Here is a 53162-nt window from a genome sequence, read left to right on the forward strand (position 1 = left end):
CCTGGCTTGCCTGGCGCGGCATGGATCCCTCCACCCGGCCACGGCTGGTGACAACCGTCCACGGCTTCAATTCGGTCAACCGCTACTCCGAGATCATGACCTGCGGCGAACGGGTCATCTGCGTTTCCGAAAGCATCCGCGACCATGTGCTCCGCCACTACCCGAAGGCCGCTCCCGGGAAGCTTCGCGTCGTCCACCGCGGCATCGACCCCGCCGACTATCCCCACGGCTACCGGCCGTCCGCCGAATGGCTCGACGCGTTCCAGCGCGAATTTCCGGCGGCAGCGGGCAAGCGCTTGATCACCCTGCCCGGCCGCATCACCCGGCTGAAAGGGCACGAGGACTTCGCGCGGATTCTGAAGGCACTCGCGGACGACAAGAGCCTGCACGGCTTGATTGCCGGCGGCGCTCATCCACGGAAAGCTTCGTACCTCGACGAGATCCGGAACCTCTTCGACGCCGAGGGGCTAGGCGAGCGGATCACCTTCACCGGAGGTCGCTCCGACCTGCGGGAAATCCTCGCCGTTTCCACGGTCGTGCTCTCGCTGACGACCCAACCCGAATCCTTCGGCCGCACCACCCTCGAGGCGCTCGGACTCGGCGTGCCCGTCGCGGGCTACGACCACGGCGGCGTCGGCGAACAGCTCGGCCTCCTCTACCCCGCGGGAAGAATCCCGCCGAACGACCCCGAGGCCGCCGTGCCGGTGATCCGGCGATTGCTGGATGATCCGCCTCAAGTCCCTGCCGAACACCCGTTCACGCTGCAAGCGATGCTCGACGGCACCCTCGCGGTTTACGGCGAGCTCTTGCGCTGATCGCCCGTCGACACGAACACGTGGTCCCAGACCGGACGCTCCTCGCGGCAGGACGCCGCGTAGCTTTGCCAGTCCCGGAGTTTCGGCAGGTCGCGGTCTTCACCGCGGGAGACGATCCGCTCCCGCCGCAGTTCCGGCGGACACCAGACGAAATGAAGCACCGGCCTGACGCCCAGCCGCTGCTCCAAGCGATCCGGCCAATCCTCCTCGCCGACTTCGCGGGTGAAAGGACCCGCCAGCACTACCGGTACCAGAGGCAGGTTGACCACCGCCAGGTCGAACATCGCCTCGTAGACCGCATCGCGGTAGGCAGTCTTGTAGGCGAGCGAATCCCGGTCATCAGGGTCGTGCCCCGCCAGGGACAACCCGGCGCGAACCAGGCGCTCGGTGGCAACGTCGCTGTCGATCAGGCAGGCGCCGAGCCGGGCGGCAAGTTCCCGCGCATGGAATGACTTCCCGGCCCCCGCGGGGCCGGTGACGACGTGGCATTCGTTCACGTGACGAAACGGGCGGTCAACGGATAGCGGTAGGGAATGCCATCGTTCGCCCTGAGCGAAGCGATCACGATGAAGATGATCCAGACCACCGGATAGGCCCAAAGCAGCGGAAAGAGCAGCAGCCCGATGCCGACGAAGGTTAGACCGATGATCACGATGGTCAGCAGCACGCCCCAGATCAACCAGGAGATGTTGAAGTTGAGGGCCTCCTTGGCCTCCGCCGTGGCGAAGGGCATGCTGTCCTTCTTGACCTGCCAAACGATCAGCGGACCGACGATGTTGCCCACACCACCGGTGAGCAATTCGGACAGGGCCGACAGGTGGCCAAGCATGGCCCACATCTTCTCATCTTTTGAGAAGCCGGCCGGCGGAGAAGGTGGCGGAGGCGGAGCAGCGTAGGGATCGTTCATGATCGGGGCTTCCTAACATCCCATGCCGCGGCTGGAAAGGAATAGCCGTTCCAAGCGCCCGCCGGAATTCCACCCGCTCAAGCCAGTGAACCGGCGTATGTACGGAGGAAGTCGACACAGCGGGTGATCTCCGGCAGCGATTGCTTCCAATGGTGCTCGTATTCGATGCTGACATTTCCCGCGAAGCCTTGTTTCCGGGCCTCGTCGAGAATCGCGGCGACATCGATCACGCCGGTTCCGAATGGCCGGTCTCGGGTCAACTTTCCCACCGCCCTGCGGTCCTTCATGTGGAAGGAGAGCACCCGGGAGCCAACGTTCCGGACCACCTCGAGCGGATCCAGGCCCGATGTCGCCCAATGCCCGATATCCGCACAGAAGCCGAGGTTGGGATGCCGGTCGGCGATCCGTCCGAGGATGAAGCCGGGATCCCACATCCGGTAGACGATGAACCTGGGGTGATTGTGGAAGCAGACCTTGAGGTCATATTCGACCGCGAGCTTCTCCAAGGTGTCGATCGCCCCGATCGACTCGGTGGTCACCCCGTAGAGGCCCAGCTTGCGGGCGAACCCGAACACCTTCCTCGCCCCGGCCTCATCCTTCGAAATACGGGTGACCCCGTAGTTCACCGGAACGACCCCGTGTTCCCTGCAGTGGCCGAGGATCGCCGCGATGGCATCGTCCGGGATCGATGGCGCGACCTTCAACCGCCCGAGCGGTCCGCCGATCTGCTGGCCGGGGTAGATCTCCACCGCGGGAGCGCCGGCGGCCGCAGTCATCTTGACCGCCTCCCAGAGCGTGAATTTCCTGAACGACCAGCACTGGACCGTGATGGCGAAGCCCGCAGGGAACCGCGGGTTGCCGGCTATCGAACCGCCCTCCGCACGAATCCCTCCGGGCAGCGGGTCGGCGGGCGGCATCGGCAGGGCGGAACGGCGATTCACGGGATCTCGCTAGCACGGATGCAGCGCCGGATCCAGTCCGCCCGATCAGGCGAGGATCCCCTCCACCACCTTAGCCGGCTTCACCCCGGTCAGCTTCTGGTCGAGCCCCTGGAACGGGAAGACGAGCTTCTGGTGATCGAATCCGAACAGGTGGAGCAGCGTCGCATGGAAGTCCCGCAGCGGCACCGGGTCGCGGGCCACATGGTAGCCCATCTCGTCGGTTTCACCGTACGTGATCCCGGGTTTCACGCCGGCGCCGGCCATCCAGAGGGTGAAGGCGTTGGGATTGTGGTCGCGGCCGACGAAGGCGTTGGCACTGCCGCCTCCGCGGTTCTCCTGCATCGGCGTGCGGCCGAATTCGCCGCCCCACACGACCAGCGTGTCCTCCAGCAATCCGCGCTGCTCAAGGTCGGTGAGGAGCGCGGACACCGGCTTGTCGATCGATTCGCACTTCCGCTTGAATCCATGGTTGATGGCCTCGCTCTGGTTCGACCCGTGCGAATCCCACCCCCAGTCGAAGAGCTGGATGAAGCGAACGCCGTTCTCGGCCAGACGGCGGGCGAGCAGGCAGTTGTTGGCGAAGGATTCCTTGCCGGGCTCGGTCCCGTACATCTCGTGGATGTGCGCGGGCTCGTCCTTGATGCTCATCACCTCCGGCACGGAGACCTGCATGCGGTAGGCCATCTCGTACTGGGCGATGCGGGTCACGATCTCCGGATCGCCGAGCTCCCGGTGGGTCTTTGAATTCAGCCGGTTGAGGGAATCCAGGGCGCTGCGGCGGATCTCGCGGGTGATGCCCGGCGGGTTGGCTGCATTCAGGACGGGATCGCCGGTGGACCGGCACTGGACGCCCTGATAGACCGACGGCAAGGGTCCGCTGCCCCACAGCGAGGCGCCGACCCGGGGCAAGCGCCCCCCGGAGATGAGCACCATGAATCCCGGCAGGTTCTGGTTGTCGCTGCCCAGGCCCCAGGTGACCCACGATCCCATCGAGGCGTGCCCCAGGTTCTGGTTGCCGGTGTGGACCAGCAGCTGGGCGGGCCCGTGGTTGAACTGGTCGGTCTGCATCGACTTCACGAAGCAGAGCTTGTCGGCGTGCTTCACCAGCCCGGGCAAGCGGTCGGAAATCCAGGCGCCCGATTGACCGTGCTGGTTGAACTCGAACTGGGGTCCCAGCATCCGCGGCACCCCCTGGATGAAGGCGAAGCGCTGGCCCTCGAGATATTCCTGCGGGCAGTCCTTGCCGTCGTATTTCGCGAGCGTCGGCTTGTAGTCGAACAGCTCCAGCTGGCTCGGCGCACCGACCATGTGGAGGTAGATGACCCGCTTGGCCTTGGGGGCAAAGGACGGCGCCAGCGTGCCGAGCGGATTCGCCGGATCATGCTGGATCTTCAGCTTCCCCGCCCCCGCCGCGATGCCCTGGCTCGCGAGCCAGAGCCCGCCGAGCCCGGTCGAACAGTTGCGGAGGAAGTGCCTGCGGGTGAGGTGCCGGAGTTCCTCCTGCCGGAGGTGCTGGAAGAGGTTCATCGGGTGATCGCTTCGTCGAGATTGAGAAGAACGGAAGCCACGATCGTGTAGGCGGCCCCGTCCGGGGTACCGGCCATGCCGTTCATGGTGCCGGGATCGGCGGCATAGCGCTGCTCGGTGTCCTTGAACAAGCCGCGGAGCTCATCCAGGCGGTCCGCGGTGATGTCCTTCGAGGTGGCCGCGCGGTAACCGAATGACAAACGGGCATCGAGATCCCCCGTGACGTCATACTTCATCCGCCGGGCGAGCCCCTGGGCGCATTCGTGAAAGGCGGGATCGTTCAGCACGGCCAGCGCCTGCAAGGGGGTGTTCGACACCAGCCGCCGCTTCGAGCACAGCTCACGGGTCGGGGCATCGAAGGTGACGAACGACGGATAGGGAATACTGCGCTTCCAGTAGGTGTAGAGAGAGCGGCGGTAGCGATCGGCCTGGCCGGGCTCCGGGGTTTTCCACGAGTCCGCGGAAAACGGTGTCCAGACCCCGGGCGGGATCGGGGGATGCACCGGCGGACCTCCGACCGCCGGGGCCAGCAGGCCGCCGACCGCCAGCGCGTTGTCCCGGGCCATCTCGGCCGTCAGCCGCTGCCGCGGCCCGCGGGCGAGCAGGCGGTTGTCCGCGTCCTTCGCCGCCAGCGCGGGCGTGACGGTGGCGTCCTGCCGGTAGGCGGCACTGGTCACCAGCTCCCGCAGCAACGATTTGACGCTCCACTGCATTTCCGTCGAGAAGCGGACCGCCAGGGTGTCCAGCAACCCGGGATGGGTGGGCTTTTCACCCGCGGAGCCGAAATCCTCCGGGGTCGGCACGATGCCGATGCCGAAAAGCTCGAGCCACATCCGGTTGACCGCCACGCGGGCCGTCAAGGGGTTCTCCGGGGAGGCGATCCAACGCGCGAGATCGAGGCGACTGGGAACTTCCGACGCGGCGTGGAGCCGGGGAAAGACCTCGGGGGTTCCCGGTTTCTCCACGATCCCGCCCTTGTCGAGCCAGTTGCCGCGATTGAACACCCGCGTGCTGCGGGAGAACCGGGGGTCCCGCTCCTGCATGACCGGCACGCTGGTGGCCGGAATCTTGCGGAGGGCCGCACGGGCGTCGGAAAGCTCTTTCTTCAGTCGCAGCACCTCGGCCTCTTTGCGGTGGGTGATCCAAGCGGCCTGGTCGGTCAGGGAGATGCGGCCGCGCTTCGAGACCATCGGGAAACTGGCGATGATCGACGGACCGTTCTTCATCGTCACCCGCAGCCTCGAGCCCTCCGGCAAGTCGAGCGGTTCGGCCAGCACCACCGTCGCGTGGCGCGGGCCGAAGGTTTTCGAGTAGGTTCCCCACCCGCGGTTGCTGTCCTTCAACGACCCGTTGGGATCGAAAAACGGATGCGCCTCATCCGCGATGACTTCGGCCAGGGCAACCGGCTTCGCCCCGTTGTCCGGATCGAGGATCTCCAGCGTGATCTTCTTGAGGATCGCCCCCCATTCCGGGGTATGCGCCGCGGCGTCCTCGTCGAGCGGCAGGAACTCGACCCGGAGGGCTGTGAGCTGACTGAGATCCGCCGGAAAGGTCAGCTGATAGGTCGCGCCGGCCGCCGCATTGGTGTCGGAGCGGTACTCCTCGATGCCACCGGTTTCGGCAATCCGCAACTTGGCGCCCTGGGCGGTGGCCGTCATCGACCTGGCGGGGCTCCAGCGGGTCGCGGCATCGATCTCCGCACGGATCTTGAAGAGCGCCGACTCGGCAGCCGCCACCTGATCCTGCAGCCCGTTCGCTTCGGCATAGCGCGCCTTGTCCAGGGGCACCTTGAGCTTCGGCAGGTCTTCCGAAAGGTCGGCGTCGGCAGTCTGGTTGAAGAAGGCCATGAACGAGTAATACTCCTCGTGCTTGATCGGATCGTAGGGATGGCTGTGGCACTGGACGCAACCGAAGGTCAGCCCTTGCCAGACTTCCCAGGTCGTCGCGACCCGGTCCATCACGGCGCTGACCCGGAACTCCTCGTCATCCGTGCCGCCCTCGTCGTTGACCTGGGTGAGCCGGTGGAAGGTGGTGGCGATCTTCTGTTCCAGACTGGCATCGGGAATCAGGTCGCCTGCCAGCTGGTCGATGGTGAACTGGTCGAACGGAAGGTCGCGATTGAAGGCGTCGACCAGCCAGTCCCGGTATTTCCAGACCTCGCGGCGGCGGTCGACGCCGAGCCCTTCGGAGTCTGCATAGCGGGCGAGGTCCATCCAGACACTCGCCCAGCGTTCGCCGAAATGGGGCGAGGCCAAGAGTCGGTCCACCTGCTTTGCATAGGCATCCGGCGAGGAATCGGCGAGGAAGGCGTCGAGCTCTTCCACCGAAGGCGGCAGGCCGGTGAGGTCCAGCGACAGCCGGCGCAGTAAGACCGACTTGGCGGCCTCCTTGGAGGGTTCCAGGCCCTCGCTTTCCATCCGGGCGAGCAGGAACCGGTCGATGTCGTTGCGCGGCCAGGCCGCATCCTTCACCGCGGGCGGCTGCTGGCGCACGGGAGCCACGAAGGACCAATGCTCGCCCCACTCCGCCCCCTCCTCGATCCAAGTGCGGAGGGTCTCAATCTCCTCCTTCGCGAGCGGCGGGCCATGCTCGGGCTTCGGCATCACTTCGTCGGGATCTCCGGACAGCACCCGCACCATCAGTTCCGAGGCCGCCGGATCGCCGGGGACGATGATCGGCTTCCCCGACTCCCCCTTCCCCAAGGCCTGTTCACGGTAGATGAAGGACACCTCGCCGGCCTCCTTGACCCCGCCATGGCAAGAGGTGCAATGGGCGTTGAGGATCGGACGCACGTCGTGTGCGAAGTCCACTTTCGCCCACACCGGCAACGCCGACAGCAACATGATGGCAATCCCGTATCTCATCTCTCGAAAATCCTGATCTCGTTCAGCCCCCCGCCCTGGCACGGGTGATCCGCCGGCCGGCGGGGGTGGCGCAGGTGGGCGGTCACCACCAACTTGACGTAACGGACCTCCACGGCCGGGAACGTGAAGTCGTGGAACGGGAACTCCTTGTCGTAGTCCGCCGGGTCGATTGCAGGCAGCGTGCCTTCGGTCAGCGGCAAAAACGTCTTGTTGTCGAGCGACCCGAAAAGTCTGAAGCCGGCGGTCCCGCGATCGCCGATGGTGCGGTTGCTGGTGTTCTGCAGGGAAACCCTCGAGACCGCGGTCGGAGTGATCAGGTCGACCGTGAATTCGCCATCTTCGCCATCCGGAGCGAGCCAGAAGGACCAGTCGCCAGGGACCCCGGAATCGTCGAGGCGGCCGTCGGTGAGGTTGTCGGGCGGAAAGACCGAACCGTGAGGGCGGATGCAGTAGCCGGGACTGAGCACCGGCTTGCCGAAGGCGAGGTTCTCGCCCGGGGAAGCCGCGGAGGAAACCGGCCGGTGCAGGGCATTGGCGAGCCTCACCGGCGATTCGTCGAGGGTCTCGAGCAGCTTCCCGTTGTCGGCGACAACGCGGCTTTCGCCGCGCACCAGACGGATGTCGGAGGCACTCCCGGTGCGGACATCGATCTCGCCTTTGAAGACCTCCGTGAGCACGACCGGCTTGCGGCCGTCGCTGCCCACCGCAACCCCGAACTCGGTGCCGCGATCAATGAAGCGGCCACCGGGCGTGTCGATGCGGAAGCCCTCGGCGCCGTCGGGCGCGTGGACCGAGGCGCGGCCATGAAGCACGGTCAGCGCTTCCTTCGATTCGAGATTGAAGCGACAAGGCCCCTCCAGCACCACGCGAGCGCCGCTGGGATAACCGATCTCCACCATCCCCGAGGCCAGTTCGTGAAGGGTCCCGGCGGCCAGCTTTCCGGGTGCAAGTCCGCGGGAACCTTCCGGCCAGACAGCCCGGGTGAGGGTGAGCACCTCGGCCTGCGGCAGGCGTTTCCGGACGGCCATCAGGTCGTTGAAGCCGAACCCGAAGATGGCGATCGGAATCAAGGCAACCGCCGCGAACTTCTTCCAAGGAATGCTTCGCTGCCCCGGAACGCCGGCCGTGTCATCCACGAACGCCGGCAAGGCGGCCGAGCGGCGGATCAATGCCCCGTGGACGGCGACGGCACGACGATAGCGCGCCCGCGCATCAGGATCGGCGGCAAGCAGGCGATTCAGTTCGGCGCGCTCATCGTCGCCGAGCGCATCCTCGAAGAGGGCGTGGATCAGGAGGTCGAGCCGATCGTCCTTCATGGCAGCGCGAGTTTGGTTTCAATGCAGCGCTCCAATGCCTTGCGGATCCGGAACAAGGCCAGCGAGGTCGCGGTCGGCGTCTGCCGGCGCTCCGCGGCCAGCCCCTGGACGGAAGCTCCCGGCGCATAGCGGGCGAGGATCAGCTGCCGCTGCCGCTCCGGAAGTTCCCCGAGGCAAGCTTCCAGCGCCCGTTCCAGATCGGCATGGGCCGCATCGGCGGCGCCGTGCTCGGCGGCCAGCAGATCGACCAAGGAGTCATCGAAGACATGACGGTCCCGCCCGGCGTCGCGACGCGCCGCCCTGACCTGATAGAGGGCCACGGTCAGCGCCCAGGGCAGGAACGGCTGCGCCGGGTCGTAGTCGCCGGCCTTGCGCCAGAGGACGAGGTTGGTCTCCTGGACCACGTCGTCCGCCAGCATCCGGTCGGGCAGCAACGAGAGCACGTAGCGGTGGATCTCCGGCTGATGGCGGGCGATCAGGCCCACGATCATTTCCTCGGCATTGTGCGGTTCGGCGGACATCTCCACCCGAACTTACCGGAAACCGGGGAAATCTTTCGCGCGAATTCGAAGAATTCAGATCAGGCCCCGTCGCCCTCAGTGATCGCCGTGGTCCTTCTCGTGCTGCTGGTAGTGCTCGGCCAGGATGTCGCGGCCGAAGTCGCCATCGAAATCGCGCCACGCGGCATGGACATGGTTGGCATCGTTCTGGGTGTTGGCGGCCTCCATGATGAAGGTCGGACCTTGCACCCGGTAATACCACGCCTCGCCCCGCTTGGTACCGCCGGCCCAGCCGAAGTGGATCTTGTCGACCCCGGCCGCGACGATCTTTTCCATGTCGGCCTCCGCGAGGTCGCTGCGGTGGCGGCCGGTGTAGGCGCTGATCAGCTCGAACAGCGCCTTCTTCTGGGCGCCGTTCATGTCCGCGGCGGCGACGCCGACCGGCTCCGTGGCCGTGACCTTGCGCGACTCCGCGGTGATGATCTCGGCCGGTGGCAGGGTCGTGAAGAGCACCGCCTTTTTCTCCCCTTCCAAAAGCAGCGCGAGCAGCTTCTTCGCAAGTTCATCCTCCTCCTTGAGCACCCGCAGCCCCTTGTGCTCCCCTTCCCGGACTTCGCCGGGATTCGCCCCGTAGAACGACGGGGTGACGGAAAACTTGCCCTCTCCGGCCATCGTGTAGTTCAGCGACACGTGGTGACCCTCGAACTTCCAGCCCCAGCCCTTCTCATCGCCGGGCTTGCCGAAGATCGAGACGAAATAATTCTGCGGATTCCGGTAGTCGGGGCGGTTCTCCTTCACGCCCAGGAACGCCTCGAGGGTCCGGATCTGCTCGACCTTCAACTTGCCCTTCTCGCTCAGAGCCGCCTCCAGGAGCTTCATCGCCGCCGCACGCTGGGCGTCGCTCATATCACCCAGCGGCAAGCCGGTCCGGGTCTGCGGCGTGAAGCGGAAGTTCTCGCGCTGGTCGCTGTCGAACGCGAAGGCGGCCTTCTCCCGCTTCGCCGCGTCAAGCGTGCCCAGAAACCCCTCGGCGGCGGACGTCATCGCGTCGATCGACGGAAGCTCGGCAGCGGTGATCGGAAGGGTGCAAACCAATGCAAGGAGAGGGAGTTTCATGATCCGCAAATTACAACCGCATCCCCTGGAATCTCGCAAGTCTCTGTGTCAGCGGGAACCGACCGGCGGTTACGGTCCGGGGCGACTGCCGGCTTGCTCCCGGCGGATCCCGGGGCATCATGTCGATTGCAAGCGGCCCTCCACGCTGGGTGGATGCCGCGAGCTCGTGGCGGCGCCCCGACCAACGAATCTCCGCCATGAGAATCCCGCCTCACCACGCGATCCTGGCCGCCGGCCTGGCCATCGCGCCCGTCCCTGCCGCCGAAATCGCTTCCGGCCCATGGTGCGGCGCGGTCACCCCGGATGCGATCGCCGTGACCGCCCACCTCGACGGCGCGGGGATCCAGGCCCGGCTCGTCGTATCCGCCGCCCCGGATTTCAGCAATCCGGTCTACTCCCCGACGGTGCAGTCGTCGGGCGAGTCGGGGAACAATGTCCGCCTCGATCTGTCCGGCCTGGCACCGGATCGCCGCTATCACTACGCGCTGGAGCTCGACGGGATTCTGCAGACGGATCCGGCGCGGACCGGGACCTTCAAGACGCTGCCGGCGGCCGGTCCCGCATCTTTCCGCTTCGCCTTCAGTTCCTGCACCTATTGGAACGAACCGGGGCAGTTCGTTTTCGACGCGATCCGGAACGAGGACGTCCGATTCTTCATCGCAATGGGCGACCTGAACTACAAGAACACCAATGTCGATGATCCCGATGCCTACCGCGACAACTACATCGACATGGTCACGGAGAGCACGCAATTCGGCGAGATGGTGCGGAAGCTTCCGATCGCCTACATCTGGGACGACCACGATTACTCGGGCAACACCTCGGACCGCAACAGCACCGGCAGGACCGCCCACCGCCTGGTCTACCGGGAGGCCTTTCCCCACTACCCCCTCCCTGCCGGCGGCCCCGATGAGGCGATCTACCAAACCTTCGACTGCGGGCGGGTCCGCTTCCTCCTGACCGACCTCCGTTCGGAGCGGAACCCCTCGAGCCAGTCCGACGGACCGGGCAAATCGATGATGGGCGGCCCGCAGAAGCAGTGGTTCAAGGACCAGCTCGTCGCCGCCCGCGACGGCGGGGTGCCGCTGATGGTCTGGGTGAGCAGCGTGCCGTTCATCGGCACCATCCCCTCCACCGACCACTGGTCGGTCTACAAAACCGAGCGCCTTGAATTGCTCAACTTCATCAAGGACGAGAACATCCGCAACCTGATCGTGATCGCCGGCGACATGCATGCGTTGGCCTACGACGACGGCACCGCCACTGCAGACTATGTCGAAGGGGTCCACGTTCCCGTCTTCCACGCCGCGTCGCTGACCCGCGACGGATCTTCGAAAGGCGGACCCTACTCGGGAGGCGAGAGCGCAGGCGGCGGCCGCTATGGCATTTTCGACATCGTCGACAACGGGGCCACCATCGCCGCCACCTACCATGGCAGGATCGCCGCTTCCGCCACTTCGGTCAGCACCTGGAAGAGCTACACCTACACGACCTACTCCGGAGCCTATCGCGACTGGAAACTCGCCAACCTCGGCGATGCCGATGCGCCTGACGACGGCGACGACGATCACGACGGTATCACCACCGCCGCGGAGTTCGTCTACGACCTCAACCCGAACCTGCCGGACCGCTACGAGTGGCAGGCCTCGGCACCGGACCCGGAGAGTGGCGACGTCACCGTCAGTTTCCCGACCAGTCCGGGGCGGAGCTACCGGGTCTACTTTAGCGAAAGCCTGGCCGCTTGGACTCCCGGTTCCGGGCTGATCCCCGGCGATGGATCGACCCTGGAATGGACCGACCAACGAGGGACACAGGCACTTCCGCAGAAGCGCTTCTACCGCGTGGTGGCCTCGGCGGCGCCGTGACTCACTGTTTCAGCGCGACCCGCAGGACCCGGTCGTCCGAGGTCAGGTAAAGACGGGTGCCGTTTTCGCCGAAAGCGACGTTGGCGGTCGGCCGCCCGCACAGGATCCGGCCCAGCAACTTGCCCTCGGAATTCAGGATCAGGCATCCGCCCGGACCGGTGGAGAAAACGTTGCCTTTCGCGTCGACCTTGATGCCATCGGGTGCGCCGGGACCCTTGAGATCCTTGCAATTGAAGAACAACTTGCCGGCCCCGGCACTGCCGTCGGCATTGAGCGGGTAGGCCATGATGATCGGCGCCGGGCCGTGGGACTGGGCGACGTAGAGGATCTTCCCATCCGGCGAAAGCGCCACGCCGTTGGGACGATCGAGATCGCGGGTGATCAGCGAGACCACTCCCTGCGGGGTGACCCGGTAGACCCCGCAAAACGGCAACTCGCGGAACTTGGTGTCTTTGTCGCGCCCGGGCAGTCCATACGGGGGATCGGTGAAATAGACGTCGCCGCTGGCCGCGATCGCCAGGTCGTTGGGAGAATTGAAGCGCTTGCCGTTGAAGTTGTCGGCCAGCGTCCGCTTGCCCCCGCCCGGGGTGAGATAGGAAACCCGGCGGTCACCGTGTTCGCAGCAGTAGAGCTGACCCTTGTCATCCATCGCCAGCCCGTTCGAGCCGGGCTCCGCGCTGTAATCCGCCACGCCGGTGTAGCCGGAGGGCTTCATGTAGACGCGGGCTTCGCTGTCCCCCTCCTTCCACTGGTAGATCGTGTTCCTCGGAACGTCCGAAAACAACAGCCGCTTGCCCGCCTCGTCCCAGACCGGACCTTCCGCCCAGTCGAAGCCGGTGCACAAGGTTTCGATCTCGGCATCCGGCGCGAGGATGGCGTCGAGAGCCGGGTCGAGACGCTCGATGCGCTCTTGGGCGAAGGCGAATGCGGGGAGGAAAAGAAGGGATCGGAGCACTTTCACGATCCCATCCCTACGGTGACACGGCGCGGGAGTCTTCGACGAAAGATGTCATGCGATGATCTCCTTCACCACCTTCGCCGCCTCCACCCCCGTGAGCTTTTGCTCGAGCCCCTGGAACTTGAAGGTGAGCTTGTCGTGATCGACTCCTAACAGATGCAGGATGGTCGCGTTGAGATCGCGGACATGCATGGGATCCTTGACGATGTTGTAGGAGAAATCGTCGGTCTCGCCGTGAACCGCCCCCGGCTTGACGCCGCCGCCGGCCATCCACATCGAAAAGCAGCGCGGATGATGGTCGCGGCCGTAGTTATCCCGCGCCAGCCCGCCCTGGGAGTAGACGGTGCGGCCGAACTCCCCGCCCCAGATCACCAGGGTGTCGTCGAGAAGACCGCGCTGCTTCAGGTCGGCGATCAGCGCGCCGGTCGGCCGGTCGATGTCCTCGCAGAGGATCTTCATCCGGTTCGGCAGGTCGAGGTGGGTGTCCCAGCCGCGGTGGAAGATCTGGGTGAAGCGGACGCCGCGTTCCGCCATGCGGCGCGCCATCAGGCAGTTGTAGGCATAGGTCCCCGGCTCCTTCGCCTTCGGGCCATACATCTCCCAGATCGACTCCGGCTCGTCCGACAGGTCGGTGAGTTCGGGCACCGAGGCCTGCATGCGGAACGCCATTTCGTACTGCGAGATCCGCGCATTCGTTTCCGGATCGCCGATGCGTTCCAGCAGTTGCCGGTTCATGTCGTTGACGCCGTCGATCATCGCCCGGCGCAGCTCGCGGCTGACGCCCTTCGGGTTGGAAAGGTGGATCACCGGATCACCGCCGGAGCGCAGTGCCACCCCCGCATGCTCGGGCGACAGGAATCCCGACGACCACAACCGCGACGAAAGCGCCTGGATGTTCACGAACAGCGGCAGCTTCGAGGTGAGCACCACGAAGGTCGGCAGGTCCTCGTTCATGGACCCGAGACCGTACGAAAGCCACGCACCGATCGACGGCTTGCCCTGGATCATGCTGCCGGAGTTCGCCAGCAGGATCGCCGGTTCGTGGTTGATCGCATCCGTGTGCAGCGACTTCATCACCGCGAACTCATCCGCCACCGCCGCGGTGTGGGGCAACAGGTCGCTAACCCAGTGTCCGGCCTGGCCGTATTGCTTGAATCCGAAAAAGCTCGGCGCGATCGGCAGCCTCGACTGAGACGCGGTCATCCCGGTCAGCACCTGACCGCCGCGCACCGACTCCGGCAAGTCCTGGTCGAAGCGCTTGGCCAGATCCGGCTTGTAGTCCCAGGTTTCGAACTGGGAAGGCGCGCCGGCCATGTAAAGGTAGATCGCCCGTTTCGCCTTGGGTGCGAAATTCGGCAGCATCGCGCCGTGTGCCGGCTCCGAAGCCTGCGAGCGGCTCGCCATCAGGTTCGCCAGCCCCGCCCAGGCCAAGGCCTTCCCCGAACGCCCGAGAAACTGCCGCCGCGTCGCGAGCTCGAGCCAGCGGCGCTTCACATCGGCCGGAAGCGGGAGATCGAGGACCGACGGACCTTCCCCCGAGTGATCGGAGCAAGCGTGCATGAAAGGTGAATGGTTCATTTCGTGACGTACTCGTCGAGGTTGAGGAACTGGTTCGCGACCATCGTCCAGGTCGCGATCTCGGCCGGCGGCAGCGCGGCATCGACCGGGGATTCGCCGGTCGAAAGCAGCCCGGCGGCTTCGTCCGGCCGGCCGGAAAAGTGCGCGCGGAAGGTGCCGAGGCTGCGGGTGAAGGCCGGCAGCTCGGAGGCGCGCAGGCCGCGGCCGAGGGTTGTCTTTGCCATGAAGTCGATGCGCCCGTTGTCGTCGGCCACCGCCTTGATCGCGCGCTCCGCGAGCTTGCGTGCCGCCTCCACGAACTGCGGGTCGTTCATCGTGACCAGCGCCTGCAAGGGCGTGTTGGTGCGGGCGCGGCGGGTGCACACGACCTCCCGCGCCTGGGCGTCGAAGGTCTCCAGCGACGGCGGCGGGGCGAAGCGCTTCCAGAACGAATACATCGAACGCCGGTAGAGGTTCTCGCCGTGGTCGGCTTCATATTTCTTGGTGTTCGACTCCGGCATCGAAACAGCATCCCAGATCCCTGCGGGTTGATACGGCTTCACCGGCGGACCGCCGATCTTCTCCACCAGCAGCCCCGACGCCTGCAGGGCACTGTCGCGCAGCATCTCGGCATCCATGCGGAAGCGCGGCCCCCGTGACAGCAGCCGGTTCTTGTCGTCCTTCTCCAGCTTCTCCGCGGTGACCGCACTGCCCTGGCGGTAGGTCGCCGACATGAGCATCAGTTTGTACATGTGCCGCACATCCCATCCGGATTCGCGGAACTCGACCGCCAGCCAGTCGAGCAGGGCCGGATGGCTCGGCCGCGTGCCCATGATCCCGAAGTCGTCGGCGGTCTCGACGATGCCGGTCCCGAACAGCTCCTGCCACATGCGGTTGACCGTGACCCGGCCGAGCAGGGGCTGATCCCCCTGGAACAGCCACTGGGCTAGCCCGAGGCGGTTGCCCGGCAATCCATCGTTCATCGGCGACAGGAAGTGTGGCGTGGCGGCACCGACCCGCTCCTTGCGCGAGCTATAAACGCCGCGGTTCAGCACCGAGGCATAGGCGGGCGACTCCTTCTCGCGGGCGATCAGCGTCGGCACGCCGTCCTTGGTGATCGCGGCGATCTCACTGTCGATCCGCGCCAGCTCCGATCTCAGGGCCGCGGCCTCGGGGTAGGCCCGGCCGAGGAACCACTGGTTGTAGACGACGAACTTCTCGTCGCTCGTCCACTTCGAGCTGTCCGGCTCGCGCCCAAGAATCTCGGAAGCGAGGTCCTCGTAGGGCAATCGCGCGAACTCGTCCGGCGTGAGCGCCCGGTGATAGACGCGGAGGTCCTGATAGCGGGTCTCGCGCAGCGGCTGGGTGTCCTCGCGCCGGCCGACGTGAAGCGGCACGTCGGTGCGGATCGTCTGTCCGGGCTGCAGCGAATCATTGGTGATGCGGACCGGCACCTCGCGGCCATCGACGAAAATCTTCACTCCGGCCGCCTTCGAGGAACCGTCGTAGGTGAAACCGACATGCTGCCAGTTGCCGCGGGGGAAGGGCTCGCTCTCGACCCGGATGGCATTCTCGGGCCAGCGGTGGACGATATGGACGATGAACTTGCCGCCCTCCAGGAACAGGTCCCACCCGCGGTGGGCGTTGCGCTGCATGTCGCCCATCCGCGACAACATCGAGCCGGTGCCGGTGTCAGCATTGCCGGTCTTGACCCGCGTCATCGCCCAGAACGACGCGCTGAACGCCTGGTCGGCCTCGAAGTCGCCTTGTTCCGGCAGGGCGAGCCGGCTGTTGATGTCCATCCGCATCGAGGGCCACAGCCATGAGTTCTCGCCCCATGCCAGGGGGTTGGTCTCCACCTTGTAGGATGCCGGGCGTGCATCCGGTGCGGAATTCTTCACCACATCCCCCGCCCCTTCGTCGAACTTGAGGCGAACCTCGAGGCCGTCCGGCGACACCGGCTCGGGCTTCAGCCCGGCTGCCAACGACTCGCGGAACACCGATTCGACATTGCCTCGCAACTGCTCGTAGCGGGCCGCCGGATCATGGCGCCGCGCGAGGGCCTGCTCGAGTTCCGGAATCCTGGCGGCCGGGGGAATCCGCAGCACCGGCGCGGGATCCTGGATGTTCTCGTCCCACGACTTTTCGGCCGTGTTGTTGAAGAAGGCTCCGAGGCTGTAGAAGTCCTTGGTTGAGATCGGATCGAACTTGTGGTCGTGGCACGCCGCACAGCCGACGGTGAGGCCGAGGAAGGCCCCGCCGAAGGCCTCCGCGCGGTCACGGGTGTTATTGACCTGGATCTCCTCCGGAATCGTCCCTCCCTCGTTGGTCGAGACATTCGAACGGATGTAGCCGGTGGCAATCAGCTCATCCATCGACTTCGCGGGTAACAGGTCGCCGGCGAGCTGCTCGGTGACGAAGCGGTCGAACGGCTTGTTCCGCTGGAAGGACCGGATGAGATAGTCGCGATAAGGCCAGATCGAGCGGAGGTTGTCGAAGTGCAGGCCGTGGGTGTCGGCATAGCGTACGTAGTCGAGCCAGTAGCGGGTACGGTGCTCCGCGTAGCGCGGCGATTGCAGGAGTTTGTCCAGATACGCCTCGTAGGCTTCATCGGACGGATTTGCGGCGAAGGCCTCGACATCCCCCGGTTCGGGCAGCAGCCCGGTGAGGTCGAGCGTCGCCCGCCGGATCAGCACCCGCGGGTCCTCCGGCGGAGCCGGTTGCAATCCGTTGGCCCGCAGCTTCTCGAGGATGAAACGGTCGATCGGATTCCGCGACCAGCGATCCCCCTCCTGTTCCGGGGGCGACTTCTTCACCGGGGGAACGAAGGCCCAGTGCTCCTCGAATACCGCCCCCTCCGCGACCCAGCGCTCTAACAAGTCGATCTCGTCCGGCTTCAGCTGGCGATGCGACTTCGGTGGCGGCATCCGGACATCGGGGTCGGCGCTGCGAATGACTTGGACCAGCGACGACTCATCCGGCTTGCCGGGAACAATCGCCGCCTTACCGTCCTTCCGCTTCGCGAAAGCGTCCTCCTCGCGATCAAGGCGCAGCGGATCGTCCTTCGGTTCCCGGGTTCCGCTGTCCGGCCCGTGGCAGTGGTAGCAGGCCTCCGACATCAGCGGCTGGATCGACTCGTTGAAAGAAATCGGGCCGTGACCCGCCGTCGTGGCGATCGCCCCGCTCGCCGCTCCCAGACCACCGTCGTCCGGCCGTTCCCTCATGGTTTCGGCCGGATCACCGGCGGCAACCGGCTTCCGGCTTTCGCGGCACGAGGAGACGAGACATCCGAGGGCGAGGAACGTGAAAAAATTGAAACGCATCTCAAAGAGAAGGGGCTTGGGTTTCTCAACATACGTGAGAGCCAAGGCACTATTCCATCGGATCGGCGTTCCGGCTACCGCACGAATGTGGGATTCTTGCGGCTCCTTGACATTGTTTTGACGGCCGGAATCCCACGGTAATTTGCCAGTTGTCCCGACGCCGATGTCGATCGCGGTCAAGACCGGCGTGGTAGATTGAAGGTTATGAATGGCGTCCGTGAGATCATGAATTCCCCTTCCAAATCCAAGCCCCGGGAGGACGACCTGGCCCAGGACGCGGTCGCCCTGGCGATGGAACTTCTCGCCGCCGCCATCAGGGTCCAGACCCACGGCGAACGGGGCCAGGCCCGGCAGATGGCGGCCCTGATGGACGACGCCCCCGGGAAGGCCTTCACCTTCGCCATGGCCGACCAGGTGTTCCGTCCGCTTTCGGCGTCCCGTGAGGCGAAGTGCTTCCGCGACCTGATCGCCGACTACGGCGTGCCGGAGTATCTGCCACCGGCGTCCCGCATCGCGATGCGCCTGGGCGGGATCGCCTCATCGGTCGCACCCCAGGTGGTGATGCCCCTGGTCGCCGGCCAGATGCGGCGGGAAAGCTCTTCCGTGATTCTTCCCGCGGAAGAACGGCAGCTCCACTCGCACCTCGCCCGCCGCCGCCGCGCGGGGATGAAGATGAACCTCAACCAGCTCGGAGAAGCCGTTCTCGGCGAAGAAGAGGCGAAACACCGGCTGGAAGCGAACCTCGCCCGGCTCGCGGACCCTGAAATCGACTACATCTCGGTGAAGATCTCGGCGATCTTCAGCCAGATCCACCTGGTCGCCCTGGACGAAACCCTGTTCGAAATCAAGAAGCGGCTGCGCCGGCTCTACCGTGCCGCGATGGAACACCGCCGGGCCGACGGCAGCCCGAAGTTCGTCAACCTCGACATGGAGGAATACCGCGACCTGCGGCTGACCTGCAGTGCCTTCCGGGAACTACTGGAAGAGCCGGAGTTCAAGGAGCTCGAGGCGGGAATCGTCCTCCAGGCCTACCTGCCGGACGCGCTGCCGGTGCAACGCGAACTCAATGCCTGGGCCCTCGCCCGGGTCGATGCGGGCGGGGCCGGGATCAAGATCCGCATCGTCAAGGGCGCCAACCTCGCGATGGAAAAGGTGGATGCAGAGATCCACGACTGGCCGCTCGCGCCGTATCATTCGAAGGCCGAGGTCGATGCCAACTTCAAGCGGATGCTCCACGAGGGTTGCCGGAAAGAAGTCACGCGGGCGGTCCGGCTTGGCATCGCCAGCCACAACCTCTTCGACATCGCCTACGGCCTGCTGTTGCGGAGCCGCGAAGGGGTGGACGACCGTGTCGAGTTCGAGATGCTGGAAGGCATGGCGAACCATCAGGCACGGGTGGTCCGGGATGCCGCGGAAGGTCTGCTGCTCTACGCCCCGGTGGTGAACCGCGAGGACTTCCACAGCGCCATCGCCTACCTGATCCGCCGGCTCGATGAAAACACCTCGCCGGAGAACTTCCTCCACGACCTGTTCAGCATGTCGCCGGGCGACGAAGCCTGGAGCCGGCAAAAAGGACGCTTCCTCGAAGCGTGCGCGATGATGCACGGACTTCCGTCCGGGCCCCAACGCCTCCAGGACCGTGCGACCGGGCAACGGCCCGCCACACTGCCCGGAGACAACTTCGGGAACGAGGCGGACACCGACTGGTCGCTGCCCGCCAACGTCCGCTGGGTCCGCGAGCGGGTCGATGCAATGAAACTGCGCGAACTTGCTCTGGTCCCGCTGCAGATCGGCGGGGCATTCATCCCGGGCCCTTCGAGCACCGAGGCAAGCGATCCCTCGCGGCCGGGACACATCCCCTACCGCCATGCCCTCGCCGGTCGCGACGAGATCGAGCGCGCTCTCGAGGTGGCGGTGTCTGCGAGGGCGTCATGGCGGGATGCGGGCTGGGAAGCCCGTGCCGGCATCCTGCGGGAGGTCGCCGCGGTCATCGCCTCCCGCCGCGGGGACGCGATCGCCACGATGGTCCTCGACGCCGGCAAGTCGGTGATGGAAGCCGACGCGGAAATCAGCGAGGCGATCGATTTCGCCGACTACTACGCCCGCAGTTTTTCCCGCGAGGGCACCTTCGACGGCCTCGGCTGCGAACCCCTGGGCACCGTGCTGGTCACCCCGCCGTGGAATTTCCCCTACGCCATCCCCTGCGGCGGCATCCTCGCCGCGCTGGCCGCCGGCAACACCGTCATCCTGAAACCCGCGCCCGAGACGGAGCTCACCGCCTGGGTGATGGTCAACGCCCTGTGGGACGCCGGCGTGCCGCGCGAGGTCCTGCAGTTCGTCCCCTGCCCCGACAACGAGATCGGGCGCTCCCTCGTCACCGACGCCCGCATCAGCGCGGTGGTCCTGACCGGCGCCTATGAAACGGCGCGGATGTTCCTGTCCTGGAAGCCGGAGCTCACGCTCTTCGCCGAGACGTCGGGCAAGAACGCGCTGATCATCACCGCGGCGGCCGATCCCGACCTGGCGGTGAAGGACCTGGTGAAAAGCGCCTTCGGTCACGCCGGGCAGAAGTGCTCCGCGGCGTCGCTGGCCATCGTCGAAGCGGAACTATACGACGACCCCGGCTTCCGGCGCCGCCTGCGGGACGCCGCTGCCTCATTGAAAACGGGCTCCGCGTGGGACTACGACTCGATCGTCACGCCCGTCGTCCGCGAACCCGGCGATGCCTTGGGCCGTGCCCTCACCCGGCTTGAACCCGGCGAGGAGTGGCTGCTCGAGCCGAAGATGATCGACGGCAACCCCTGCCTGTGGTCGCCCGGCATCAAGCTGGGCGTGCGCCCCGACGGCTGGTTCCGGAGCACCGAATGCTTCGGCCCGGTGCTGGGGGTCGTCCGCGCCCTCGATCTGGACCACGCGATCCAGATCCAGAACGACTCGGACTTCGGCCTCACCGGCGGGATTCATTCGCTCGACCGCCGTGAGATCGCCCGCTGGCGCGAGAAGGTGGAGGTCGGCAATGCCTACATCAACCGGCCGATCACCGGGGCGATCGTCCAGCGCCAGCCCTTCGGCGGCTGGAAGCGGTCGTGTTTCGGATCTGGAGCCAAGGCCGGCGGGCCGAACTATGTCCCGCTCTTCGTGCACTGGCACAACGAGGGGTTGCCACAACTCCGTGCCACGCCGTCGCCACGGATCAACGAACTACTTGGAAGTTTCCGCCATCACTTCGAGGGCGCGGATCTCGATTCGCTGGCCGCCGCCGCCGGCAGCGATGCGTGGTGGATCGAACGCGAGTTCGACATCGAACACGACCCGTCCGGGCTTGAGTGCGAATCGAACATCTTCCGCTACCGCCCGTTCCCGCGCTGCGTGATCCGGGGCAATGGCAACCACCTTGAACTCGCGCGGATGATCCTGGCCGCGACGGCGGCCGGCCTGGAACTGGAGATCTCTCTACCCGCCGGAACGTCGATCCCCGGTGGACGCCTGCCCTTCGTGCAGGAGACCGACGCGGAGCTCGCCGCCCGGCTCGCGGCTTGCGGTTGTGCCGTCCTCCGGGCCCCCGGTGCCACGCCCGGAATCCGGGTGGCTGCCACCGCGGCGGGTGTCCGTCTGGTGTCGAATCGGCCGGTTTTCTCCGGAAAAATCGAACTTTTGGCCTTTTATCGTGAACAAGCGGTGACGGAAACACTTCATCGCCATGGATCGGTGTTGCCGAAGGCGCCAGAATTGCGATAGTTCCCGTGCTTCGTCCCGGGTCAGAACCCGGGTGATCTGGGGGGAGAATCCGGGCTCGCCGGGGCGGGGCACTCTTTTCCCAGTTGATGCGACTTGCCGCTTGCCTGTCCGGCCCGGCCTCCATTACATCCCCGTCACCCAAGGGCGGCTTGGCGGAATTGGTAGACGCGCTCGACTCAAAATCGAGTTCTAACGAGTGTGGGTTCGAGTCCCACAGCCGCTACGGGGTATCCCCCTCCGGGTTTCGAGGCATGGCGGACACACGGACAATCGGCATCATCGCGGGCAACGGCGTTTACCCGGAAACCTTCGCCCGTGCGGCCCGGTCCAAATGTCCCGACGTGCGACTTGTCGCAGCGGCTTTTCATGACGAAACCGCGCCCGATTTCCTCGACCTGGTGGACGCGTCGGAGTGGTTCCGGGTCGGCCAGCTCGGCAAGATGATCAAATTCTTCAAGGCACAGAAAGCCACGGAAGCGATCATGGTCGGCCAGATCGCGCCGAAGAACCTCTTCGACCTCCGCCCCGACCTCCGCACCTTGATGCTCCTGGCCCGCCTGAAGGAGCGCAACGCCGAGTCGCTTTTCGGCGGCATCGGCGAGGAACTGGCGAAGGACGGGATCGAGCTGCTGCCCGCCACGACGTTCCTCGAAGACCTGCTGCCCGCGCCCGGCCCCGTCTGCGGTCCGCCGATGAAGAAGCGCCAGCTGGAAGACGCGGCCTTCGGGTTCCGCATCGCCAAGGAATCCAGCCGGCTCGACATTGGCCAGACGGTCGTCGTCCGTCACGGCACGGTGCTCGCGGTCGAAGCCTTCGAAGGCACCAACGCCTGCATCCGCCGCGGCGGTGAACTCGGCCGTGGCAAGGACGTGATGCTGGTGAAGGTGTCGAAGCCCAACCAGGACTTCCGCTTCGACGTCCCGGTGGTCGGACCGCAAACCATCGAGACCTGCCTTGGCGCCGGAGTGCGGGCGATCGCGGTCGAAGCGCGGAAGACCTTGCTGTTGGAACGCGACACGATTTCCCGGCTTTGCCAGGAACACGGCATCAGCATCCACGCGGTGGAATCGCCCTAGCAGCCGCTCCCCGGATTGCCGCCATGAACAAGGCGGCTGGTGAACCACGGGATTCAGGACTTCTCCCACAAGCGCGTCCTGAGCGCCTCGCTGGCGGCACGCGCCTCGGCTTCCTTCTTGCTCTTGCCTTTACCGGTCGCCAGCACCTGGCCGCGCCACGAGACTTCGGCCTGGAACACCTTGCGATGGTCCGGCCCGGACTCGCCGAGCACGCGGTAGGACGGGGCCTGCGGGTGGATCGCCTGCAGCGATTCCTGCAGCTCGCCCTTGGGATTCCGCTCCTCGGGGCTGCCGGCAAGCGCCTCGATCTCGGCCTGGAACAGCCGCAGCACGAGGTCGCGCGCGCCGTCATATCCGATATCGAGGTAAACCGCGCCGATCAGCGCCTCGAAGCCGTCGGCCAGCGTCGACATCCTGCGGCGGCCGCCGGTGGCTTCCTCGCCCTTCCCCAGCAACACGTAGCTGCCGAGGTCGATGGTCAGGGCGAAACGCGCCAGTGCGCGGCGCGACACGAGCTGCGAGCGCAGCTTGGTCAGGCGCCCTTCCGGGAAGTCCGGGAACATCTTGAAAAGATCCTCGGTCAGGATCAGCTGGAGCACCGCATCGCCCAAAAACTCAAGCCGCTGGTTGTCAAAGTGCGGCCGCTGCGACTCGTAAGCCAAGCTCGGATGGGTCATCGCTTCGGCTAACAGAAGCGAATTGCGGAACTTGTATCCGAGTCGACTCTCGAGGCTTTCCATACGGTGAATCCATCCGCTTCCGCCTCCTTCAACCAAAGCTACCCGTGCTTCCGAAAAAGAAGGTGGGGTGACCGACGGGACTCGAACCCGCAACAACCAGAATCACAATCTGGGGCTCTACCATTGAACTACGGCCACCATTTTACCGGCGGGCGGGAGAACTAAGCGAAGGCCGGACGCTTGCAAAGGCAAAAATCAATATCTCGGGCGAGGACTTGGATCCGGGCACTGGATCAGCGAGAATCCCGGGGTGAGCGACGAGCCGCACCGCCTTCCGATCACCCACGAACTCGACCTGCACACGTTCCGGCCCTCCGAGATCGGCGAGCTGCTGCCCGAGTACTTCGGAGAGTGCCGGCGGCTTGGCATCCACGGGGTGCGGGTGATCCACGGCAAGGGAACCGGCACCTTGAGGGAAGGCGTCCACGCCTTGCTGCGGCGGCTCCCCGAGGTCGAGGAGTTCCATTATCCGGCTGCAGCCGGCGGCTGGGGCGCCACCTGGGTAATCCTCAGGCCGAACGGGCAAGAATCCACAGGAGATCTGACAGACGGTTGAAGAAAAGGCGGAGAACCCGCGGGACGTCCTCCCCGCCTTCATGGAGCAGCAAGACGGACCGTTCGGCCCGCCGGGCGGTCGTCCGGGCCAGGTCCATCCCCGCCCGTGCCAGCGAATGCTCCACCCCGGGCCGGGCCCAGCCTTTGAACACCACCCCGCGCCGTTCGAAGTCCCGGGCCGTCGCTTCGACCCACTCCAAGTCGCTCTCGCCGACCGCGGCATACCCGGCGGCGGCGTATCTCGCCTCGTCCTCCGGCAAGCAGGCGAACTGCCCCATCAGCGCCACCAGCAGCTCTTGCACGCGATCGATCACCCCTTCCACCTCCTGATTCGCGCCGGCAGCCCGGGCCAGCCCGAGCGCGGCGTTGAGTTCGTCGACCGTCCCCAGCACCTCGACCCGTCGCGACGTCTTGCCGATCCTGCGGTTGAACAACAGATCGGTTTCGCCCTCGTCGCCCCGGCCGGTGATGATGCTCATGGACAGAACCTAAAGGCGGCCGCGAGCCGCTTCTCAAGGCCTTTCGATGTTCGGGGTTGGACCTGCCGATCTCCCCGGTCATCCTCCCGCCATGCTCCTCGCGCGCCTCAACGACGGCCCGGAAATCTTCCACACCCTGCAGGGTGAGGGCGTGTCCGCCGGCCTGCCTGCCGTCTTCATCCGCGCCGCCCTGTGCAATCTCCACTGCCGCTGGTGCGACACGGACCACACCTGGAACTTCGAGGGCACCCCGTGGCCGCACGACAAGGACGCCGACCCCGCCTACCGCAAGCACCGCAAGGCGGACGTGACGATCGAGTGCACCGCGGATGAAATCGTCGCTCAAGTCGCCAGGTTCCCGTGCCGGCGGGTGGTTCTGACCGGCGGTGAACCACTGCTCCAGCAGGACGACTGGCTGGAGGTCATCCGCGGACTGCGCGCCATCGATCCCGGCTATGTTTTCGAGGTCGAGACCAACGGCACCCGGATGCCCACGGCCGCCTTCCGGGAGGCCGTGAACCAATTCAATGTCTCGCCGAAATTGGCGAACTCCGGCATGGACGCCGGTCTCCGCACGGTCCCCGCGGTCCTCGCCGGCTTCGCCGCCGATCCCAAGGCGTGGTTCAAGTTCGTCGCCTGCCATCGCGGCGACCTCGACGAGATCGACGGCTTCCTCGCCACCCACGGCATCCCCGCGGACAAGGTGCTGGTGATGCCGGAAGGCCGCACCGCCGGCGAACTCGACCGCCACGCGCTGGAGCTCGTCGAGCCCTGCCTCCGGCATGGCTGGCGCTTCTGCGACCGCCTCCATGTCCGGTTGTGGGGCGACCGGCGGGGCGTTTGAATGCCGCCACGCAACTTTTCCCTCGCAGCCGGGTTACCCGGCGTAGAAACTGCCTTCCACTCCTCATGAAGCACGACTCGAACAACGGTGATTTGGAAAAGGACCCCCTCTGGGAGCTCCTTCGCCAGAGCCCGGCCACCCGGCCCGGACCGAACTTTGCAGCCAACGTGCTTCGCGCCGCACGGCTCGAGGAACCGGCAAAGCCTTGGTGGAGCCGTTTGATCCTGCCGGTTTCCATCGGCAGCGCCTTGGCGGGAGCCGCCGCGGTGGCAGCCATGGTTTTCGTGCTGAATTCCGATCCCGGCCGCCCCGCCACCGAGGTCGCCCGGTCGGTTGCGGCGGACCCGTCGCTGGCGGATCTCCAGGAGGACTACGAAACCGAGATCTTCCTCGCCGCCTCCGATCACCTCGCGAAATACAGCGACGAGGAACTGGTCTCGATGATCGGCTTCTGAGACGGGATTTCCCCGCGGGAGCAGGTTCCTGATTTTTGACGGATGGAGGCAGATGTGCGGACGAACCGCCACCATCAGCTCGTCCCGACTTCCTCGGCCTTCATTAAGTCCGCGCAATCCTGCCACCACTCCCCTTCCGGGTCGGCATAAGGACGGAAGGTCTCCTCGGTCCCCAACGCTTCATTGTAAAAGAGCGCCCGGTGCAACCCGAGACTGCCGGCGGCTGCCGAGTCGATGAGATTCGCCGAATCGTTGGCACTCATCTGGAACAGGACCCGCATCTCGAACTCCGCCATCACCTTGCGCGGGATCCAGCGGCTGACGTTGTTCCAGGTGTCGATTCCGACCAGCAGGTGAATGCCGAGTGCGCCGCCCTCACTGGCGATGTCCGCGAAGACTTTCGACGGCTCGGGCCCTTTCGGGCCGTCGTCCATCGAGAACAGGAAATCATCCTCCTGCCGCAGCTTCTTGAAGCGCTGCAAGCCGTGGACCAGCACGAAGATCGGGGCGGCATCGCCCTCGCCACCGGACCGTCGTTCCAACTCCTCCGCAAGTTCGGCAAAAGCCTCCGCCACGCCCGCCGTCCCCACGATCTTCACCTCGTGGGGTAGCAAGCCCGCCAACTTCTTGCTGCCGCCGGCCGCATCGAGGACCACGAAACGGGCCGCTCCGGCCGGTTGGCCGGCAGCAAGCGAGAGCTGCGCGAGTTCCAAAATCGACGAGACCCGCTCGTCCGCCTGCCCTACCACGAGCAAGTGGCTGCCGCTGCGCCGCGCGAAGCGGGCCTCGGTCGGCCCCTTGATCGAGTTCGGCTCGCCCAGCCATGCCCGCGCCTCGGCCGGCGACGCCACCGGCCGGGCGTGCAGCAATTCCGCCAATTCAAGGTTCGCGCGGATGTCAGCCGGCGCGTTGCCTTCAAACACCACCGGAGCCGCAGGCTTGAGGCCCGCCCCCGACGCCTTCTCCGACACCCGGTCGAGCAGGTCGTTGCGTTCGTCCTCCGACAACCACACCGTCTGAAACGGGCTGTTCGCGGCTAGCGCTCCCGCGTTGTCGTTGTAAATCCCCTCGCCCGGGCGGGTCAGCAAGCGCGGCGCCGGGTTGTCGTCGTCCATGATCAGATAGGCATCCGCCTCGTTGCACTGCAACGCGATGCGCACCACCATCTGGCCCAAGGTCGCGCGAGCCAGGGTGTAGGCGCCACCCAATGTCTGCGATCCGAGGATCACGTGGATTCCAAAGGCCCGGCCCTGGCGCACGATCCGGTCTAACAACAGGGACGCGGATTGGGCCACCGGATCATCCTCGGTGAAGAACTCCTGGAACTCGTCGATCAGCAGCAAGGTCCGCGGCATGGGCTCGCCCGCCGCCTTGCGGTAGCCGGCCAGATCCTGCGCCCCGGCCTTGCGGAAAAGGTCGCCGCGCCGCCGCAGTTCGTCATCGACCCGCTGCAGGACACTCAGGCCGAACTCGCGGTCGCTCTCGATCGCCACCACCCGCGCGTGCGGCAGCCGCTTGCTGCCGTAGCACTTGAATTCGACGCCCTTCTTGAAGTCGACCAGGTAGAACTCCACCTCGTCCGGGCTGCAGAACAGCGCCAGGTTGGTGATCATTACGTGAAACAAGGTCGACTTCCCGGACCCGGTCTTGCCCGCAATCAAGGCGTGCTGACGGGTTCCCTTGCCGAGCGCAAGCCACTGGAACTTCTTCGCTCCGCTGCGGCCGATCGGCACCCGCAGCTCCTCGCCGGTGCCGTGGGTCCACCACTCCTCTTCCGGCGGCGCGATGTGGCTGAAGGGCACCTCGACCCGGTTCGAGTCGATGCTCGCCTTGCCCAGCCGATGCACCAGGGCCGACTCCAGGTCGCCCGCGGGCGGCGCTGCCAGGACCGCCCGGTCCGCTCCGGCGGGAAGCCCGGCGACGCGGTAGCCGTCGCCCTCGGGAATCAGGCGCAGGCACGCCTTGTCGAGGACCTCGGCCAAGGCGGGTTCGACTGCCTGAGTGGCATCGCGATGCATCAACAGGTAGACGCCGCAGCGCGCGCCGCTGGTGGCGATGCTGAGCAGACGCTTCGTGGCCGTTTCGCTGAAGCCGGCCGGGAATCCCGAGATCACCACGAAGCGGTGTTTCTCGGCCACCGTGCCGGCCTGCTCGTTGTACTCGTCGAGAGTCTCATACTCGTTGCGAAGGTACATCTGGATGACCTTCTCGATGTGCTCGTTGATCTCGGCCAGGCGCTCCTCGATCTGCGTCGTCTGGGTCCAGATCCGGCCGTGGATCAAGGTCTCCTCGTAATCCCCGAGGTGCATCAACCCGGCGAAATCTTTCCCGAGGCCGACCGGATCGATCAGTGTGAAAACCGCCCGCCCCGCCGGGTGGGACGAAAGCAAGCGCAACACCGCTTCGTTGATGGTCGCCGCTGCGGCCGAGGCATCACCGTCGATGGAAAGCGAGGCCCGGTCCGGGAACCCGAGCGCCAGCGGGACTTCAAATTCCTCCGGCGCCACCCAGGTGAAATGGCTGCTTTCCGGCATCCCGCCAGCCAGCTCCCTCAACGAAACTTTCAAGCGACCCAAGGGCACCACGCGCTCCGCCTCTTCGGGCGGCGACCACGCGTCGATGCCTTCCGCGGTCCACGCCGGAAAACGTTCGTCCGCCACGGCCGCGAGCCCGGCGAGTTCCGCGTGAAGCGGCTTCACCTGCTCGTCCCACTCCGCGACCAGCCCGGCAAGTTCCTGTTCCCGCGCCTCGTCCGCATCCCGCATGCCGGCTGCAAATTCCTCTTCGCGCGCCGCTTCCTCGGCAGCGGCGAAGCGCTCGATCTCCATCTCATCCTGCTCCAGTTTCGCCGCGACCTTGGCGAGATCGCGCCGGTGCAAGGCTTCGGCTTTCGCCGGAAGCCGCGCCGCCTGGGTCTCGATCTTGTGGCGGCCCTCCTGCATCATCTCCTGGGCGACCTCGTCGCTGCCGCGGAGGGTTTCGCTCAATCCCTCGCTTTGATTCGCCAGCTGCTGCTTCAGGGACTCGCCGAGTTCCGTTACCTTGGCTTCCGAGACCGCCACCGCCGCTGCGCCAAGAACCCTGCCGGACTGCAAGGCCGCCGCCATCCGGCGGACCGCGGGCCACAGCGTGAACATCGCCACCAGGTAGATGGCACATGGAACCAGCAACGCGAGGGTGATGGTTTGTTCCATCGACTCGAACGCGGCCTGCCGGTCCGGGGCGCGGAAGATCATCACCGCAAAAACCCCGCCCACCAGCAACAGCCAGGCGCTCAACGGAACCCAGCGGAACAGCATCGCCAGCGGGTTCCGGCCCAAGGCTGGCAGCAGGTTGCCGCCCGCCTCAAGTTGCTCCCGCCCCTCGGCCTTCAGCTGCTCGCGAGATTGCCCGACGTCGGGTTTCGGGACCTTGACCAGCCGCCCCTTGCGGAGCATCAACCCGTACCAAAGCCGGAATCCGCGGATCATCCGGAGGGCTCCCAACGCCACCCCGCGGATCTCCTCGCCATCGGCGACCACCGCCTGGGTGAACTCCCGGTGATCCTGGCGGGCGCGCTCCCAGAGGTCCTTCGCCTCTTGCTTGGTGCGGACCGTCTCGGCCTGGCGGCGTCCGATCTGGCGGTCCTTCAACTCCCGCACCCGGCGGGCCAAGCCGGCGTGGGCGCCCTGGGTCGCCCGTTGGATCCATGCCTTGAGATTGTCATGCCGACGGATCGCGGCATCCTCCATCGCGCCCGATTCCGCGGCCAACCGCGCCCTCAGGTCCGCCAGCTCCGCGGCACCCCGTTCCTTGCGCGCGGTCGAACGCCGCTTCGCCGCGAGCGTGCCGGCGGCGTGGGTGCGGTCCATCGCGGCTTCGCGGCCGGCAATCGAGGAGACGCATTCCTGCAGGCGGCCCAAGCGGCCGCGGAGATGTTCGGGATGGAGGGGGTCAATCACAGTCGGCATGAATCTTTGAAAGCAGGAGGTCGATCTCCTCGATGATGCGGGTGGCGGTCGCGACGGCCTGGGGCAGCTCGGCAAGGTAATCCTTGTCGAATTCCGCGGCTTTCGCGTCGCGCCAACTTTGGCGAACTTCCTCCCATTGCGCGAACAATTCGCGGTTCGCCTCGTTGAGAAGTGACTTGCTGGCACCCAGGCTCATGGCGGGCTGCCCTCCTTGCCGTCATCTTCCTTCCGCGGAGCCACCCCGGTTTGCGCGTATTCCTGCAAATGGCGGACGGTGTTATCCAGGGAAACCACGCCGCGCGGCATCCGCCGCGAAACGGTCTCGTGCAGCGGCTCCAGCTGCTTGGCGAGCGCTTCCACGCTGGCGTCGTAAGCCTGCCGCCAGCGCTTGATCACCCGCAATTTTTCCTCCGCCTCCTCCATCGCCCGGCGGGCGCGGTGAACCGCCATCTGCTGGGCGCTCTTGTCGTTCTTCATCGCCGACATCCGCGCGCTGAAAAGCTCCTGCTCTGCTTGCTCCAGCCGCCGCGCCCGGCGCCGGTACTCGCCTTCCCACTTCTGCCGCTGCTCGGTCTCCAGCCACCCGCGCGTCCGCTTCACCTCGCCGGTGACATCGTCCAAGGCCCGCCGGACCCTTCCCGCGTAGCGGATCAAGGTCCCGCGGAACGCCTCGATGGCGTCGACCGATCCCACTCGTGCTTGTCCATCCATGGTTCAGCGCTGGTCGAGGTACTGCTGGATCCGTTCCGCCTTGCGCAGCAAATACGGCGTGTGCTGGTCGGACAGCTCGATGAAGCGCTTCATCGTTTTCATCATTTGAAGAAACTCCGCCGAGAACTTCTCGTGCTCCTGGTCCTGCCAGGTGTCCCCCAAGGCCGAGAAGCGCGACATCAGCGACGAGGTCCGCTCCTTCACTTCGTTGTTGAAGCGCTTCAGTTCCGCCGCAAAACGCCGGACTTCCTCGGGGTCGATGATCGCTTGGGACATGATTCCAGTTTCCCGCATCTGCCCCCGAGGTCGAGAAATACCCTCCCCCGCCCCCGGGAAAACATTCGTTGGAAAAGGAACCCCGCTCCGGCCCACAGGTTCCGCTGGGGTTTCCCCTAGGTTGACAGTTCTTGCTGAACGAGCGGAACCTCAACCCAAGTAACCATTCTTACATGAGCATCCGAACCCTCCTCCGACTCGTCCCCTTGCTCTTGCTCCACACCCCGGCAGACGCGGTCGAACCCGTCGCCCTGCGGGTGAACGCCCTCGAAAACCCGACGGCGGTGGACGGGGTCCCCGGCTTGTCGTGGCGGATGGAATCCAGTGCCCGGGCCGCGGCCCAGAGCGCTTACCGGATTCTTGTCGCCTCTTCCCCCTCCGCGCTCGACCGGAACGAGGGCGACCTGTGGGACAGCGGGAAGATCATCTCGGCCGACTCGCTCCACATCCCCTACGCCGGGCCCCGCCTTGCCTCCAATGCGATCGCCTACTGGAAAGTCCGCCTTTGGGACCAGGACGACCAGCCGACGGAATGGAGTGCGACGGGACACTGGGGCGTCGGGTTGCGGGAAAAATCGGACTGGCAGGCGGAATGGATCGGCCTCGACGACGTCCGGGCCGCCAATCTTCCCTGGAATCCGGGTCCCGACCAGATCGAGGCCTTCAGCGGAGCGGCGTGGATCCGCCATGGAACGTCCGACGAGCCGGGCAAGTCCTGGTTCCGGGCGAGCCTCCGGCTCCCCGCCGGGCGCGCCATCCGCAGCGCCACGGCCTGTTTCACCGCCGATGACGAGTTCACTCTAACCATCAACGGCAACAAGTCGCTGTCCGGCACCTCGTGGAAAACCGTCGGGGTCAAGTCCATCACCGGCGATCTCAAGGGAGGCGGGAACCAACTGAGCGTCGAGGTCAACAACGGCGAGGCCGCCACCGGACTGCTCGGCGCGATCACCGTGGAATTCACGGACGGCGGAAAGCTGAGCCTTGCCACCGGCGAGGAGTGGCAGTCGTCCCGCGACGGCAAGCACTTCGCGACCGCCGCAATCCTTGGCTCCAACGGGGTCGCCCCGTGGGGCGAGCTCAAGCCCGGCGCCGACGCCAAGACCTACCTGCCCGCCACCCGGTTGCGGAAGGACTTCGTCGCCCGCGGAAAACCCGTCCGTGCCCTCCTCCATGTCACCGCCCTCGGCCACGTGGAAGCGCGGCTCAACGGCGAAAAGGTCGACGATTCCTACTTTGCCCCGGGCTGGACGGACTACGCCAAGCGCCTCTACTACCGCAGCTTTGACGTGACCTCTCGGATCCACGCCGGCCCGAACACCCTCGGCGCCCTGCTCGGCGATGGCTGGTTCCGGGGCAACATCAGCATCCTCGGCCAGAACCGCCACGGCAAGCACACCCGCCTTCGCGCCCAGTTGCACCTTCGCTACGCCGACGGCAGCGAGAAGGTCGTTGGCTCGGACGACTCGTGGACCGCCTCCACCGGGCCGATCCTGGAGGCCGACATGTTTGCCGGTGAAACCTACGATGCCCGGCTGGAGACACCGGGCTGGGATGCTCCTGGATTCGATGCTGCCACCTGGAAACCCGTGGTCACCGGGGCGGAACTGGACCCCGCCGTCATCCAAGCCTACCCCATGCCACCGGTGCGGCGGACCGGCGAGCTGCCGGCCAAAGGCATCACCACGCCCGCGCCGGGCGTCCAGTTGTTCGACTTCGGCCAGAACTTCGCCGGCTGGGTCCGGCTCAAAATCAACGCGCCGGCCGGGACCGTGGTCCGCCTCCGCTTCGGCGAGATGCTGCAGGCCGACGGCTCGCTCTACACCGAGAACCTCCGCTCCGCCCGCGCGACCGACACCTACATTTGCAAGGGCGACGGCGTGGAGACCTGGGAGCCACGCTTCACCTTCCACGGCTTCCGCTACGCCGAAATCAGCGGCCTTCCCTCCCCCGCCGCGCCTGACACCCTGACCGGCATCGTCGTCGGTTCCGACCTCCCGCGGACCGGAGCCTTCGAGTGCTCGGACGAGCTGATCAACGCGATCTACCGCAACACCCTCTGGGGCCAGCGCTCGAACTACCTCGAGGTACCGACCGACTGCCCGCAGCGCGACGAGCGCATGGGCTGGTCCGGAGACACCCAGGTCTTCGCCCGCACCGCCGCCTACAACATGGACGTGGACACCTTCCTCGCGAAATGGACCACCGACATGGCCGACGCCCAGAGTTCCGCCGGTGCCTTCCCGGCGATGGCCCCGGTCTATCACGACATGTGGAGTCCCGGCTGGGCCGATGCCGGCGTGATCGTTCCCTGGACCTTGTTCCAGACCTACGGCGACCTTGGTACTGCGGAGAAAAGCTATGGCGCGATGGTCCGCCACCTCGAATTCTGCCGGACCAAGGCCCCGGACAACCTCGGACCCGACGAGGGCTTCGGCGACTGGCTTGCCGTCGGCGGCGACACGCCCAAGGCACTGATCGGCACCGCCTACCACGCGCACAGCAACGAGCTCGTCTCGCGACTCGCCGCGAGCCTCGGCAAGAGCGACGATGCCGCGAAATACCACGCGCGCTTCGAGGAGATCCGGGAGGCGTTTCAGAAAGCCTACGTCCACGCGGACGGCAAGATCGGCAACGACACCCAGACCGGCTACCTGATCGCCCTCAAGTTCGACCTGCTCACCCCGGTGCAGCGGGAGGCCGCCGCGAAGCATCTCGTCGCTGCGATCGAAGCCCGGGACGGCCACCTCGGCACCGGGTTCCTCGGCGTGAACCTCTTGCTGCCGGTGCTCACCGACATAGGCCGTAGCGATCTCGCCTACGCGATGATCCGCAAGGACAGTTATCCGTCGTGGGGCTACTCCGTCCGCCAGGGAGCCACCACCATCTGGGAGCGCTGGAACAGCTACACCATGGAGAGTGGCTTCGGCGACGTCAGCATGAACTCCTTCAACCACTACGCCTACGGGGCCTGCGTCGAATGGCTCTACGAGACCGTGCTTGGCATCACGCCCTTGGAACCCGGCTACCGCAAGGTGTCGATCGCGCCGGTCCCGGGCGGCGGGCTCACCCACGCGGCGGGCCACTTCGACTCGGTCCACGGCCGGATCGCCTCGGCGTGGAAAGTGTCCGCCGGGGTCTTCACCCTCGATGTCACCGTCCCCCCGAACACCACCGCCGAGATCCGCCTCCCGGCGACCCCGGACCAGGTGATCAAAGAAGGCGGAAAGCCCGTCGCCGACTCGCCCGGCATCACGCCGGTCGGGCGGGATGGCAACGGCATGCGCGTCGCCGCGAAGGCGGGCAGCTACCACTTCACCGTCTCGCCTCGCTGAGGCTGCCGCGGCAGCCGGGAACGGCACCTTGATCACCACCCGTTGTTAGCGGATTCCCTGTCTCCAGCATCGATCCGGACCACCGCTGGGTCCGGCCAGCGACCCGCAAGGTCACCGCCGGCACCGTGGTCCCACCGGAGACGGACGGGAAATCCCCCTTGTTGCTTCACCGCGAAGAGAAGGCTCCCTGATCAACCGGCGATGTCCGCCAGGAAGGCGTCGTAATCGCGATAGGCATCGAGCTTCGCGAGAGTCGCCGCGCAGCGCTCTGCATTCACCAGACCGGTCGACTCGCACAGGAAGATAATGTATCTGGCCACGTTCGAGGCAAAGCGCAGCCGGCCCTCCTTGCTGATCGAGTAGAAGCGCTCGCGCTGGCGGTAACCCGCCGCCGAATGGTCACCCAGCGCGCCCTTCTCGGCCTTGCCCTCGGCGGCGAGGACAAAGAGGAAATTGTATTCGAACCAGAACATCGACTCCGGTGTCGGATCGAGCGATTGCAAACACGCGCGGCACGTTTCAGGCGACCCGAAAAGATCGGCCTGCTCGGCGGCACCCGCGTTCTTGAACGACTCGCTGATGAAAGTGCGGGCCATCGAGCGCTCGGTCTCGCTTTCGGCAAAAGCCCCGGCTGCGGCCAGTTCGAGGGTGAAGCCATACCAGTCGCTCCACAGTGCCTGGTCGCCGGGATCGGCCGAGGCAAACAGCGCCCGGCCCATCTCGTAGGTGTAGCGGCCGCTGGTCTTGATCTCCAGCTTGCAGCCGGTGACCTCGCCCATCACGCGGTAGTTCTCGGCCGACTTGCCGGACCCGGAGTGGAACCCGATGCTCACGCCGAAAACCTCGCAGACCTTCCACTGCCGCTCGATCATCGCCCGCAGCGCGACATTGTCCGGATAGGGCATGTTCTTCTGGAAGCCGAAGGCCGGCGCCACGAACTGGACCGGCATGTCCATCGCATCGCACAGCGCCAGCATGATCGCGGTGGTTTCAGGCGTGGTCAGGCCCGGCAGTTCGTCGATCGAGAGCTCGCGCAGGAAGGCCCGGCCGCTCTCCGTGGTGAAGTGCTTTTCACGGATCGCGCGATATTTGCCGTCGCGCACCTTCATCTTCTTCATCGACGGCCACACCCGGCACAGCAGTTCGTTGAAGGCCGCCTCATCGAGGGTCAGGCCGGCATCGGACACCCGGCCCTTCACCGTCGCCACCAGCGCGGCATCGATCTCATTCGCCACGTAGTCCGCCTGCGCCGCGGCCCCCTCGGGGACCTTCGTCACGGTCAGCTCGGGCGACAGGTCGAAGGTGATGTAGGAAGCCAGCAGGCAGCCCTGCACCAGCTGGTCCTCGCGCACGTCGAAGGAACCGCCGATCGGCTGGTGGTCGGCATTGAAACTCCAGGCGATCTTGCGCCGGTGGAAGCCGGACTTGAGCTTGGCCAGCACACAACCGTGGCTCATGCCCTCGACACTCTGGCCCTGGTGACCTTCCGGCACGTCGGTGCCGATGAAGGGGAAAGGCACGCGGTCGAGCCTGCCGGCGAGCATCACGTCGACGTCGTATACCAGTTCGCGCGGGATGCTGTTCTGGTTCGCCGTCACCCCGGTGCCGAGCTGGGCCATCGCCCAGTCCACTCCAGGCCAGTGTAGCGTCGTGAAGCGCGCGCCGACGCCGATCGTCGACTCGCCCAGACGCTGACTGGTGGAGGGAAATATTGTCGCCTCGGGGTCGTGTTCCAGAATCAGGTTCTTGAGCTCGAGCAGGTGCGCCCAGGTCGCGGGGGAAGCGCGGCGGCCGTCACCGAGGTCGAGCGACTCGCCGGAAAGCGGGCTGCCTTCCCCCGCCAGGATCCAAGCATGGTCACCGCACGAATTCTCTACCAGCTGCCACTCGCCCGCCGCAGTGCTGAAGCCGCTCAGGGGATAAGCGGTGATGCCCTCGCCGGATTTCAGGTCCGCGGCCAGTGCCGGCCAGTCGAGACAGAAGTCGGGACTGACACAGGGATTGTTGGCGATGAGAAGACAGTTGCTGACGAGGAAATCGTTGATGGCGCTCATGGCGTGTTCGGATCTTTGGATTTTTGCGGTCGCTGACACGACCGGCTATTTGTATGACAAGTGAAGCTGACTCACTTTTGAATCCCGAATCACCCGACGGCCATTCCAAAGCGGTAAAACTGCGACAGCAGCGCCCCATCACCCCGTTCCCATGAACCGATCCATCTTCGACCTCACCGACCGCATCATCGTCATCACCGGTGCCACCGGCATCCTGACCTCTTCCGTCGCCGAATACCTCGCCGCCGAAGGCGCGCGGGTTGTCTTCCTCGGCCGCAGCCAGGAGAAACTCGACAAGGCGCTCGACGGTTGCCGCGCCAGGACCCCGGACGCGCAATGCATCGGACTGGTCGCCGACGTGCTCGACAAGCAGGCCCTCGAAAAGGCCCGCGACCTGGTGATCGACAAGTGGGGCCGCATCGACGCCCTCATCAACGGAGCCGGCGGCAACATGCCCGGCGCGACCATTTCCCCGGACAAGACTTTTGCCGACCTCGACTTCGACGCCTTCCAGCAAGTCGTCGACCTCAATCTCCACGGCACCGTCCTACCCTCGCTCGTCTTCGTGCCGGCGATGCAGGAAGCCGGCCGCGGGGCGATCGTGAACTTCTCCTCCGCCTCGGCCCCGCAGGCGCTCACCCGCGTGGTCGGCTACTCGGCGGCAAAGGCCGGTGTCGACAACTTCACCCGTTGGCTGGCCGTCGACATGGCCCGCCGCACCGATGGCAAGGTTCGCGTCAACGCCATCATGCCCGGCTTCTTCCTCGGCGAACAGAACCGCCGCCTGCTCACCAACGAGGACGGTTCACTCACCGAGCGCGGCGCCCTGATCGCCCGCAACACGCCCTTCGGCCGCTTCGGCGAGTCCGACGAGCTGCATGGCGGCATCCACTACCTCTTGGCCGACGCCTCGAAGTTCGTCACCGGCACGGTGCTCGCCGTCGATGGCGGCTTCAGCGCCTTCTCGGGGGTCTGAGAAAAGCACCGCGGACCGGCCTCTCAGGCAGCCGGCCCGAGCCCATGGCCGAAATGGTCGCGGGCGTTGCCGAAGCAGATCTCGCGGACCACTCCGCCAGGAGGTGCCAGGCCCATGGGCAACTTGCCGTCGATACCGGCGAGCCATCCTCGCGGATCTGACGGAAGTATTTCAGCGTGCCGCTCGGATCGTCGGTAGCACACTCCACCGCATGCCCGTGTCAGCGTTCTCGGCCCACCCCGGAAAGGCGCAGGATGTCTTCGAAAATGAGGGTTCTCTTCGGGTGCTCGCGCCGCGGCGATGTGGCCGGGCTGGCTTGCCCTCCCCGGACCCCGGCAATCGAAAACCCAACACGATGCTGATTCCAGCAGGGATTGCGAAGATCTTGTCTGACACCTTTTTCGCTTACCATTCCGGAAAACTCTGTTGCCCTGTCCCAAGTAGACCCACTCGCTCATGCAAACCCGACCGCTAGGCAAAACCGGCATCGACCTGCCCGTCCTTTCCTTCGGCGCCTCCTCCCTTGGCGCGGAGTTCCGCTCGATCACCTTCGACGAGGCGATGCGCTCGACCCGCACCGCGCTCGACCTCGGGATGAACTTCATCGACACCTCCCCCTACTATGGCCGCGGCATGTCGGAGATCATGCTCGGCCTCGGCCTGCGCGAGGTCCCGCGCGACTCCTACCTGCTCGGCACCAAGCTCGGACGCTATTCCGACCAGCACTTCGACTTCTCCGCCAAACGCGTCGAGGAATCGGTCCACGTCTCGCTCCAGCGCCTCAAGACCGACCACCTCGACGTCCTCCTGCTGCACGACGTCGAATTCGTCCCCTTGCCGCAGATCTGGGAGGAAACCCTGCCCGCGCTGCTCAAGGTCAAGGAACAGGGCAAGGTGCGGGCGATCGGCTTCTCCTGCTACCCGCTGAAAACCTTCCACACCGTGCTCGATCACGCCGAGGACCAGATCGACTGCATCCTCGCCTACAACCGCTACACCCTGCAAAACACAAGCCTCGCCACCGACCTGCTGCCACGGCTCAAGGCTAAGGAGATCGGGGTCATCGGCGCCGGCCCCTTCTCCGCCCGCCTGCTCACCAACGCCGAGCTTCCCGCCTGGCTCAAGGAGCCGGAAGAAGTGAAGGCCGCCGCCCGCGAGGCCGCGAGACTCTGCGATTCCCGCGGCGTCGACATCGCCCAGCTCGCCCTGCAGTTCGCCTGTGCCCATCCCGACATCGCCTCGATGGTCGCCGGCTCCGCCAACCCCGACAACATCCGCAAGTGGGCCGAATGGCTCGCCCAACCCGTCGACCAGGCGCTGCTCGACGAAGTCCTCGCACTCTTCGAACCGGTCAAGGATCTCGGCCATCTGGAAGGCCTCCCGGAGAACAACTGACCCGCCCTCGGCCCGCAGATCGACAATCCCACATCTTCCATCTCAAAACCCAACGCCCATGCCCGCCGCCATCGAATTCACCGAACCGAAGAAGATCACGGTCATCGACACACCCGACGAGCCCGCACCCGGGCCCGGCGAGGCCCTGGTCCGCACCCACCGCATGGGCATCTGCGGCACCGACCTGTCCTGCTACCTCGGCAAGTTCCCGTTCTTCGCCTACCCGCGCACTCCCGGCCACGAGCTCGGTCTGGAAGTTGTCGCCGTGGGTGAAGACGTCACCCACATCAAGCCCGGCGACCGCTGCTCGCTCGAACCTTACGTCAACAACCCTGACAGCCCGGTCTCACAAAAAGGCGCCTCCAACTGCTGCCCCGAGGTCCAGGTCATCGGCGTCCACAAGCCCGGCGGCCTGCGCCGCGGCACCTTCCTGGTCCCCGCCCGCAAGCTCCATCCCGGCAACGACCTCTCCTACGACCAGCTCGCCCTGGTCGAGACCCTCGCCATCGGCTACCACGCCGTGCAACGCGGCAAACCGCAGCTCGGCGAGACCGTGCTGGTCATCGGCGCCGGCCCCATCGGCCTCGCCTGCCTCGAGTTCCTGCGCCTGATGGACGGCGTGCAGGTGCTCGTCATGGACATGGTCCAGGGCCGCCTCGACTTCTGCCGCGAGCAGCTCGGCATTGACGGCATCCTCGCCGACGGTAGCCAGCTCGCCGCGCTCGGGGAAAAGACCGGCGGCCAGCTTGCCGACGTCATCATCGATGCCACCGGCAGCCCCAAGTCGATGTCGACCTGCTTCGACTACGCCGCCTTCACCGGCCGCGTCGTCTACGTCGGCATCACCACCTCCGACCTGCAATTCCCGCACGCCCCCGTCTTCCACCGCCGCGAGCTCACCCTGCTCGCCTCTCGCAATGCCCTGCCCGCCGACTTCGACCACATCATCGGCCTGATCCGCGAGGGCAAGATCGACACCGACAAGTGGATCACCCACCGCATCGGTTTCGACGAGGTCCCGGAGCAGTTCGAGAAATTCACCGATCCCGCCACCGGTGCCATCAAGGCCATCATCGACTTTTCCTGACCGCCATGCTCCAGACCGGCATCCTCAACCCGCACGTGCTCGAGCTCGTCGCGCGCATCCGCCACACCAACACCCTCGTCATCGCCGACTGGGCCTTCCCCTTCTGGCCGGAGATCGAGACCGTCGACCTCTCGCTGGTGAAGGGCATCCCCACCGTGCTCGACGTCCTCGACGCCCTGCAGCCGAACTTCAAGGTCGGCCGCATCCTGCAGGCCGAGGAATTCCTCGCCACCAACCCGGACGAGACGATCCGCCGCTTCGACCAGAAGCTCGCCGGCTTCCCCGACGCCCGCGTCGAACGCCTGCCGCACCTCGCCTTCAAGGAGCGCGTCCCGCAGGCAATCGGCCTGATCCGCACCGGCGACCCCACCGCCTACGGCAACCTCATCCTCGAATCGGTCTGATGCGTTCCGCCGTCACCCTCTGCCGGGTGGCCGAAGCCGCCGCCGGTCCCTTCGTCTTCCACGACGAACTCGAAAGCGGCTTCCGCAAGGCCGCGGAACTCGGCTTCGATGCCGTCGAGCTGTTCCTCCCCGGACCCGATGCCGTGCCGATTGCCGACATCAAGGCACTCCAGGACCGCCATCAGCTCGCCATCGCCGCGGTCGGCACCGGTGCCGGGATGGTGAAGCACGGGCTCTCTCTCACCGATCCCGACCCCGCCCGGCGGGCGGCCGCGCTGGAGTTCATCGGCTCGATGATCGACTTCGGCGGCGCCCTTGGTGCTCCCGCCATCCTCGGTTCGATGCAGGGCCGTCACGGCGGCATGGTTTCCCGCGACCAGGCCATCGGCTGGCTGGCCGGGGCCCTGCAGAAGACCGGCGATCGCGCCGCCGCCTTTAGCGTCCCCTTCATCTACGAGCCGCTCAACCGCTACGAGACCAACCTCTTCAACCACGCCGCCAGCGCCGTCGATTTCCTCAGGCAAGGCGACATCGGCAACGTCGTCCTGCTCGCCGACCTCTTCCACATGGCCATCGAGGAGCGCGACATCGCGGCCTCGCTGCTCGCCATGGGTGACTTGTTGGGCCATGTCCATTGGGCCGACTCGAACCGACAGGCGATGGGATTCGGCCACACCCCGACCGGGCCGATCGCCGCCGTTCTGCGCGAGATGAACTACCGCGGCCACCTCTCCGCGGAAGTCCTGCCCCTGCCCTCGCCCGACGAGGCCGCGCGTCAGACCATCGCCAGCATCCATCAGCACTTCCCCGCTGAGACCGCATGATCGATGCCCACCACCATCTCTGGCGTTATTCGCCCGAGCAATACGGCTGGATCCCTCCGGGTTCACCCCTCGCCCAGGACCGCCTGCTGCCGGAACTGGACGTCGCTCTCAACGGTTCCGGCGTCACCGGCACCATCGCGGTCCAAGCGCGGCAGATCGTCGAGGAAACGGAATTCCTCCTCGATCTCGCCGAACAGGAGCCAAGAATCCGCGGCGTCGTCGGCTGGGTGCCACTGGTCGATCCCGGTGTGGACCGGATCCTCGACCGCTTCACCGGACACCCGGCCTTCCGTGGCGTCCGACACGTGTTGCAGGACGAGCCCGACGACTACTTCCTGCGCGACGACTTCCACCGCGGCCTCGCCCTGCTGCCGGAACGCGGACTAAGCTATGACCTGCTGGTCTTTCAACGCCAGATCCCGGTCGCCACCCGCATGATCGACCGCCATCCGGAGCTGCCCGTCATCCTCGACCACATCGCCAAACCCGAGGCCCGCAACGGCCGCATCGAGAAGGACTGGCAACGCGACATGCGCGAACTGGCCAAGCGCGACCACTTGATCGGTGTCAAGTTCTCCGGACTGCTCACCGAGTTCCCCCCGGGCGAGATCGATCCCGCCACCGTCCGCGCCTACTTCGAGGAAACCCTCGCCATCTTCGGCCCGGCCCGGGTGATGTTCGGCACCGACTGGCCCGTCTGCCTGCTCCGCATCGACGCTTACGCCGAGTGGGCCAATACCATCCGCACCCTCGTCTCAAGCCTCAGCCCGGACGAACAAAACTCGCTTCTCGAAGAAACAGCAAGCTGCTGCTATGGCCTCGATTCACCCTGATCGTCGTCAAGGTGGGCTTGACGATGAGAAGAAAAGTGGAGCATAGCGGAATCGAACCGCTGACCTTTTCATTGCGAACGAAAAGCGCCACCTTCCCCGAATTCTTGATACGCCAAAGTCGAATCTGTTAGATCCACGGTAAATGGAGGGTTCCCCCACCCGCTTTGCCCCCCCTTGGGCATCGCAATAGCCTCAATACCAGACAGTCGAATTGGGCCCAATTGGGTTCGATTCAGTCCAGAAATAACGACTGCGGGAAAGCCTAGCTTTGACCGTCTTCATGTGTTCGCGTCGGGATGAGACCTTCCCTGCAGGTCGCAGGCGATCTTGTAGGCCTCCATCTGCAAGGTGAGAACGCCGATCTTGGCGAGAAGGTCCTTCTCCTTGGCCTTGTGTCGGGCCTCGGCATCGCGCGGATGGGAGCGCAGGGCCTCGGTGCCCATCTCGATGAAGTCGGCCTTTCATTGCTCGACCTCACCGACAGTGAGGTCATAGGTGCGGGCGACTTCGGAGGCCGTGGTGAGGCCTTTGATGATCTCGGTCACGAACTCGGCTTTCCGGCGGGCCGTCCCACGTTTGATGTCCTCGGATTCCTCACTCATCGCACGGTGGAGCTTGGGGGTTTTGGGGGCATGCGTCGATCTCGTCGCGGCCAAACAAAGTCCCCGACTTCGTCTTCTGGGGGACCTTTGTTTGCCGCGCCTCGATCTCCTAAATACCTGTCCAGCCTTTCAGGGGGACGCTCCATGCGGCCGGTGCCATTATCATGCAATCTCAAGGATGAGAGGATGAATGCTCAAAGCCTCAGGCATCACGGCGAACCACCCTCATTTCCAAAACTCTGCTTCCGGAGTGCCTCATTGTCAGGGAAGTCTACAAGGCGACCTTTCGGAAATCGTAGCGCATATATGCACGGCTGTTTTTCTCTTCATCGATATAGTACTCGCGAACTTCCAAGTTTCCCTCGAGATCAAATTGGAGTGTAGCATCCATTGTTGATGTCGACCAAGGCAAACTACCCCTGTAGCGCCCCGGGAAATCATCGTATTTATACTTATACATCTTCGCCAGTATATTCAAATCAAGTATCTTTGGCCAAACAAATTCTGGCGAGCTCGGGGAACCCCGAACTTCAAAACGCTTGAAAACCTTTCCATTTGGGACGTCTTCCCACTCCAGGATATAAGGCTCAAACATCTCTCCGCAATAAAAACTCCGCCCGATAAGATCATACTCGCCGACAATCTCACTAAAATTTGGATCTCCTGAGCTGCGATCAATATCAATCCGATCGTCAGTTGGCTTTGTTGACTCGAGCGTCGGGGATGAATGGAGTGGAGGTTGGCAACTGGTCAGGTGCAGCGAAAGCAGCACGACAAGCGCAGCGGTGGGGCCGCTCAGTCTTAAAGGAAGCATGGCAGATTAGATCTGTTGATCGCAGCCCAAGCAAACGAGTATTTTGGTGCCGCGCTTATTCCGCCCCGGTTGCTTGGCGCTTTGTGAATTTGATCACAAGCTCCAATTCTCCAAGGCCTTGTAAGTTTTGTTATTATTGGTCGACGACTCACGGGTTAATTCGTCTTCACTAGGGTATGCTTTGAAGCTTTATCATCGAGGTTTTTCTTTCTCACTGCATCAAGAACTGCCTCGTGGGGAGTGTCGCCAAATCCGACCGCGTATTTCTTCAGCGTGCAATTCCACCCCGAAACCTTTTTATTGTATTCAATTAAAGCGTATTTTAGACCGACTCCCGACACAATTCGGATTTTTGTTTCATCATATCGATGCATATCGTTAAGACTCTTCCGCGCTCGGATGGCTGTATCACCTCTCCTTTCACCTTCCGAACCCGTCTGGACAAAGTAGAACTCGTCTTCTTGGAAGGTGGACTGAACTTTTCCGCTTTGACAAACCTTGTCTTTGATCCCGATTGCTATTGCATGATAAGATTGGGCGCACGCAATATTGACTGATGCCAAGAAGAGCAAAACCCATTTTGTTTCAATAAACTTCATTTTGATTTCAATTGTTATGGTTAATTACTGCTGATTTAAAGCTATAGGATCAATTACGAAATGCGAAAAATGAAAGGTGTCACGGAAGGGGGGGTCAGAACGCTCCCTCCGACACCTCCTCTGACGTTCTGCGTTCCACCCTTACCCGCAGGAAACGGTGAGCAGCGACGCCAATTGCCTGGGAATCGTGGATCCGGACTATATGGGTCCCGTCATCAAGCGGATATTCATCAGACTCGGCGGCACCTACAAACGGGCCGCCCCTCTCGCTACGGGCGATCTCAACCCAACTCCCACTGAGACTCCCGGAAGACTCCGCCAGTATTGTCACGTCCGTCCGCGACGGATCACGGAGGAAAACCAAAGTGAGATGAGGATCTCCGGTTGCAGGGCTAGTCTCGAGGCGGGGCAATCCCGCTGTCCCGTCCATCCCCCGGGTCAGGACCAAGGCATACTTGATCAGGTTGACGATCCCATCGCCGTCAGGTGCGGCGAGATCGGCCGCATCTCCGGTGTTCTCCCCAGTTCCGAAGTGGAGCTGCCGCCAGTCGGAAATGTCCGGAGCCGGGGCAACCGTGACGACGATGTCGGCAATGGTGGACGCCCCGTGGGCATCGCTCACCGTGACAGGGATGGAATCTTGTCCTGAAAAGCCATCGGGGGGCGAGTAAAGGATCGATTCGGCCGAAAGTTCCACCGCTCCACCTGCCGCCGAGACTGTGGCGATCGAAGTCACAAGGACGGCGGCCCCTTCTGGGTCGGACGCGGTGGCGAGCAACTCGCCGATCGAAATGGATAGAGGCGTTCGATAGGGGGTGGAAACCGTGAGTCCGGTGAAGTCGGGCGGCGAGTTCGGCGTGCGGAACACCGCATCCGGGGTTGAGAAGGAGCCGTTTGCCGTCGTCGCGGTGAACCGGTAGTGATACGTCACCCCGGGGGTGAGGTCGGTCAGCGTGGCCTCAGCGCCCTGCCATTCCCCGTGCGGAGAGAGGGAAAGAACCAGCTCGGCGGATTTCCCGTAGCCGATCGTGGTTCCATATTCCACCACCACCGAAGTTGCTCCAGCCGATGGATCCACACTGGCGTGGAGAGTCGCTCCAGTAGCGACAATCCCGGTCGGGTCTCCTGCGGAAACGACTAGGTCGAAGGCGAGCAATTCCTTGCCCACCTCCGGCAGGATGCCCGCGAAGAATACGGTATTCGCTCCACACACGAGTTCCGTGACCTCGAGGATGCTCCGGCCCTTGCCATCCCGCACGCGGACGGTGCCCTCCGCAGTCCCATCGGTTTTCCAAAGCTCGGTTTCGAGGTCGGTCACCGCCAGCCCATCGGTTGCCGTGAAATAGAGAGTCGAACTGACGGCAGCAAGGCAGGTCGGGTTGCTGGAACTGGATCCACTCCGGATGTCGCAAACCAACGCCGTGCCCGCCTCGGTGCCATCGCTTTTCCACAGTTCGGCCCCGTTCGTGCCGTCGTCCGCCCGGAAGAACCAGGTGCTACCCGACGCGACGATCCGACTGGGCTCGCTGGATCCGGTGCCTGGTAGGATATCCTTCACCCGATAGGTGCCGGCAGCGCTTCCGTCGCTTCGCCACAGCTCAGTCCCTCCCGTGCTATCGCGGGCCGAGAAGCACATCACCGGACCGATCCATACGAAGTAGCCAGGATAGGAGGAGTCCGCACCTGGTTCGATATCACTCAACAAAAGGGTTCCTTCCTCGGTCCCATCCGACTTCCACAATTCGTAACCATCAACGCCGTTGTTTGCGCGGAAATAGAGAGCAGAACCGCCAGCGTGGAGCCCCCAAATCTCACTCGAAGCGCCACCCGGTCGGATGTCCTTGACGAGCGTCGTACCCACCGAGGTGCCGTCGCTCTTCCAAAGCTCTGCTCCGCTCGTTCCATCTGTCGCCGTGAAATAGAGGATCCCCCCCATTTCCCGAAGATTCTCCGGCGAGCTCCCCGTGGACCCAGGCCTGATGTCTCTCACTTGGAACGTTCCCTCCTCTGTTCCATCGCTGCACCAGAGTTCCTGCCCGCCGAGGTCGTTGGTGGCCTTGAAGAACAATTTCGTCCCCACGACGGTGAGTTCGCTAGGATTACTGGAACCGGCGCCAGTCCGGATATCCCTGACCCGGACGGTTCCTGCTTCGGTTCCGTCGCTCCGCCACAGCTCCCTGCCCTCCGTGATGGTTTGAGCACTGAAATAGGTTACGGCGCCGACGGTCAGGAAACCTGAGGGATTGGAGTAGGCGCTCGGGCCACCGGGAGCAATGTCTTTGACCAGTGAAGTTCCCCCCGAGGTGCCGTTGGACACCCACAGTTCGTGGGAGTGGGCGCCATCATCCGCACCAAAGAAGCACTGTTCGCCCACGACCTGCAGCGACATGGGAAAGCTGGACCCGGTACCCGCCGGAAAATCCATGAAGATGTGGGTGCCTTCGCTCGTCCCGTCCGTGACCCAAAGCTCTTTCCTCGCGTATTGGGTGGTGAACATGGCCTTGTCACCGATGCCAGTGAAGCCGTATGGATAGGCTGACGGAATCCCTGGATCAAGGTCCTTCACCAGAGCGGTTCCCGCTTCAGTACCGTCGCTCTTCCAGAACTCCCAACCTGCATTTCCATCGCTGGCAGCGAAGTAGAGGGAGTTACCGACCGCGGCGAGACTCTGAGGAGAGCTACTGGCGGAACCCGGTCGAATGTCCCTTACCCTCGTCGTGCCCGTCTCGGTGCCATCGCTTGCCCAGAGTTCAGACCCGGCTTGATCGGTAGCGCCGAAATAGAGTGTCGATCCAGCGACGGTGAGATTCGCAGGGTATCCGGAACCCGAAGGGTTGAGATCCTTCACTTGCACGGTCCCGGCTTCGGTGCCGTCGCTTTTCCAAAGCTCCGTACCCGCGGGCCCGGCGGCCGAGAAAAATACCTGATCGTTGAAAGCGGTCAGGTAACTGGGAGAGCTTGAGTAGTAGACAATGCGAAAGCCTTGCCAATAGCTTCCCGGACGGATGTCCTTTACAAGCACAGTCCCCGCCGCAGTGCCATCGCTCTTGTACAGTTCGGTGCCGATTCCTGAGCCGTAGGCAGTGAAATACAATGTCGTTCCCACGACCACAAAGTTGTCCGGACTGCTGCTTGAAGTTCCTGGATAGATGTCGCTCACGAGAGTAGTCCCCTCCTCGGTGCCATCCGTTCTCCACAGCTCTCTTCCGGACGTAGCGTTAGTCGCTCCGAAATAGAGGTACCCACCCATTTCCGCGTATTGCAGCATCGGGGTGCTGCCTTCGTTGCCCGGATTGATGTCACGAACCAGATGGGTTCCTTCCGGTGATCCGTCGGAACACCAGAGTTCATAGCCGTGTCCATCTGCATCAGAGATGAAAAATAGCGTCGAGCCTAGGACCGCCACCGGGGACAAGTGGCGAGAATTCTCACCTTCGACCAATTCCCTCACACGCACTGTTCCCACCTCAGTCCCATCGCTTTTCCAAAGCTCATACCCTTCTCCGGGGGCGCACGCGCTGAAATACAGAACGGGCCCGCAAGCCGTGAGGTCCTTCGGATTACTCGATCCCCCGCCGGGATAGATATCCTTGACCCGGCAGGTGCCAGCAACGCTTCCATCCGTTTTCCAAAGCTCCCTCCCACAGTCGTCCTTCGCGGTGAAATAGACCGTCCCCCCCATCCGCACGAAGTCTCCAATCTCGGGGTGGTAGTCGATCGTAGCGACCGGGTTGATGTCGGCGACCAACTCCGGAGTCTGGGATGCGACGCATACCGAAAGAAGGGACGCTGACAACAGAGCAATTCGTAGCTTCATGGGTGCAGGAGCAGACCCGAGCGTGCCCAACCGGCTTGACTCGCGTCACCCCCCGAAACTACGCAAGACCTCCTGTTGACCGGGCTTCGAGCGAAATAGCCCAACCTAACAAAAATCGGTCAGCTGGACAGATTAACGGCTTCCCATCACGCACCGCATTGTTCAAGGCTTCCAGATCTGCATGATTCCTGGAGACCGCGTTTCTCATGACAAATCAATGGGGAGGCTCCTGAGAGCCCTTGACCGCGAAGAACACAGGACCGCTCGAAGCGTTGAAGCCTGGGTGGTCGTGCTGGACAGTCTCGGATGGTGCGCGGCACTGCGAGAGGATGCCGATCGGGCATTGTGCCTCAGTCCCCGGGCGGCCGCATGGTGGAGAGATTCCAATGGAGGCGAGGTGTGCTGGAGGCAGCTCACGGCGGCCCTCGATCACATTCCGGTGGAGGCTTTCCTCGTCCGAACGGAGGCACTTTGGGTTTGGCGCCGGGCGCCTAATAGCGTGAACGCCCCGCCCCGCCCAAGCTTGGCGCCAAGCGAGTTGACCCGGCGCGAAGCGGAGATCCTTGGCTGGTTGCGTCAGGGAAAGAGCGGACCGGAGATCGCAGCAATCGTTGGCTGCGCCCGGCGTACCGTGGAAAGCCACGTAGCACGGATCTACAAGAAGCTCGGCGTGAGAAGCAGGGCCCAACTGATGTTCCACAATCCTTCAACCAACGATGGCGGCAAGCAAGCGAAGCGAGTTTCTTGACATCACCTCACGGGATCTGAAACGCGTCGATCAGATCACCGCGCGGTTGTCTGAAGCCGACGATCGCACCACGCTGGGTCGTGAGTTCGTGACTGAAATGGAGCGCTTCCTCCCCGCGGATTGCATGCTCTGGAACGTGTGGACGAACGGCATGGAGCGGGTCCTTGAGTTTTCCGGGAACACGGGTTGGTCGGAAGAGGTGCTGGCTCCGCACGCCGGAGCTGTCAACGAGACAATCCGCTTCCATCCTGTTATCGCCTCCGGACAGGCTAAGGCATATTGGCGACGCCCGCAGCGAATGTCGGACTTCCAGTCGTACGGCCGCTTCCAGTCAAATCCCCTCTACCGCGAGGTGTATCGTCACATCGAAGCAAACTACCAGATTGGATTTCACTCAGCGCAGCTCGACGACGGGGTGCTGAATCTTTGCTGGAACCTCAAGAGCCGGGATTTCAGGGACGCAGAGTTGCAGAAAATGCACCTGATCGGCCAAAGAGTCGGGGATTTGGCAAAGCGGCTGGATCAAAGCAAGAGTCTTCGGGCAACATGGCAAAAACTGAAGGACCGGCTGGAATCAGTGGGGGTCGCGACGGAAAACGGCAACTCGATGCTCACTCCGACAGACGGGAAAATCCTAGCAGGGTTGATCTCGGGCAATCCTCGGGTCGAGATCGCAGCAAATCTGGGCTGTCGCCGCGACACCCTCGACCGCCATATCGCAATCATCCGGGAGCGCCTCGGCTTCGACAGCGTGGCTCACCTCCTCGCCGCGATGGCAGATCTGGCTGTTTTCACGGAACGGTCGAGAGATCCAGATCCCAAAAAGCCTTGAGACCTCGTTGCTGCAGACGATGAGAAAGCGAAGGATTGACTCTTTCGCACAGGGTAGCCGAGGGCACCCAGACGTCATTCCCATCGGCCCGCGGATGGGTCCATTGTTCGCCGTCGTCCTACGACCCGTAGCCTGTGAACATCACCGGAACTACCTGGAATCGTTCCCTTTACGTCGAAATGCCGGCGATCGCCGGTAGTCCAAGCCTTAGCCAGACGGAATCTCCTTGGGGAGACCGGAAACATCGAGAGTTCCAGCCGACAGGGCTAACTCTTACCCGTCCCTCCTTGAAGGCAGACGAAGACGTCCTGTTGCTGCGTGCTCAGCCGCCCACATAAAGACCATCACTCACCGACCACCTCGCTCCAAATGAACCCAGTCTTCGCGTCCTCAACCGGATCGAGGATTCGAATTGTCAGATACTCCCAGTCGGAGAATCCGTCTCCGTCAATATCGCGCAATGGAGGCAAGCCGGAGTCGAGGGGCGGATCCGCCCGGAGCAGGCCAAGTTGGGGTGCTGCCGACAAACCACCATCAGCAAAGAACTTGTAGCTTACACCATCGATGGGCTGCGAGACCATCTCAATGCCTTCCTCGAATGCAAGGCCAGCCCGGACCGGAAGGGTTAGAGTAAAGAATCTCTCGCCTCCGATCAATTGGACTGAACTCCTCCGCTTTCCTTCGTTGCCCCCAGTCCCGAGGGGATCCGAGTCATTGGCGAAATGCAGGATGTTTTCGATGCCATCCCCATTTGGGTCATCCTCCAGACCGTCATTGTAACCCTTCGTAAGCCCGAGCGCATCTGCCCACCTATCGTAAGCTGTTGGAGCCGATAACATAAAGCTGATGTTATCGACAACCACCGAAGCACCCGATGAATCATCGCTGTTCAGAGCGATGAATAATTCAATGTCCTGCCCCGTAAACCTCGCAATATCGAAAACACCGGAGTTGTAAACCTCGCCGTCCTGCATGAACTCTCCCTCAAGGGCAAACAGGAGCTCGTTACCGATCCCAAAACTCAAGAAATCGCGATCCCCAAAGTCAGAAACTCGGAAATCAAAGGCCAACCCCACTGCCTCCTCAGGAACTGAGACCGGAACCCAAGTATATGCCGGAGAGTTCTCTTCGAGAACTATCTTTAGATCCTGGATCGCCCGATCCCCGTTTTCCATGGACGCCTGCACCTTGCCAACCGCACCCCAAACTTGATCGGACAGGAATAGGCCAATCGAAGCGCCGACACTAAAGACGCGAGCCGCATCCCTGAACTGGATGATCTCCTCGCGGGTCGAGCCCTGAAGCAGGACTGGCTCATCGGAAACACTGAACGTTTGGATGTGGTATTGTGGGGAGCTGGGAATCGTCCCGCCGAGCCGAAGGGCTGCATGATAACCTGGAGAGTCGCTGCCCGCGGACGCCCCGGTTCTCCATGCTTCGGCCGACATCCTATACCACTCGATCGGATACGAGTGCCAGCCTACTGCTCCCAGTATTGCACCTTCGGGCAAGAACACATTGACCGCATCGCTTTGCAGCGCACCAACTATCGAGACATAGTTCTCATTGAAGGAATACCGGGAAGTTGGATCAGCAAAAACTGATCCGACGGACGAAGCCAAGGGAATCTGGGTGGCATTGGTGATCGAAGCGTCATCCATCAAAGAAGCCTGAATGGGCACGGCATCCAACCCCTCCCGTTCCACCAGCATGTCGATGGACTCTCCCACGATTAGCGCTCCAAGACTATGCCCAACAAAGTGGACATGATCCCCATAGGCTGGACCAACCAGATCGGCAAGTGCCGCTGCCAACTCCGATGCCTGGTGCGGTGTGCGTGAGCGCGCGAGCGTGATCCCCACTCCCGTGCCGGCCTTGTCACTCCAGTCCCAAGCAAGGATGTTGAGGTCCGGCGATCCCGCTAACACCTCACCTGCCAAAGCATTGAACACATTTGGCGAACTGTTCCACCCATGCACAAACAGAATCACCGGGTCTGCCGGATCAAAACTTGAGAGGTCCCCATCAAATGCACTTCCATTCCATTGCTTCAGCCCAGTCTCGACAAATGGATCAGGCTCTTGCAACTCCTCGAGCGTCACATGAACCTCTGGATCGGGTTCACGAACGGTTTGAATGACCTCAAGAGGTGAGATGCTGTTTGTGTTGTAGAACACCAAGTAGCCCCCCCCTCCGGGGAAAGGCTCCTCGCCGCTTATGCTTTCTGCAGATGACGACCCCGAAACCACTAATGACCCCAACGGCCCGAGTCCGATCGCCGCGGCTTTGGAGCCAAGGCTTACCACACTTTCATCCTCGAGACTCCCACTCGGGTCATATCGTCGGAGCGAGTAAACAGCCTGACCTGCATTCTCGCGAATCGCTAGCGCCAACACTCGATCACGGCGATCAATCTGGATATTCACAACAGTGGCGGCAGTAGTGGTTCCATTGAACTGAACCGCAAAGGCACTGGACCATATAACCTCAAAACCAGGGCTAAACTTCTCGACCACAGCTTGCCTGCCCTCCGCATTTGTTGTTACGCCTCCAACGATTATGTTTCCGACCGAATCGACTTGGACGGAGTGCAGGACGGTCGCGCTCCCTTGGGAGGGGTCTGCACGAAAGTTTTCGAGCGCGCCGGAGTGAGAAAATCGTGCGATAAACCCAGCTAAATACCGTCCGACCGAACTGCCGCTCGGGGTCTGAGAGGTGTAACCTGCAACTACGACCGAGGAATCCGAAGTTACTGCAACAGCGTTGATCTGTCCGTTATTTGAACCCTCGGAGTTCATGAGCCTCCTAATCCAGACTTGGCTACCGCTATTCGAAATCTTCCCGACAGCACAATCTCGTCTAGAATAGACTGGTGAGCTTACAATTCCTCCGAAGTAGATGTACCCATTCGTGTCTGACGTAATGCCCCCCAGAAAGTCATCTCCTTTCGAGCCAAAATACCTTCTCCATAGGAGCGACATTTCAGAGGAGAACTTTGAAATACAAATGTCCTTCTTTCCAAGACCGGGATCATTGCTGGCTCCATCTCCGGCAACGACGATTTCATTTCTCGCGGTGAGGTGGATTCGCAGGGCACTCGACATGCCTGTCGAACGCGTCCAAATCCGCTCTCCACTTCTTGAGTATTTGATGACTTCACGATCCTCCTCAGAAAACTGACTACCCTTGACGAGAACATAAATGTCGCCAACCGCATCCCGATCCGAATCGAGCACGATCTCCGAGAACCTTTCAATTTGATCAATCTCAAGTTCCTTGCCCGTCGCCAGCTGAATTACACCAACTAAGGCGAACAGAAAGATTCCCAGGCAACCAACGAGAGAATTACGTGCTGGCATGGGTCTGAGAGATACATTGGGAGGGCAAACGCCCTCTGTCTCCTGACGGAGTTGACCTAGCATTTGAGAAAAGAGGCGGGGGACTCCGAGCATGGGGGGCGGGCTATTCGACAGGGCGTGGTGACCCCACTAAATGACTGCTGTTTTGTCAACGTCATACGCCCATCCCCATCCCCATCCCCATCCCCATCCCCATCCCCATCCCCATCCCCATCCCCATCCCCATCCCCATCCCCATCCCCAGACCCATCCCCAGACCCATCCCCAGACCCATCCCCAGACCCATCCCCAGACCCATCCCCAGACCCATCCCCAGACCCATCCCCAGACCCATCCCCAGACCCATCCCCAGACCCATCCCCAGACCCATCCCCAGACCCAGACCCAGACCCAGACCCAGACCCAGACCCGGGACAGGCCCGGCGTGGCGGATCAAGAACCACGCCATGAAATCATGGGCTAGACCACCCCGGCTGCGGCGCAAGCTTTGGAATGGCGGTATGACAAAAAGCCCCCGCCAATACAAGACCGGCGGGGCCTTCATCGATTCAAGGACGGGGAGTCTTCACACTGAAGCGTCCCCCTAGGCGAATCAACCCATCATTCGTTCGGCCTTCCGCAGCTGGCGGCCGACGAGACTCCACCAGAAGCAGATTGCGGTATTCGCCCGCGCCATCAGAGCTTCCCTTTGATATACCCAGAGGGCAAAGCCACAGAAACGGCCCCGCGGCGGGCCTCCAAGGGCGGGAGGGCTACGAAGAGAGCGCCCGGCTTCGTGGTGCGGCTCGCTCGGCCCTGGCCGACGGCGGGCTGCACACCTCCGGCCTTGGTCCGACCCACACGGCGCTTTCCCCTACCCCTGACGAGTTACCCCCCTTGCGGTCGACGATCCGCCGCCCCCCCCCCCCCGCATCGAGGGGCGGCATCGAGAGTCAGGCAACTTCCCGGCTGATTTGGGGACGCGGCAAAT

At 64.0% G+C, this 53162-nt stretch carries 41 protein-coding genes and 2 tRNA genes (1 of these 43 running past the window's edge); 18 read left to right on the plus strand and 25 right to left on the minus strand.

Features of this window, described 5'->3' with window-relative positions; genetic code table 11:
* Positions 1 to 815: the 3' portion of a glycosyltransferase family 4 protein gene (locus tag IG178_RS19275; protein WP_193214215.1), read on the plus strand. 283 nt of this gene lie to the left of the window's left edge; 815 of the gene's 1098 nt are visible here — the last part of the coding sequence; its start codon lies off the left edge, out of view; its stop codon occupies positions 813 to 815.
* On the opposite strand, the gene IG178_RS19280 is transcribed toward IG178_RS19275, so the two are convergent.
* From IG178_RS19280 to IG178_RS19315, 8 genes are all read right to left on the minus strand, one after another.
* Positions 794 to 1312 (minus strand): AAA family ATPase, encoded by a 519-nt coding sequence (locus IG178_RS19280; RefSeq protein WP_193214216.1) that lies wholly within the window; start codon positions 1310 to 1312, stop codon positions 794 to 796. The genes IG178_RS19275 and IG178_RS19280 overlap by 22 nt on opposite strands.
* Positions 1309 to 1653 carry a DUF4870 domain-containing protein gene (locus tag IG178_RS19285; RefSeq protein ID WP_255518991.1) on the minus strand — a complete coding sequence of 115 codons (345 nt, stop codon included), beginning with the start codon at positions 1651 to 1653 and terminating at the stop codon, positions 1309 to 1311. Before IG178_RS19285 ends, IG178_RS19280 begins: the two co-directional genes overlap by 4 nt.
* 146 nt (positions 1654 to 1799) lie before the next feature.
* Positions 1800 to 2663 (minus strand): TIM barrel protein, encoded by an 864-nt coding sequence (locus IG178_RS19290; protein WP_193214217.1) that lies wholly within the window; start codon positions 2661 to 2663, stop codon positions 1800 to 1802.
* A 45-nt stretch (positions 2664 to 2708) separates the two neighbouring features.
* Positions 2709 to 4190: a DUF1501 domain-containing protein gene (locus IG178_RS19295; RefSeq protein WP_193214218.1), complete on the minus strand. Its 1482-nt coding sequence runs from the start codon at positions 4188 to 4190 to the stop codon at positions 2709 to 2711.
* Positions 4187 to 7054, minus strand: coding sequence for a PSD1 and planctomycete cytochrome C domain-containing protein (locus IG178_RS19300; protein ID WP_193214219.1), 2868 nt, complete (start codon positions 7052 to 7054; stop codon positions 4187 to 4189). The genes IG178_RS19295 and IG178_RS19300 overlap by 4 nt, the downstream gene beginning before the upstream one ends.
* On the minus strand, positions 7051 to 8370 hold the full coding sequence (locus tag IG178_RS19305) for a discoidin domain-containing protein (RefSeq protein WP_193214220.1): 1320 nt from the start codon (positions 8368 to 8370) through the stop codon (positions 7051 to 7053). The genes IG178_RS19300 and IG178_RS19305 overlap by 4 nt, the downstream gene beginning before the upstream one ends.
* Complete coding sequence (locus IG178_RS19310) at positions 8367 to 8891, minus strand: sigma-70 family RNA polymerase sigma factor (protein ID WP_193214221.1); 525 nt, start codon at positions 8889 to 8891, stop codon at positions 8367 to 8369. The genes IG178_RS19305 and IG178_RS19310 overlap by 4 nt, the downstream gene beginning before the upstream one ends.
* Before the next feature lie 75 nt (positions 8892 to 8966).
* Positions 8967 to 9986, minus strand: a complete 1020-nt coding sequence (locus IG178_RS19315; RefSeq protein ID WP_193214222.1) for a DUF3500 domain-containing protein — start codon at positions 9984 to 9986, stop codon at positions 8967 to 8969.
* A gap of 197 nt (positions 9987 to 10183) precedes the next feature.
* Here IG178_RS19315 and IG178_RS19320 point away from each other — a divergent pair, with 197 nt between their 5' ends.
* Positions 10184 to 11851 (plus strand): alkaline phosphatase D family protein, encoded by a 1668-nt coding sequence (locus IG178_RS19320; protein WP_193214223.1) that lies wholly within the window; start codon positions 10184 to 10186, stop codon positions 11849 to 11851.
* Position 11852: 1 nt separating this feature from the next.
* Here IG178_RS19320 and IG178_RS19325 read toward each other — a convergent pair whose 3' ends face one another.
* From IG178_RS19325 to IG178_RS19335, 3 genes are read right to left on the minus strand one after another with little or no spacing between them, the layout of a single operon-like run.
* Positions 11853 to 12812 carry an SMP-30/gluconolactonase/LRE family protein gene (locus IG178_RS19325; RefSeq protein WP_343226021.1) on the minus strand — a complete coding sequence of 320 codons (960 nt, stop codon included), beginning with the start codon at positions 12810 to 12812 and terminating at the stop codon, positions 11853 to 11855.
* Between the two features lie 48 nt (positions 12813 to 12860).
* Positions 12861 to 14387 carry a DUF1501 domain-containing protein gene (locus IG178_RS19330; protein WP_226895597.1) on the minus strand — a complete coding sequence of 509 codons (1527 nt, stop codon included), beginning with the start codon at positions 14385 to 14387 and terminating at the stop codon, positions 12861 to 12863.
* Positions 14384 to 17590, minus strand: coding sequence for a DUF1553 domain-containing protein (locus tag IG178_RS19335; protein WP_193214225.1), 3207 nt, complete (start codon positions 17588 to 17590; stop codon positions 14384 to 14386). The genes IG178_RS19330 and IG178_RS19335 overlap by 4 nt, the downstream gene beginning before the upstream one ends.
* A gap of 324 nt (positions 17591 to 17914) precedes the next feature.
* Here IG178_RS19335 and IG178_RS19340 point away from each other — a divergent pair, with 324 nt between their 5' ends.
* From IG178_RS19340 to IG178_RS19350, 3 genes are all read left to right on the plus strand, one after another.
* Positions 17915 to 21427: a bifunctional proline dehydrogenase/L-glutamate gamma-semialdehyde dehydrogenase gene (locus IG178_RS19340; protein ID WP_193214226.1), complete on the plus strand. Its 3513-nt coding sequence runs from the start codon at positions 17915 to 17917 to the stop codon at positions 21425 to 21427.
* A 143-nt stretch (positions 21428 to 21570) separates the two neighbouring features.
* A tRNA-Leu gene (locus tag IG178_RS19345) sits at positions 21571 to 21650 on the plus strand.
* A 28-nt stretch (positions 21651 to 21678) separates the two neighbouring features.
* A complete protein-coding gene (locus tag IG178_RS19350; RefSeq protein ID WP_193214227.1) occupies positions 21679 to 22503 on the plus strand; it encodes an LpxI family protein in 825 nt (274 codons plus the stop codon).
* A 53-nt stretch (positions 22504 to 22556) separates the two neighbouring features.
* Here the strand turns inward: IG178_RS19350 and rnc are convergent, their stop codons facing one another.
* Positions 22557 to 23243, minus strand: coding sequence for a ribonuclease III (gene rnc, locus IG178_RS19355; RefSeq protein ID WP_193214228.1), 687 nt, complete (start codon positions 23241 to 23243; stop codon positions 22557 to 22559).
* A 63-nt stretch (positions 23244 to 23306) separates the two neighbouring features.
* Positions 23307 to 23381 (minus strand) — tRNA-His (locus IG178_RS19360).
* Between the two features lie 112 nt (positions 23382 to 23493).
* On the opposite strand from IG178_RS19360, the gene IG178_RS19365 reads away from it, so the two are divergent.
* A complete protein-coding gene (locus IG178_RS19365; RefSeq protein ID WP_193214229.1) occupies positions 23494 to 23799 on the plus strand; it encodes a Smr/MutS family protein in 306 nt (101 codons plus the stop codon).
* Here the strand turns inward: IG178_RS19365 and IG178_RS19370 are convergent.
* The gene (locus IG178_RS19370; protein ID WP_193214230.1) at positions 23753 to 24277 is read right to left on the minus strand and encodes a cob(I)yrinic acid a,c-diamide adenosyltransferase; all 525 of its coding nucleotides are present in this window, start codon (positions 24275 to 24277) and stop codon (positions 23753 to 23755) included. The genes IG178_RS19365 and IG178_RS19370 overlap by 47 nt on opposite strands.
* 91 nt (positions 24278 to 24368) lie before the next feature.
* Here IG178_RS19370 and IG178_RS19375 point away from each other — a divergent pair, with 91 nt between their 5' ends.
* Entirely contained in the window at positions 24369 to 25121 is a 753-nt protein-coding gene (locus tag IG178_RS19375) for a 7-carboxy-7-deazaguanine synthase QueE (protein WP_193214231.1), read from the plus strand.
* A gap of 65 nt (positions 25122 to 25186) precedes the next feature.
* Positions 25187 to 25576, plus strand: coding sequence for a hypothetical protein (locus IG178_RS19380; protein ID WP_193214232.1), 390 nt, complete (start codon positions 25187 to 25189; stop codon positions 25574 to 25576).
* A 74-nt stretch (positions 25577 to 25650) separates the two neighbouring features.
* Here IG178_RS19380 and IG178_RS19385 read toward each other — a convergent pair whose 3' ends face one another.
* Genes IG178_RS19385 through IG178_RS19400 form a run of 4 tightly spaced genes read right to left on the minus strand, consistent with a single transcriptional unit; the run spans position 25651 to position 30513 of the window.
* Positions 25651 to 29526 (minus strand): FtsK/SpoIIIE domain-containing protein, encoded by a 3876-nt coding sequence (locus IG178_RS19385; RefSeq protein WP_193214233.1) that lies wholly within the window; start codon positions 29524 to 29526, stop codon positions 25651 to 25653.
* Positions 29510 to 29722 (minus strand): hypothetical protein, encoded by a 213-nt coding sequence (locus IG178_RS19390; protein WP_193214234.1) that lies wholly within the window; start codon positions 29720 to 29722, stop codon positions 29510 to 29512. The genes IG178_RS19385 and IG178_RS19390 overlap by 17 nt, the downstream gene beginning before the upstream one ends.
* Entirely contained in the window at positions 29719 to 30237 is a 519-nt protein-coding gene (locus IG178_RS19395; protein ID WP_193214235.1) for a hypothetical protein, read from the minus strand. The genes IG178_RS19390 and IG178_RS19395 overlap by 4 nt, the downstream gene beginning before the upstream one ends.
* Before the next feature lie 3 nt (positions 30238 to 30240).
* Positions 30241 to 30513 (minus strand): WXG100 family type VII secretion target, encoded by a 273-nt coding sequence (locus tag IG178_RS19400; protein WP_193214236.1) that lies wholly within the window; start codon positions 30511 to 30513, stop codon positions 30241 to 30243.
* Positions 30514 to 30686: 173 nt separating this feature from the next.
* On the opposite strand from IG178_RS19400, the gene IG178_RS19405 reads away from it, so the two are divergent.
* Positions 30687 to 33848, plus strand: a complete 3162-nt coding sequence (locus tag IG178_RS19405; protein ID WP_193214237.1) for a glycoside hydrolase family 78 protein — start codon at positions 30687 to 30689, stop codon at positions 33846 to 33848.
* 191 nt (positions 33849 to 34039) lie between these two features.
* On the opposite strand, the gene IG178_RS19410 is transcribed toward IG178_RS19405, so the two are convergent.
* The gene (locus tag IG178_RS19410) at positions 34040 to 35902 is read right to left on the minus strand and encodes a tagaturonate epimerase family protein (RefSeq protein ID WP_193214238.1); all 1863 of its coding nucleotides are present in this window, start codon (positions 35900 to 35902) and stop codon (positions 34040 to 34042) included.
* Between the two features lie 151 nt (positions 35903 to 36053).
* Here IG178_RS19410 and IG178_RS19415 point away from each other — a divergent pair, with 151 nt between their 5' ends.
* The 6 genes from IG178_RS19415 to IG178_RS19440 all read left to right on the plus strand — a co-directional run bounded on the left by IG178_RS19415 (position 36054) and on the right by IG178_RS19440 (position 41421).
* Positions 36054 to 36878: an SDR family oxidoreductase gene (locus IG178_RS19415; protein ID WP_193214239.1), complete on the plus strand. Its 825-nt coding sequence runs from the start codon at positions 36054 to 36056 to the stop codon at positions 36876 to 36878.
* A gap of 456 nt (positions 36879 to 37334) precedes the next feature.
* Positions 37335 to 38273: an aldo/keto reductase gene (locus IG178_RS19420; RefSeq protein ID WP_193214240.1), complete on the plus strand. Its 939-nt coding sequence runs from the start codon at positions 37335 to 37337 to the stop codon at positions 38271 to 38273.
* A 58-nt stretch (positions 38274 to 38331) separates the two neighbouring features.
* Positions 38332 to 39360, plus strand: a complete 1029-nt coding sequence (locus IG178_RS19425; protein WP_193214241.1) for a zinc-binding alcohol dehydrogenase family protein — start codon at positions 38332 to 38334, stop codon at positions 39358 to 39360.
* Positions 39361 to 39365: 5 nt separating this feature from the next.
* Positions 39366 to 39764, plus strand: coding sequence for an RbsD/FucU domain-containing protein (locus IG178_RS19430; protein WP_193214242.1), 399 nt, complete (start codon positions 39366 to 39368; stop codon positions 39762 to 39764).
* Positions 39764 to 40588 (plus strand): sugar phosphate isomerase/epimerase family protein, encoded by an 825-nt coding sequence (locus tag IG178_RS19435; protein WP_193214243.1) that lies wholly within the window; start codon positions 39764 to 39766, stop codon positions 40586 to 40588. The genes IG178_RS19430 and IG178_RS19435 overlap by 1 nt, the downstream gene beginning before the upstream one ends.
* Positions 40585 to 41421, plus strand: a complete 837-nt coding sequence (locus IG178_RS19440; protein WP_193214244.1) for an amidohydrolase family protein — start codon at positions 40585 to 40587, stop codon at positions 41419 to 41421. Before IG178_RS19435 ends, IG178_RS19440 begins: the two co-directional genes overlap by 4 nt.
* Before the next feature lie 278 nt (positions 41422 to 41699).
* On the opposite strand, the gene IG178_RS19445 is transcribed toward IG178_RS19440, so the two are convergent.
* The 5 genes from IG178_RS19445 to IG178_RS19465 form a co-directional block, all read right to left on the minus strand.
* The gene (locus IG178_RS19445) at positions 41700 to 41864 is read right to left on the minus strand and encodes a hypothetical protein (RefSeq protein WP_193214245.1); all 165 of its coding nucleotides are present in this window, start codon (positions 41862 to 41864) and stop codon (positions 41700 to 41702) included.
* A gap of 18 nt (positions 41865 to 41882) precedes the next feature.
* Complete coding sequence (locus tag IG178_RS19450; RefSeq protein WP_193214246.1) at positions 41883 to 42023, minus strand: DUF1153 domain-containing protein; 141 nt, start codon at positions 42021 to 42023, stop codon at positions 41883 to 41885.
* A 271-nt stretch (positions 42024 to 42294) separates the two neighbouring features.
* Positions 42295 to 42837 (minus strand): hypothetical protein, encoded by a 543-nt coding sequence (locus tag IG178_RS19455; RefSeq protein ID WP_193214247.1) that lies wholly within the window; start codon positions 42835 to 42837, stop codon positions 42295 to 42297.
* Between the two features lie 155 nt (positions 42838 to 42992).
* Entirely contained in the window at positions 42993 to 43436 is a 444-nt protein-coding gene (locus IG178_RS19460; RefSeq protein WP_193214248.1) for a hypothetical protein, read from the minus strand.
* Positions 43437 to 43530: 94 nt separating this feature from the next.
* Positions 43531 to 47253, minus strand: a complete 3723-nt coding sequence (locus IG178_RS19465) for an ELWxxDGT repeat protein (protein WP_193214249.1) — start codon at positions 47251 to 47253, stop codon at positions 43531 to 43533.
* Between the two features lie 217 nt (positions 47254 to 47470).
* On the opposite strand from IG178_RS19465, the gene IG178_RS26390 reads away from it, so the two are divergent.
* Both IG178_RS26390 and IG178_RS19475 read left to right on the plus strand, forming a co-directional pair.
* Positions 47471 to 48001 (plus strand): helix-turn-helix transcriptional regulator, encoded by a 531-nt coding sequence (locus IG178_RS26390; protein WP_226895608.1) that lies wholly within the window; start codon positions 47471 to 47473, stop codon positions 47999 to 48001.
* Positions 47970 to 48833, plus strand: coding sequence for a helix-turn-helix transcriptional regulator (locus IG178_RS19475; protein WP_193214251.1), 864 nt, complete (start codon positions 47970 to 47972; stop codon positions 48831 to 48833). Before IG178_RS26390 ends, IG178_RS19475 begins: the two co-directional genes overlap by 32 nt.
* 344 nt (positions 48834 to 49177) lie before the next feature.
* Here the strand turns inward: IG178_RS19475 and IG178_RS19480 are convergent, their stop codons facing one another.
* The gene (locus IG178_RS19480; RefSeq protein ID WP_193214252.1) at positions 49178 to 52192 is read right to left on the minus strand and encodes an alpha/beta fold hydrolase; all 3015 of its coding nucleotides are present in this window, start codon (positions 52190 to 52192) and stop codon (positions 49178 to 49180) included.
* A gap of 145 nt (positions 52193 to 52337) precedes the next feature.
* Here IG178_RS19480 and IG178_RS19485 point away from each other — a divergent pair, with 145 nt between their 5' ends.
* Positions 52338 to 52655: a hypothetical protein gene (locus tag IG178_RS19485; protein WP_193214253.1), complete on the plus strand. Its 318-nt coding sequence runs from the start codon at positions 52338 to 52340 to the stop codon at positions 52653 to 52655.
* Positions 52656 to 53162: the final 507 nt, after the last annotated feature.

Source organism: Neoluteolibacter marinus, assembly GCF_014904755.1.
Lineage (GTDB): Bacteria > Verrucomicrobiota > Verrucomicrobiia > Verrucomicrobiales > Akkermansiaceae > Haloferula > Haloferula marina.

What these genes read in the sequence shown, in the direction of transcription:
- IG178_RS19370 (WP_193214230.1), bottom strand. Translation starts at nt 24,277, where the DNA reads ATGAGCATCATCACCGGCCGGGGCGACGAGGGCGAAACCGATCTGTTG.
- IG178_RS19375 (WP_193214231.1), top strand. Translation starts at nt 24,369, where the DNA reads ATGCTCCTCGCGCGCCTCAACGACGGCCCGGAAATCTTCCACACCCTG.
- IG178_RS19415 (WP_193214239.1), top strand. Translation starts at nt 36,054, where the DNA reads ATGAACCGATCCATCTTCGACCTCACCGACCGCATCATCGTCATCACC.
- IG178_RS19340 (WP_193214226.1), top strand. Translation starts at nt 17,915, where the DNA reads ATGAATTCCCCTTCCAAATCCAAGCCCCGGGAGGACGACCTGGCCCAG.
- IG178_RS19455 (WP_193214247.1), bottom strand. Translation starts at nt 42,837, where the DNA reads ATGCTTCCTTTAAGACTGAGCGGCCCCACCGCTGCGCTTGTCGTGCTG.
- rnc (WP_193214228.1), bottom strand. Translation starts at nt 23,243, where the DNA reads ATGGAAAGCCTCGAGAGTCGACTCGGATACAAGTTCCGCAATTCGCTT.
- IG178_RS19335 (WP_193214225.1), bottom strand. Translation starts at nt 17,590, where the DNA reads ATGAGGGAACGGCCGGACGACGGTGGTCTGGGAGCGGCGAGCGGGGCG.
- IG178_RS19285 (WP_255518991.1), bottom strand. Translation starts at nt 1,653, where the DNA reads ATGTGGGCCATGCTTGGCCACCTGTCGGCCCTGTCCGAATTGCTCACC.
- IG178_RS19465 (WP_193214249.1), bottom strand. Translation starts at nt 47,253, where the DNA reads ATGAAGCTACGAATTGCTCTGTTGTCAGCGTCCCTTCTTTCGGTATGC.
- IG178_RS19330 (WP_226895597.1), bottom strand. Translation starts at nt 14,387, where the DNA reads ATGAACCATTCACCTTTCATGCACGCTTGCTCCGATCACTCGGGGGAA.
- IG178_RS19320 (WP_193214223.1), top strand. Translation starts at nt 10,184, where the DNA reads ATGAGAATCCCGCCTCACCACGCGATCCTGGCCGCCGGCCTGGCCATC.
- IG178_RS19300 (WP_193214219.1), bottom strand. Translation starts at nt 7,054, where the DNA reads ATGAGATACGGGATTGCCATCATGTTGCTGTCGGCGTTGCCGGTGTGG.
- IG178_RS19440 (WP_193214244.1), top strand. Translation starts at nt 40,585, where the DNA reads ATGATCGATGCCCACCACCATCTCTGGCGTTATTCGCCCGAGCAATAC.
- IG178_RS19475 (WP_193214251.1), top strand. Translation starts at nt 47,970, where the DNA reads ATGGCGGCAAGCAAGCGAAGCGAGTTTCTTGACATCACCTCACGGGAT.
- IG178_RS19450 (WP_193214246.1), bottom strand. Translation starts at nt 42,023, where the DNA reads ATGAGTGAGGAATCCGAGGACATCAAACGTGGGACGGCCCGCCGGAAA.
- IG178_RS19395 (WP_193214235.1), bottom strand. Translation starts at nt 30,237, where the DNA reads ATGGATGGACAAGCACGAGTGGGATCGGTCGACGCCATCGAGGCGTTC.
- IG178_RS19385 (WP_193214233.1), bottom strand. Translation starts at nt 29,526, where the DNA reads ATGCCGACTGTGATTGACCCCCTCCATCCCGAACATCTCCGCGGCCGC.
- IG178_RS19380 (WP_193214232.1), top strand. Translation starts at nt 25,187, where the DNA reads ATGAAGCACGACTCGAACAACGGTGATTTGGAAAAGGACCCCCTCTGG.
- IG178_RS19480 (WP_193214252.1), bottom strand. Translation starts at nt 52,192, where the DNA reads ATGCCAGCACGTAATTCTCTCGTTGGTTGCCTGGGAATCTTTCTGTTC.
- IG178_RS19425 (WP_193214241.1), top strand. Translation starts at nt 38,332, where the DNA reads ATGCCCGCCGCCATCGAATTCACCGAACCGAAGAAGATCACGGTCATC.
- IG178_RS19390 (WP_193214234.1), bottom strand. Translation starts at nt 29,722, where the DNA reads ATGAGCCTGGGTGCCAGCAAGTCACTTCTCAACGAGGCGAACCGCGAA.
- IG178_RS19445 (WP_193214245.1), bottom strand. Translation starts at nt 41,864, where the DNA reads ATGGGCACCGAGGCCCTGCGCTCCCATCCGCGCGATGCCGAGGCCCGA.
- IG178_RS19310 (WP_193214221.1), bottom strand. Translation starts at nt 8,891, where the DNA reads ATGTCCGCCGAACCGCACAATGCCGAGGAAATGATCGTGGGCCTGATC.
- IG178_RS19435 (WP_193214243.1), top strand. Translation starts at nt 39,764, where the DNA reads ATGCGTTCCGCCGTCACCCTCTGCCGGGTGGCCGAAGCCGCCGCCGGT.
- IG178_RS19400 (WP_193214236.1), bottom strand. Translation starts at nt 30,513, where the DNA reads ATGTCCCAAGCGATCATCGACCCCGAGGAAGTCCGGCGTTTTGCGGCG.
- IG178_RS19460 (WP_193214248.1), bottom strand. Translation starts at nt 43,436, where the DNA reads ATGAAGTTTATTGAAACAAAATGGGTTTTGCTCTTCTTGGCATCAGTC.
- IG178_RS19430 (WP_193214242.1), top strand. Translation starts at nt 39,366, where the DNA reads ATGCTCCAGACCGGCATCCTCAACCCGCACGTGCTCGAGCTCGTCGCG.
- IG178_RS19420 (WP_193214240.1), top strand. Translation starts at nt 37,335, where the DNA reads ATGCAAACCCGACCGCTAGGCAAAACCGGCATCGACCTGCCCGTCCTT.
- IG178_RS19410 (WP_193214238.1), bottom strand. Translation starts at nt 35,902, where the DNA reads ATGAGCGCCATCAACGATTTCCTCGTCAGCAACTGTCTTCTCATCGCC.
- IG178_RS19315 (WP_193214222.1), bottom strand. Translation starts at nt 9,986, where the DNA reads ATGAAACTCCCTCTCCTTGCATTGGTTTGCACCCTTCCGATCACCGCT.
- IG178_RS26390 (WP_226895608.1), top strand. Translation starts at nt 47,471, where the DNA reads ATGGGGAGGCTCCTGAGAGCCCTTGACCGCGAAGAACACAGGACCGCT.
- IG178_RS19305 (WP_193214220.1), bottom strand. Translation starts at nt 8,370, where the DNA reads ATGAAGGACGATCGGCTCGACCTCCTGATCCACGCCCTCTTCGAGGAT.
- IG178_RS19350 (WP_193214227.1), top strand. Translation starts at nt 21,679, where the DNA reads ATGGCGGACACACGGACAATCGGCATCATCGCGGGCAACGGCGTTTAC.
- IG178_RS19405 (WP_193214237.1), top strand. Translation starts at nt 30,687, where the DNA reads ATGAGCATCCGAACCCTCCTCCGACTCGTCCCCTTGCTCTTGCTCCAC.
- IG178_RS19295 (WP_193214218.1), bottom strand. Translation starts at nt 4,190, where the DNA reads ATGAACCTCTTCCAGCACCTCCGGCAGGAGGAACTCCGGCACCTCACC.